51 protein-coding genes (1 of these 51 cut by a window edge) are annotated in these 54,720 nt (G+C 63.6%); 46 read left to right on the forward strand and 5 right to left on the reverse strand.

The genetic code is table 11. The features are described from left to right. The 10 genes from lepB (DEHOM01_RS06520) to DEHOM01_RS06565 all read left to right on the forward strand — a co-directional run. Positions 1-121, forward strand: the 3' portion of a protein-coding gene (gene lepB / locus DEHOM01_RS06520; protein ID WP_245630672.1) for a signal peptidase I. It extends 449 nt beyond the left edge of the window; only the last 121 of its 570 coding nucleotides appear in the window; its start codon lies off the left edge, out of view; the stop codon is at positions 119-121. 10 nt (positions 122-131) lie between these two features. Beyond that, the gene (gene lepB, locus DEHOM01_RS06525; RefSeq protein WP_061212038.1) at positions 132-986 is read left to right on the forward strand and encodes a signal peptidase I; all 855 of its coding nucleotides are present in this window, start codon (positions 132-134) and stop codon (positions 984-986) included. Positions 987-1,002: 16 nt separating this feature from the next. Beyond that, entirely contained in the window at positions 1,003-1,776 is a 774-nt protein-coding gene (locus tag DEHOM01_RS06530) for a ribonuclease HII (protein WP_061212039.1), read from the forward strand. Positions 1,777-1,843: 67 nt separating this feature from the next. Then, positions 1,844-2,143, forward strand: a complete 300-nt coding sequence (locus DEHOM01_RS06535) for a DUF2469 domain-containing protein (RefSeq protein ID WP_016663057.1) — start codon at positions 1,844-1,846, stop codon at positions 2,141-2,143. 100 nt (positions 2,144-2,243) lie between these two features. Beyond that, a complete protein-coding gene (locus DEHOM01_RS06540; RefSeq protein ID WP_061212040.1) occupies positions 2,244-2,642 on the forward strand; it encodes a YraN family protein in 399 nt (132 codons plus the stop codon). Continuing rightward, on the forward strand, positions 2,639-4,180 hold the full coding sequence (locus DEHOM01_RS06545) for a YifB family Mg chelatase-like AAA ATPase (RefSeq protein ID WP_061212041.1): 1,542 nt from the start codon (positions 2,639-2,641) through the stop codon (positions 4,178-4,180). Before DEHOM01_RS06540 ends, DEHOM01_RS06545 begins: the two co-directional genes overlap by 4 nt. After that, positions 4,177-5,505: a DNA-processing protein DprA gene (gene dprA, locus DEHOM01_RS06550; protein WP_061212042.1), complete on the forward strand. Its 1,329-nt coding sequence runs from the start codon at positions 4,177-4,179 to the stop codon at positions 5,503-5,505. Before DEHOM01_RS06545 ends, dprA begins: the two co-directional genes overlap by 4 nt. Positions 5,506-5,577: 72 nt before the next feature. After that, positions 5,578-6,057, forward strand: a complete 480-nt coding sequence (locus DEHOM01_RS06555) for a MarR family winged helix-turn-helix transcriptional regulator (RefSeq protein ID WP_082738766.1) — start codon at positions 5,578-5,580, stop codon at positions 6,055-6,057. 58 nt (positions 6,058-6,115) lie between these two features. Beyond that, the gene (locus DEHOM01_RS06560; RefSeq protein WP_082738767.1) at positions 6,116-7,432 is read left to right on the forward strand and encodes an MFS transporter; all 1,317 of its coding nucleotides are present in this window, start codon (positions 6,116-6,118) and stop codon (positions 7,430-7,432) included. A gap of 50 nt (positions 7,433-7,482) precedes the next feature. After that, positions 7,483-8,496, forward strand: coding sequence for a tyrosine recombinase XerC (locus tag DEHOM01_RS06565; RefSeq protein WP_369405735.1), 1,014 nt, complete (start codon positions 7,483-7,485; stop codon positions 8,494-8,496). 30 nt (positions 8,497-8,526) lie between these two features. On the opposite strand, the gene DEHOM01_RS06570 is transcribed toward DEHOM01_RS06565, so the two are convergent. After that, a complete protein-coding gene (locus DEHOM01_RS06570; protein WP_082738772.1) occupies positions 8,527-9,165 on the reverse strand; it encodes a M23 family metallopeptidase in 639 nt (212 codons plus the stop codon). A gap of 384 nt (positions 9,166-9,549) precedes the next feature. Between DEHOM01_RS06570 and rpsB the strand changes: the two genes are divergently transcribed. From rpsB to DEHOM01_RS06615, 9 genes are all read left to right on the forward strand, one after another. Beyond that, a complete protein-coding gene (gene rpsB, locus DEHOM01_RS06575) occupies positions 9,550-10,422 on the forward strand; it encodes a 30S ribosomal protein S2 (protein WP_034370254.1) in 873 nt (290 codons plus the stop codon). Between the two features lie 51 nt (positions 10,423-10,473). Continuing rightward, positions 10,474-11,298, forward strand: a complete 825-nt coding sequence (tsf, locus tag DEHOM01_RS06580) for a translation elongation factor Ts (protein ID WP_016663048.1) — start codon at positions 10,474-10,476, stop codon at positions 11,296-11,298. Positions 11,299-11,457: 159 nt separating this feature from the next. Then, positions 11,458-12,222: a UMP kinase gene (gene pyrH, locus DEHOM01_RS06585; protein WP_061212045.1), complete on the forward strand. Its 765-nt coding sequence runs from the start codon at positions 11,458-11,460 to the stop codon at positions 12,220-12,222. Positions 12,223-12,272: 50 nt separating this feature from the next. Then, positions 12,273-12,839 carry a ribosome recycling factor gene (gene frr, locus DEHOM01_RS06590; RefSeq protein ID WP_016663046.1) on the forward strand — a complete coding sequence of 189 codons (567 nt, stop codon included), beginning with the start codon at positions 12,273-12,275 and terminating at the stop codon, positions 12,837-12,839. A gap of 21 nt (positions 12,840-12,860) precedes the next feature. Then, a complete protein-coding gene (locus DEHOM01_RS06595) occupies positions 12,861-13,856 on the forward strand; it encodes a phosphatidate cytidylyltransferase (RefSeq protein ID WP_245630673.1) in 996 nt (331 codons plus the stop codon). Then, positions 13,849-15,114: a dual-specificity RNA methyltransferase RlmN gene (gene rlmN / locus DEHOM01_RS06600; protein WP_061212047.1), complete on the forward strand. Its 1,266-nt coding sequence runs from the start codon at positions 13,849-13,851 to the stop codon at positions 15,112-15,114. The genes DEHOM01_RS06595 and rlmN overlap by 8 nt, the downstream gene beginning before the upstream one ends. A 120-nt stretch (positions 15,115-15,234) precedes the next feature. Then, positions 15,235-15,783, forward strand: coding sequence for a DivIVA domain-containing protein (locus DEHOM01_RS06605; protein WP_016663043.1), 549 nt, complete (start codon positions 15,235-15,237; stop codon positions 15,781-15,783). Beyond that, entirely contained in the window at positions 15,783-17,120 is a 1,338-nt protein-coding gene (locus DEHOM01_RS06610) for a M50 family metallopeptidase (protein WP_061212076.1), read from the forward strand. The genes DEHOM01_RS06605 and DEHOM01_RS06610 overlap by 1 nt, the downstream gene beginning before the upstream one ends. Beyond that, positions 17,117-17,986, forward strand: a complete 870-nt coding sequence (locus DEHOM01_RS06615; RefSeq protein WP_016663041.1) for a GNAT family N-acetyltransferase — start codon at positions 17,117-17,119, stop codon at positions 17,984-17,986. Before DEHOM01_RS06610 ends, DEHOM01_RS06615 begins: the two co-directional genes overlap by 4 nt. Here DEHOM01_RS06615 and DEHOM01_RS06620 read toward each other — a convergent pair. Then, positions 17,983-18,735 carry a GTP pyrophosphokinase gene (locus tag DEHOM01_RS06620; protein ID WP_016663040.1) on the reverse strand — a complete coding sequence of 251 codons (753 nt, stop codon included), beginning with the start codon at positions 18,733-18,735 and terminating at the stop codon, positions 17,983-17,985. The genes DEHOM01_RS06615 and DEHOM01_RS06620 overlap by 4 nt on opposite strands. Before the next feature lie 144 nt (positions 18,736-18,879). Between DEHOM01_RS06620 and DEHOM01_RS06625 the strand changes: the two genes are divergently transcribed. Continuing rightward, complete coding sequence (locus DEHOM01_RS06625; RefSeq protein ID WP_061212048.1) at positions 18,880-20,646, forward strand: proline--tRNA ligase; 1,767 nt, start codon at positions 18,880-18,882, stop codon at positions 20,644-20,646. Between the two features lie 12 nt (positions 20,647-20,658). On the opposite strand, the gene DEHOM01_RS09785 is transcribed toward DEHOM01_RS06625, so the two are convergent. After that, positions 20,659-21,705, reverse strand: a complete 1,047-nt coding sequence (locus tag DEHOM01_RS09785) for a DUF4439 domain-containing protein (RefSeq protein ID WP_061212049.1) — start codon at positions 21,703-21,705, stop codon at positions 20,659-20,661. Positions 21,706-21,801: 96 nt separating this feature from the next. On the opposite strand from DEHOM01_RS09785, the gene rimP reads away from it, so the two are divergent. The 7 genes from rimP to truB all read left to right on the forward strand — a co-directional run bounded on the left by rimP (position 21,802) and on the right by truB (position 29,488). Further along, on the forward strand, positions 21,802-22,347 hold the full coding sequence (gene rimP / locus DEHOM01_RS09970) for a ribosome maturation factor RimP (RefSeq protein ID WP_061212050.1): 546 nt from the start codon (positions 21,802-21,804) through the stop codon (positions 22,345-22,347). A gap of 51 nt (positions 22,348-22,398) precedes the next feature. Further along, positions 22,399-23,367 carry a transcription termination factor NusA gene (gene nusA, locus DEHOM01_RS06640; RefSeq protein WP_016663036.1) on the forward strand — a complete coding sequence of 323 codons (969 nt, stop codon included), beginning with the start codon at positions 22,399-22,401 and terminating at the stop codon, positions 23,365-23,367. Between the two features lie 209 nt (positions 23,368-23,576). Then, entirely contained in the window at positions 23,577-23,870 is a 294-nt protein-coding gene (locus tag DEHOM01_RS09790; RefSeq protein WP_226998125.1) for a YlxR family protein, read from the forward strand. A 90-nt stretch (positions 23,871-23,960) separates the two neighbouring features. Further along, on the forward strand, positions 23,961-26,840 hold the full coding sequence (gene infB, locus DEHOM01_RS06650) for a translation initiation factor IF-2 (protein WP_061212051.1): 2,880 nt from the start codon (positions 23,961-23,963) through the stop codon (positions 26,838-26,840). Positions 26,841-26,950: 110 nt separating this feature from the next. Beyond that, entirely contained in the window at positions 26,951-28,048 is a 1,098-nt protein-coding gene (locus DEHOM01_RS06655; RefSeq protein ID WP_167346656.1) for a TRM11 family SAM-dependent methyltransferase, read from the forward strand. Positions 28,049-28,083: 35 nt separating this feature from the next. Continuing rightward, complete coding sequence (rbfA, locus tag DEHOM01_RS06660; RefSeq protein WP_016663033.1) at positions 28,084-28,536, forward strand: 30S ribosome-binding factor RbfA; 453 nt, start codon at positions 28,084-28,086, stop codon at positions 28,534-28,536. Continuing rightward, entirely contained in the window at positions 28,529-29,488 is a 960-nt protein-coding gene (truB, locus tag DEHOM01_RS06665; RefSeq protein ID WP_061212053.1) for a tRNA pseudouridine(55) synthase TruB, read from the forward strand. Before rbfA ends, truB begins: the two co-directional genes overlap by 8 nt. Before the next feature lie 20 nt (positions 29,489-29,508). Here the strand turns inward: truB and DEHOM01_RS06670 are convergent, their stop codons facing one another. After that, positions 29,509-31,005, reverse strand: coding sequence for a L,D-transpeptidase family protein (locus tag DEHOM01_RS06670; RefSeq protein ID WP_061212054.1), 1,497 nt, complete (start codon positions 31,003-31,005; stop codon positions 29,509-29,511). Between the two features lie 186 nt (positions 31,006-31,191). Here DEHOM01_RS06670 and DEHOM01_RS06675 point away from each other — a divergent pair, with 186 nt between their 5' ends. The 3 genes from DEHOM01_RS06675 to DEHOM01_RS06685 all read left to right on the forward strand — a co-directional run bounded on the left by DEHOM01_RS06675 (position 31,192) and on the right by DEHOM01_RS06685 (position 35,001). Next, positions 31,192-32,199: a bifunctional riboflavin kinase/FAD synthetase gene (locus DEHOM01_RS06675; protein ID WP_245630674.1), complete on the forward strand. Its 1,008-nt coding sequence runs from the start codon at positions 31,192-31,194 to the stop codon at positions 32,197-32,199. A 103-nt stretch (positions 32,200-32,302) separates the two neighbouring features. Next, on the forward strand, positions 32,303-32,572 hold the full coding sequence (gene rpsO / locus DEHOM01_RS06680; protein WP_016663029.1) for a 30S ribosomal protein S15: 270 nt from the start codon (positions 32,303-32,305) through the stop codon (positions 32,570-32,572). A gap of 191 nt (positions 32,573-32,763) precedes the next feature. After that, complete coding sequence (locus tag DEHOM01_RS06685; protein ID WP_061212055.1) at positions 32,764-35,001, forward strand: polyribonucleotide nucleotidyltransferase; 2,238 nt, start codon at positions 32,764-32,766, stop codon at positions 34,999-35,001. A gap of 83 nt (positions 35,002-35,084) precedes the next feature. On the opposite strand, the gene DEHOM01_RS06690 is transcribed toward DEHOM01_RS06685, so the two are convergent. Beyond that, positions 35,085-35,648, reverse strand: coding sequence for an RDD family protein (locus tag DEHOM01_RS06690; protein ID WP_167346657.1), 564 nt, complete (start codon positions 35,646-35,648; stop codon positions 35,085-35,087). Positions 35,649-35,783: 135 nt separating this feature from the next. On the opposite strand from DEHOM01_RS06690, the gene DEHOM01_RS06695 reads away from it, so the two are divergent. The 16 genes from DEHOM01_RS06695 to DEHOM01_RS06770 form a co-directional block, all read left to right on the forward strand. After that, positions 35,784-37,142: a M16 family metallopeptidase gene (locus DEHOM01_RS06695; RefSeq protein ID WP_061212057.1), complete on the forward strand. Its 1,359-nt coding sequence runs from the start codon at positions 35,784-35,786 to the stop codon at positions 37,140-37,142. A 31-nt stretch (positions 37,143-37,173) separates the two neighbouring features. Continuing rightward, a complete protein-coding gene (gene dapB, locus DEHOM01_RS06700) occupies positions 37,174-37,938 on the forward strand; it encodes a 4-hydroxy-tetrahydrodipicolinate reductase (protein WP_061212058.1) in 765 nt (254 codons plus the stop codon). Between the two features lie 60 nt (positions 37,939-37,998). Further along, positions 37,999-38,898, forward strand: a complete 900-nt coding sequence (locus tag DEHOM01_RS06705) for an SGNH/GDSL hydrolase family protein (RefSeq protein WP_061212059.1) — start codon at positions 37,999-38,001, stop codon at positions 38,896-38,898. Then, entirely contained in the window at positions 38,895-39,656 is a 762-nt protein-coding gene (locus DEHOM01_RS06710; protein WP_245630675.1) for an S-layer homology domain-containing protein, read from the forward strand. The genes DEHOM01_RS06705 and DEHOM01_RS06710 overlap by 4 nt, the downstream gene beginning before the upstream one ends. 42 nt (positions 39,657-39,698) lie before the next feature. Next, entirely contained in the window at positions 39,699-40,406 is a 708-nt protein-coding gene (locus DEHOM01_RS06715; protein WP_167346658.1) for an HAD-IA family hydrolase, read from the forward strand. Positions 40,407-40,461: 55 nt separating this feature from the next. Continuing rightward, positions 40,462-41,181, forward strand: coding sequence for an FAD-dependent thymidylate synthase (gene thyX / locus DEHOM01_RS06720; protein WP_061212062.1), 720 nt, complete (start codon positions 40,462-40,464; stop codon positions 41,179-41,181). Further along, on the forward strand, positions 41,178-42,095 hold the full coding sequence (gene dapA / locus DEHOM01_RS06725; protein WP_061212063.1) for a 4-hydroxy-tetrahydrodipicolinate synthase: 918 nt from the start codon (positions 41,178-41,180) through the stop codon (positions 42,093-42,095). The genes thyX and dapA overlap by 4 nt, the downstream gene beginning before the upstream one ends. A 15-nt stretch (positions 42,096-42,110) precedes the next feature. Next, a complete protein-coding gene (locus DEHOM01_RS06730) occupies positions 42,111-43,802 on the forward strand; it encodes a ribonuclease J (RefSeq protein WP_061212064.1) in 1,692 nt (563 codons plus the stop codon). Positions 43,803-43,909: 107 nt separating this feature from the next. Continuing rightward, positions 43,910-46,801, forward strand: coding sequence for an FtsK/SpoIIIE family DNA translocase (locus DEHOM01_RS06735; RefSeq protein ID WP_061212065.1), 2,892 nt, complete (start codon positions 43,910-43,912; stop codon positions 46,799-46,801). 37 nt (positions 46,802-46,838) lie between these two features. After that, positions 46,839-47,432, forward strand: a complete 594-nt coding sequence (pgsA, locus tag DEHOM01_RS06740; RefSeq protein ID WP_061212066.1) for a CDP-diacylglycerol--glycerol-3-phosphate 3-phosphatidyltransferase — start codon at positions 46,839-46,841, stop codon at positions 47,430-47,432. 5 nt (positions 47,433-47,437) lie between these two features. After that, positions 47,438-47,938, forward strand: coding sequence for a CinA family protein (locus DEHOM01_RS06745; protein WP_061212067.1), 501 nt, complete (start codon positions 47,438-47,440; stop codon positions 47,936-47,938). Between the two features lie 240 nt (positions 47,939-48,178). Continuing rightward, positions 48,179-48,490 (forward strand): helix-turn-helix domain-containing protein, encoded by a 312-nt coding sequence (locus DEHOM01_RS06750; protein WP_016663015.1) that lies wholly within the window; start codon positions 48,179-48,181, stop codon positions 48,488-48,490. A 5-nt stretch (positions 48,491-48,495) separates the two neighbouring features. Next, positions 48,496-48,723 carry a DUF3046 domain-containing protein gene (locus DEHOM01_RS06755; RefSeq protein WP_061212068.1) on the forward strand — a complete coding sequence of 76 codons (228 nt, stop codon included), beginning with the start codon at positions 48,496-48,498 and terminating at the stop codon, positions 48,721-48,723. Positions 48,724-48,942: 219 nt separating this feature from the next. Then, the gene (gene recA, locus DEHOM01_RS06760) at positions 48,943-50,031 is read left to right on the forward strand and encodes a recombinase RecA (protein ID WP_016663013.1); all 1,089 of its coding nucleotides are present in this window, start codon (positions 48,943-48,945) and stop codon (positions 50,029-50,031) included. Then, complete coding sequence (locus tag DEHOM01_RS06765) at positions 50,009-50,689, forward strand: regulatory protein RecX (RefSeq protein WP_082738770.1); 681 nt, start codon at positions 50,009-50,011, stop codon at positions 50,687-50,689. The genes recA and DEHOM01_RS06765 overlap by 23 nt, the downstream gene beginning before the upstream one ends. Before the next feature lie 272 nt (positions 50,690-50,961). After that, the coding region (locus tag DEHOM01_RS06770) for a COG1361 family protein (protein ID WP_156468319.1) at positions 50,962-54,720 on the forward strand (3,759 nt) is incomplete at its 3' end.

The following is a 54,720-nucleotide window of genomic DNA, read 5'->3' on the forward strand; positions in this document are numbered from 1 at the left end:
TTCCGATTCGCGCAACCACCTTGGTGATCCCGGTGGAGGCATGGTTCCCGTTTCACGCACCCAAGGGCGCGTGACGCGTGTCGTGTGGCCGCTTCCCAATGGGCGCGAGATCTCCCACTAGACTGGATCCGATGTCTGAGCTCGAGCCCCCTACTCCCGTGGTCCCCGAACCGCGCGAATCGTCGACCGCACCGGATCCCGCCGATCCGAGTGCGGAGCCCTCGCGCCGTGCCGGCGCCAGGGCCCGCGCGAAAAAGAGCGGAGTGCTCAGCTCGGTTCTTGACTGGACGGTCACCGTTGTCATCGCACTCATCGTTGCTGTGCTGATCAAGACTTTCCTCGTGCAGCCGTTCTTCATCCCGTCGGCGTCGATGCACCCGACCCTCATGGAAGACGACAAGATCCTCGTCTCGAAGCTTCATCCGGGAGTTCTCGACCTGCACCGTGGCGATGTCATCGTGTTTCAAGACCCGGGTAACTGGGTGGGAGGTAACCACGATCGCCCGCTCACAGCCGGACAGCAGGTCTCCAAAGTCCTCAGCTACGTGGGGCTCGCCCCGGACCCGACAGAAAATCACCTCGTGAAGCGCCTCATCGGTGTGGGCGGCGACCACATCGTGTGCAAGGAACGCGGCGGCCCGATGAGCGTTAACGGTGTGGAACTCGACGAAACCTACATCGTTCCCGGTAACGGTGCGTGCCAGGTGTCGTTCGACGTCACGGTCCCCGAGGGCAAACTGTGGGTCATGGGGGACAACCGCTTCAATAGCGCCGACTCCTCCGAGCATTACGCGCGTGGCGAGGACCCGTTCGTCGACGAATCGAAGGTAGCGGGCAAAGCCGTCCTGCTCTTCCTCCCGTTCGAGCACTGGAGCACCCTCAAGGACGGCGAGAAGGTGTTCGAGAAACTGAACAACGCCGAGAGCGCGGCAAGCATCGCCCCCACGCGGTCGAGGGATCTGTCGCCCCTCGCGCTCGCCGCGTAAGGCCCGCGTGACGCGAATGCCACGTCCCTCCGCGACTGCCGAGCGCGAGCTTTTTCTTGCGAGTGCATTTCTTGCCGCACACCCTGACGCCTCGTCGTGCGCGGTCATTGGGCTCGACGAAGTGGGTCGCGGGGCTCTCGCCGGCCCGGTCGCTGTGGGCGCTTTCGCGGTGAGGTGCGAGCGGGGTGAGGATCCGGTTCCGACGCTTGCCGAGCTACCGTCGGGCCTCAAAGACTCCAAGCTGCTCAGCCCCACCAAACGCGAGGCGTTTTTCGCGACCCTCGCGGGCGGGGCGAGCTCGATTCCTCTTCCGCTCGGGCTCGTTGCGCGATGCGGAACGGAGGTGTGCCCGGCAGCCGTCGGAACTGCACGGGCCAGGGAGATTGACGAGCACGGTATTTCTCATGCGCTCACCCTCGCGGCGACGCGTGCTCTCGAGGCGACCCGCGAGGCACTCGACGTGCCGCTTGCGGGCGTGATTCTGGATGGGAACCACGATTATGTGTCGCGCGGGTGCGAGACGCCGCTCGAGTGCCCGCTCGAGGTGGTCGTCAAGGCTGATCAGACGTGCGTATCGGTGGCCGCGGCGAGCATTCTCGCGAAGGTTGCGCGAGATCGCCACATGGGTGCGCTCGACACCGAAGCCCCCGGGTATGGGTGGGCCGGCAACAAAGGCTACGGGTCCAAGGCGCACCGCGAGGCGATCGCAAAGCTGGGGATCCACGCCGAGCATCGCGCGAGTTGGAAGCTCGTGCCGGCTGAACAGCCGGGATTCGATCTGCCACTGTAATCTTGACAATCGCGGGCGGCACGCCGCTGCGAACGACCATGAGAGCCACGACGTGAGGGAGGGCGCTTTGAACGTGCATGATCTCGATGCCTACGAGGCCGACATGGAGCTTCAGCTCTATCGCGAATACCGCGACGTCGTGGGAACGTATGCGTACCGCATCGAAACTGAGCGAAGGCTCTACCTCGCGAACCAGGTCGACGTGCACGTTCAGCATGCGGGCGGCGAAGTGTTCTACGAGTTGAACCTTGCCGATGCGTGGGTGTGGGACGTGCACCGAACGTCGCGATTCGTGCGTTCCGTTCGCGTGTTGACGTTCAAGGACGTCAACGTTGAAGAGCTCGAGAAGCCCGAGTTCGATCTCTAGCCATGCCGTAGTCGGTGGTTCGCGCCTCACAGGGCGCACCCATCCACAATTGGTCGTTGCTCGACTGACACCGATGCGCAGTTTCGGCATCGTGTGAGGCATGACGATCACGACAGAAGTCAACACTCGCGGTGCCGACACCCTCTCCACCAAAAAACTTGGCAACCTCGGCGAGGACATCGCCGCAGACATCCTCACGCGCGCGGGCTACGAGATCCTCGAGCGGAACTTCCGCACGCGCCACGGTGAAATCGACATCGTCGCCCTCGACGGCGACACGCTCGTGTTCATCGAGGTCAAAACGCGGCGCAGCCTCGTGATGGGCTCGGCGGTAGAAGCGGTCGATTCCCGCAAGGTGCGCAAGCTTCGCACGATGATAGGCGCATATTTTCTCGAGCGAAGCCCGCAGCACTCTGGCGTGCGTCTCGATGCTTTCGGTGTCTTCGTCATGCCCGGCGGTCACGTCGACGTTACACACCTCAAGGCAGTGGGCTCATGAGCGTCGCGCGCGTGCTCGGCATGAGCCTGTGGGGGCTCGAGGGGCGAATTGTTGAGGTTGAATGCGAAATCAGCAGGGGGCTTCCCGCTTTCGTGATCGTGGGGCTCCCGGACTCCTCGACCCTCCAGGCTCGCGAGCGCGTCAAGAGTGCGTGCGCCAACGCGGGCCATGCGGTTGGGGAGAAAAAAGTTACCGTAAACCTCTCGCCCGCGTGGATGAAAAAGAGCGGCTCCGGGTTCGATCTCCCGATTGCCGTCGCGACCCTCGCTGCGAAGGGGGTCCTCCCGCCGGGACACCTTGAGAACACGCTCTTCATCGCTGAACTTGCGCTCGAGGGGAGTCTCAGGCCCGTGCCCGGGATTCTCCCCGCAGTGCGGGCCGCGGCCAAAAGCGGGGTGCGTCGGGTCGTCGTTGCCGAGGCCAACGCTGACGAAGCGCGCCTCGTGCCCGGCATCGACGTGCACTCTGCGTGCCATCTCGGCGAGGTCCTTAACGCATTCGGGGGAAAAGCCGTGTGGAGTCGACGTGGGCTTTTTGACCTCGAGGAGGAAGAGGGCCCAGGCGAACCGCCGACCGCCGTGCGCGAACAGCCTGATTTTCTAGACATCAAGGGGCAGAAACTCGGGCGCGAGGCGGCAGAGATCGCCGCCGCGGGAGGCCATCACATGCTCCTTCTCGGGCCGCCCGGCGCGGGCAAAAGCATGATTGCCTCGCGCCTTCCAAGCATCCTTCCTCCGCTCGAGCCGGAGCGTGCCCTCGAGCTCAGCGCGATCGCTTCGATTGCCGGGGAGTTCGATGCGTCGAAAGGGCTTGTGAGCGAGGCGCCCTTTATTGCTCCGCACCACACCTCGAGCGTCGCGTCGATCATCGGCGGCGGCAGTAACCTTGCGAGTCCCGGCGCTGTCTCTCGCGCTCACGGGGGAGTGCTTTTCTTTGACGAAGCGCCTGAGTTCGCGCCCAAGGTTCTCGAGTCGCTTCGGGAGGTGCTCGAGACGGGGGAGGTGTCTCTCCACCGCACTCGCGGCGTGGCGACCTATCCCGCGGCGTTTCAACTGATCCTCGCCGCCAATCCGTGTCCGTGCGGCCATGCCGATGCGCGAGGCGACCGGTGCCGGTGCACGTCGCTTCAGCGCCGCCGCTACATGGCGCGTTTATCCGGGCCGATCGTCGACCGCATCGACCTTCGGATCACGCTTGCGCCCGTGCGTTCCCTCAGCGGATCGACGAAAGAAGAATCGAGCGCGCACATCCGAGAGCGCGTGTGTGCGGCGCGCGAGGCTCAGCATCGACGCCTCGACGGCAGCGGCTATCTCGTTAACGCCCAGGTGAGCGGCCGGTTTCTCGATCAAGAGATGCCATTGGAGCGCGCCGACGACGCGATCCTGGTGCGTGCAGTGGAGCGCGGTCGCCTCACGATGCGGGGCCGCGACCGCGTGCGGCGTGTCGCGTGGACCCTCGCCGACCTTGAAGGGAAGGCACGGCCGACGAGCGCCCACGTCGCGACGGCTCTCGAGCTTCGAGGGGAGGATACGTCGTGATCGAGCCGAAAAGCGGGAGCGAGGTGGCACGTTTTTGGGATGCCGACTCCGTTCCTCTCGAGCCTTGTGCTTCGCGTGCTGACCTCGAGGCACGAGCGGCGTGGAGCGCCCTCGCTGAAGCGACGGATGCCGCCGCACGGTACCTGTGGCTTTCGCGCGGGCCCGTCGATGCACTTGCCCTGGCGCTCGACGGTTCCATCCGCGAGATTGCGGTGGCCCTCGAGGAAGCGGCCCACGACCCAGAGGCTGGGCAGCTCCACGTGACCGCCGTGCATGAATCCATGAAAATCCGCGACGCGCGAAGCGCGGCCGAAAAGGCCAAAGCTGCGTGGGAAGCGCGCGCGAGCGAAACGCGATACGTTCTCGAGCACTCGAGCGAGCACGGCATCAGGCTCATCCGGCCCGGCGAAGCAGGGTGGCCCGCGGGACTCTCGCGGCTCGCGATTAACGCGCCGTTCGCCCTGTGGTGCGCCGGCGGTCACGCTGGCGAGGACACAGACTCCTTGCGCTCCGTTGCCCTCGTGGGTTCGCGTGGAGCGACGCGTTACGGCACTGGCGTTGCCCACGACTTCGCCTCGGCGCTCGCGGAACGAGGAGTGCGGGTGGTCTCGGGTGGCGCGCTCGGGATCGATGCCGCGGCCCACGCTGGAGCGCTCGCGGCGCGGAGCCTCAAGGAGGGAGGGGGTGGGACTGTCGCATTCCTCGCGGGTGGCCTCGACGATTACTACCCGCGCGCAAATGCGGCGCTCCTCACCCGTGTGAGGAATGAAGGCAGGCTTTTTTCTGAGGCGCCCATCGGTACGCGGCCCACCAGGTGGAGGTTCCTGTCGCGCAACCGGCTCATTGCCGCGGCAAGCGACGCCACGATCGTGATCGAGGCTGCGTGGCGCTCAGGAGCTCTGTCGACCGCCGCGCACGCCGATTCGCTGTCTCTCCCCGTTGGTGCTGTTCCCGGCCCCGTAACTTCGGCAGAAAGTAGCGGGTGCCATCGGTTGATCGCCGAGCGGGGTGCGCAGCTTGTCTCGCGGGTTGAGGACGTCGAGCTCATGATCTCGGGAGGACCGGGATATTCGGCAACCGTCGGACTACCGGAGAATTCCGCCTCACCCGGCACCCTCCCACTTGATGTCGACCTTCTCGGCCCCGTGGATCGCCTTGTGTTTGACGGCATCCCGCGGTTTTCCGCGATTGGCGTCGGAGAGCTCGCGGCACTGTGTGCCCTCGATCCCGAACAGGTGGCGGCAAGCCTCACGCGAATCGAGCTTCTCGGGCTCGTGCAGGTGAGCCGTGGCAGGGTGCGTCGCACTGCTTCGGGAGCTGCTTAATGAGGGCGGCGTGTGGTTGACCTTACGGACACGAGGTTGAGGTAATACTTAGGGAAGCTATATAGTCAAGCTATGCAAATGGGGGAATCCGGGAATCAGGCCGTTGGAGGTCCGCGCAGCAATCTCGACGAACTCGCGAACGAACTGGTTGCGAATGCTCTCCGGTTTAGTCGGACCGCCGGCCGCAATGCGGGTGGCGCGCGCTCACTCATTTCGGTGCGCGTGCTCGCGAACTTGCGTCACGGTGGACCGCTGCGCGTCGGCGAACTCGCGGCGCGCGAGTCCGTATCGCAACCAACGATGACCGGGATCGTCAACCGCCTCGCGGCCGATAACCTCGTTGAACGTCGCTCGGATGAGCGCGATGCCCGTGCCAGCGTCATCACGCTCACCGAAGCGGGCAGTGCCGAGCTCGACCGTTCCCGTGCGGCCTCTGCCGCATCCGTGCGACCCGCGCTCTCTGCCTTAGCGCCCGAGGATCTCCACACGCTCGAACGCGCGGCGGCCCTCCTCGGCGAACTAGCCGACGCGCTCGCGCGCCCCCAACGCTAACCGCCCGCACGGGCGCACTCAGGCGCCCACAGCACTGTCAGATTGGAGACCCATTCGAATGTCCGTTGCCGCCCCCGAGGTCGCAGAATCGACGACGCCGCCAGGAGATAGCCCCGCGGCTCCCAAACCCGAAAACACGCCGTCCATCCTTCACCAGCCGGTGGCCGTGTGGGCGATTGCCTTCGCATGCATGGTGTCGTTCATGGGGATCGGGCTCGTTGACCCGATTCTTCCGGCGATCAGTCGTGAGCTTCACGCAAGTCCCTCGCAAACGATGCTCCTATTTACGAGCTACCTGATCGTCACCTCGATCGCGATGTTCTTCAGCGGGTTCATCTCGAGCAGGCTCGGCGTGAAACGCACTCTCATCACGGGACTCATCCTCATCGTGCTGTTCGCAGCGCTCGCGGGAACAGCGGGTAGCGTCGACGCGATCATCGGCTTCCGTGCCGGCTGGGGGCTCGGCAACGCCCTGTTCATTTCCATAGCTCTCGCGGCGATCGTCGGGGCTGCCTCGGGCGGCTCCGGTCAGGCCATCATCCTTTACGAGGCTGCGCTCGGCGTGGGCATGGCGGTGGGACCGCTCGCCGGCGGCGCCCTTGGCTCGATCTCGTGGCGCATGCCGTTTTTCGGAACCGCTGTCCTCATGGCGATTGGCCTTGTCGCGATCGTCGTTCTTTTGCCGAAGCCAGCTGCCGCACCACGGAAGGCTTCGCTTGGGGCCGGCTTCGCCGCACTGAGCCGCCCGCCGCTTCTTCTTCTCAGCGCCGCTGCCCTTTTCTACAACTTCGGGTTCTTCACCCTCCTCGCGTACTCTCCGTATCCGCTCGAGGCTGCCGCGCACGCCGCGGGAATCGAGTTCGGTGCGCACGAACTGAGCCTTGTGTTCTTCGGATGGGGTCTCGCTCTTGCGGTCACCTCGGTGCTCGCAGCCCCGAAACTGACGCGCCGATTCGGGCTCATCCCCGTGCTGTCGGTGACGCTCGCGCTTCTCGCGGCGTGCCTCGTCACCATGGCGCTCGGTGCCCAGCGTCTTGCGCTGCTCGTCACTGCCGTCATCGTCGCGGGCCTCTTCCTTGGCATTCTCAATACGGCCCTCACCGAAGCCGTGATGGAAGCGACCGACCTTCCGCGCAACATTGCAAGCTCGACCTATTCGGGCGTGCGCTTCCTCGGCGGAGCGATTGCCCCCGCGGTCTCGGGGGCGATTGCCGATGCGCTTGGCGCAGGCGGCCCCTACTGGTTTGCCGCCGGTGCGGTTGTCCTCTCGATGATCATTCTTGTAAGCGGCCACGGACTCCTCACGCGCGTGACAACGCCTCACGCGACTCAGCAGGAAGTGGCGTCCGCGATCACTGCAGGCGACGAAGTCTGAGCGCCGAGTCGCGCCCCCGTGCGAGGGAAGCCGCGTGACACACTGGAGGGATGAGTCCCACGAGTGAGTCGCGCACGCCTAAAGACGGGCGAGAGCTCCTCGTTGCCTCCGGTGACGAGGAGCTGCTCGTGCGCTATGAGCGACACCTTCGCTATGAGCGCGCACGCGGCGACCACACGGTTCGCGCCTATCTTTCCGATGCGGTTTCGCTGCTCGAATTCACGTGCGAGCAGGCGAAGCGCGATGGCGGCGACGATGCGGTACGCAGTGCGCGGGACCTGACGATCCAGGACCTGCGCGCGTGGCTTGCCGCGCGAGCCGACGCCGGCCACAGCCCAACGACGCTCGCGCGTGCCGCTGCGGCTGCGCGCACGTTCACGGCGTGGATGTGCGATACGGGGCTTACCGACCTCGATCCCGGTAGGCGCCTGCGCGCGCCCAAACGCGGTCGCGCACTTCCGCACGTCATTAGCGCAGACCAGGCGCGCAACATCCTCGAAGAGGCAGAAAACGCCGCGCACGAGGCAAGCGTCGGGCCCGAGGGCGCCCTCGAGGTGGACCCTCTGCGCGTTCGGGACGCGGCCGTTCTCGAAGTGCTGTACTCGTGCGGGCTTCGCGTCTCTGAGCTGTGCGCCCTCAACCGCCGCAGCGTGGATCGCGTCAATCGCACGCTGCGCGTGATCGGTAAAGGAAATAAAGAGCGCGTCGTTCCGCTCGGTGTCCCGGCCCTCGAGGCGCTCGACAGGTGGGAGCAGCTCGGGAGGCCGCACCTTGTGCGTGAAGATTCGCAAGCGCTGTTCCTCGGCGCGCGTGGAGGTCGCCTCAACGATCGCGCCGTGCGCACGATCGTCAATCGTGCAGCCCGCGAGGGAGGTCTCGAGGGGCACATCTCACCGCACACGTGGCGCCACAGCGCGGCAACGCACCTCATGGAGGGTGGCGCGGATTTGCGCAGCGTCCAGGACCTGCTTGGCCATTCCTCTCTTCAAACCACGCAAATTTACACGCACGTCTCCGCCGAGCGTCTCAAAGACGCCGTTAGGCACGCACACCCACGAGCCTAGCCGGCAATGGATGAGCCGCGCTGAGCTCGCTCAACTCGAGTGGGGAGGCAGGAGTACACTCGGCCCCCGCCCCTCGAGCAGCGGCAGCGGATCCAGGTATTGCTTGCCTCGCTTGGCCCCGAGGTGCACGCATCCCGCCTCGCAATGGGCGTGTTCCGACGGTTGCTCGATAACCCCGATCACCTGCCCCCTGCTCACCGCGTCCCCCTTCGCGACCGAGGCGAGGACCGGTTCGTACGTGGAGGTCAGCCCGCTGTCATGGAGGATCGCCACGACGGGTTTGCCCGCGACCGTTCCCGCGAAGGTCACGGTGCCGCTCTCAACGGCGTGCACCACGAGGGTGCTTCCGGCGATATCGATGCCTCGATGACCGGGCCCGTATGCGTGGACGGGTGGCTCGAAGAACCGTACGACGTCATGATCGGGGCCGATGGGCCAGGCCCACGCCCCTTCGTGCTCGTGCGCATCCGTGGTTGGTGGGTTGGGTGTCGGAGCGGCAGGCGCAAAAACGGCAAGAGATGCGAGCCTTGCCCGGTTCACGACTGCGGCGGCGTGCTCGAGGAAGTCCTGCGAATGTTCGTCACCGTGCGCGGGCGGGAGCGCAACAACTCCGGCACCGATGAGGAGTGCGAGTGCGAGAAGGATGCGGGCGCCGAGCCTCGTAGACATGTGCATGGAGTAAGCACATCGCGCCCGAGAATCCCCGACAAGGCCACCTCGCGTGACTGTGGATGATAAAGAGTGTGCAGCGTGAGGCGCGGACTCGCTCACAAGTCGGCCAAGTTTCGTGCGGGAGTCAGGTTCGCTGTATTAGAGTTGCCGTAGCACTCGCATGCGCGGGTGACTTCGCGCGCCCACACACGCGCGCGTGCCATCGTTCCACGATCCTCCCACGAGGCAAGTGGCGGCACGAACGCAGGGCGCTAGGGCGAGCCGGCAACCGTCGGCCCGTAAAAAACGAGAACAGGCTTTGCGCAAGAACCCCACCGAGCCCACACCCCGCGGGTGTGAGTGAGGCGGGCGAGCCCAGGGCCCAGAAAGGTAGTTACGACCATGGCAGTTGTGACACTCCGCCAGCTCCTCGAGAGCGGCGTCCACTTTGGACACCAGACCCGCCGTTGGAACCCGAAGATGAAGCGTTTCATCCTCACCGAGCGCAACGGCATCTACATCATTGACCTTCAGCAGTCGCTCACCTACATCGATCAGGCCTTCGACTTCGTCAAGGAGACCGTTGCCCACGGCGGCACGATCCTCTTCGTCGGCACGAAGAAGCAGGCTCAGGAGTCGATCCAGGAACAGGCCACGCGCGTGGGCATGCCCTACGTGAACCAGCGCTGGCTCGGCGGCATGCTGACCAACCTTCAGACCGTCTCCGGCCGCGTCGACCGCCTCAAGGAACTCGAGCAGATCGACTTCGAGGACGTCGCCGGTTCGCAGTGGACCAAGAAGGAACTTCTCATGATGCGCCGTGAGAAGGAAAAGCTCGAAAAGACCCTCGGCGGCATCCGCGACATGAGCAAGGCTCCCTCGGCCGTGTGGATCGTGGACACCAAGAAGGAACACCTCGCCGTTGACGAAGCCACCAAGCTCGGCATTCCGGTCGTGGCCATCCTCGATACCAACGCCGATCCGGACGAAGTGCAGTACCCGATCCCGGGCAACGACGACGCGATCCGCGCCGTGACCCTCCTGACCCGCGTCATCGCCGATGCCGCTGCCGCCGGCCTCCAGGAGCGCCACGCCAAGCAGACCCAGGGCGAGAAGAACGTGTCGGCCGTTGACGCCGAGCCGCTCGCCGAGTGGGAACAGGAGCTGCTCAAGCAGTCCGAGGTTCAGCAGGAAGAGGCCGGCAAGGCCGAGGAGGCCACCGAGGCTCCCGCTGCTGAGGACAAGGCTGCCGAAGCAACTTCCGAAGAAGCCTGATTTTTCGACTATCACCTGTTCGCTCCCACAACCATTTAGAGGAGACAGATAATGGCTAACTACACGGCAGCAGACATCAAGGACATTCGCGAGAAGACCGGCGCGGGCATGCTCGACGTCAAGAAGGCTCTCGACGAGGCGAACGGCGACCACGAGAAGGCCGTCGAAATCATCCGCGTCAAGGGCCTCAAGGGCATCGCGAAGCGCGAGGGTCGCGCCGCATCGGAGGGCCTCATCGCCGCCGATGTCCGCGACGTCGAGGGCGGCCAGCTCGGCACACTCGTGGAGATCAACTCGGAGACCGACTTCGTTGCGAAGAACGCCAAGTTCATCGCTCTCGGTGACGAGGCCGTTGCGGCCGCCGTCGAGTCGGGCGCCACGACCCCCGAGGAACTCGCTGAGACCTCCTTCGGTGAGGCCCTCACGAACGCTGGTGCGACCATGGGCGAGAAGATCCTCGTTCGCCGCATCGGCCGCGTCCAGGGCGAGGTCGTCACGAACTACATGCACCGCACCAACAAGGACCTCCCGCCGCAGGTTGGCGTGCTCGTCGCGACCGACAAGGCCGGCGCCGAGGTTGCACGTGACGTGGCGATGCACATCGCGGCCTACTCGCCTCTCTACCTCACCCGCGAGGACGTTCCCGCGGATGTGGTTGAGAACGAGCGCCGTATCGCCGAGGAGACCGCGAAGAACGAGGGCAAGCCTGAGAAGGCTCTCCCCAAGATCGTTGAAGGCCGCATGAACGGCTTCTTCAAGGAGAACGTTCTTCTCGATCAGCCCTTCGCCAAGGACCCGAAGCAGAGCGTCGGCAAGGTTGTCGAGGCCGCTGGCGGCACGGTGACCGGTTTCGTGCGCTTCCGCGTGGGTAACTGATTTCCGACGCTTGCCAAGCGTGAACGCGAGGGCTCGCACCCGTGGGTGCGGGCCCTCGCTTCTTTTCGGGCTTCTCACACGAGGACCTTCCCCACAGGGGCGGGCGTTGCCGGGCCGGTAGACTGTGGCCCCGAGAACCTGCACTCGGAAGGAATGTTGATGAGCACCGACCCCGACCCCATCACGTCGTCGATTCCCGTCATTGAACCGAAAGAGGGCTCGCGCCGCGTGCTCCTCAAACTCTCTGGTGAAGCCTTCGGTGGAGGCCGCGTGGGCGTCGATCCCGATGTGGTCTCGCGCATCGCTCGGGAGATTTCCGCGGGGGTTGCCGCGGGTGTTGAATGCGCGATCGTCGTGGGTGGCGGCAACTTCTTCCGCGGTGCTGAACTGAGCCAGCGAGGCATGGATCGCCGTCGCGCCGACTACATGGGGATGCTCGGCACCGTCATGAACTGCCTTGCACTTCAGGACTTCCTCGAGCAGGCCGGCACGTCCACGCGCGTGCAGACCGCCATTACGATGGGGCAGGTCGCCGAGCCCTACCTCCCGCTTCGCGCCGTGCGCCACCTTGAAAAGGGCCGCGCCGTGATCTTCGGCGCGGGCGCGGGCATGCCGTACTTCTCGACCGATACTGTCGCCGTGCAGCGAGCACTCGAGATCGGCTGCCACGAAGTGCTCATGGCGAAGAACGGCGTGGACGGCGTGTACACGGCTGACCCGAAGACGGACCCGAACGCGACCAAGCTCGAGCACCTCACGTATCGGGAGGCGCTGAGCAAGGGGCTGCGCGTCGTTGATTCGACCGCGTTTAGCCTGTGTATGGACAACAAACAGCAGATGATGGTCTTCGGTCTTGATGTGCCCGGCAACATCACGAAGGCGATGTGCGGCGACCGCATCGGCACCGTCGTTACGGGCGACTAAGATAGCCTTACCAGGCGAGATGTTTAATTAATCGGAAGGAACCGAGAGGCATGAGCGAGGACACCGGAAGCATCCTTAAAGAAGCCGGCGAGAAGATGGCAAAGTCGGTCGAGGTGACGAAGGAGGAGTTCACCGCGATCCGCACGGGGCGCGCAAGCGCTGCGATGTTCCATGGCCTCACCGCTGACTACTACGGCACCCCGACGCCGCTCAATCAGCTCGCGGCGTTCCAGTTCCCCGAGGCCCGTACCGTGATTGTGACGCCTTACGACAAGGGTGCGATGGCACAGATCGAAGAGGCGCTTCGCGAATCGGATCTTGGCGTGAACCCCACGAATAATGGCGACAACCTGCGCATTGTTCTGCCCGCACTGACCGAAGAGCGCCGCAAGGACTACACGAAGCTTGCCAAGACCAAGGCCGAGGATGGCCGCATCGCGATCCGCGGCTCGCGTGCGCACGCGAAGAAGGCCATCGAGAAGCTCGTGAAGGACAAGGAGATCGGCGAGGACGAGGGCACCCGCGCTGAGAAGGAGCTCGAGGCTCTCACGAAGAAGTACACCGAGCAGGTGGATGTCGCACTCGAAGCGAAAGAAGAAGAGCTGCTCACCGTCTGAGCGGCCTTTCCCTCATCTTTCGTGAATACACGCCACGGTCGTCGACGCGCCGTGCCTGGCAATGAGCCGGGCACGGCCGTTGCCGTATCGGAAAGCACTTCGCCCGAGGTTCCGCTTGCGGTCTCCGAGGCGCTCGCGAGCGAAGAGCGGCTCGTCGCCGAGGTTTCCGAGCTGCCCGCTGCGACACATGCGCGCACGCCCCGAGCCGGGCGGAACCTTCCCGCCGCGATCGCCGTCGGGCTTGCTCTCGTGGCGCTTTTATACGGGTGCATATATGTGCTCCCGGCTCTGTTCACGCCCGTGGTTGCCATCGCGGTCGTCATCGCGACCCTCGAGGTTGCGAACGCCCTCGAGGGTGCGCGCCTGCGCGTTCCCTCGATCCCGCTGCTTGTCGCGAGCGTTGGCGTGGTGGTGTCGGCGTGGCAGTACGGTGCCTCGGGGCTTCTCGTGTCCACGATCGTGGGAGCAATTGTGCTCATCATGTGGCGCACGACGGAGGCGACGGGCCTCATGGCGCTGCGGGACACGGTAGCGGGCATCTTCGCGCTTTTGTGGGTGCCGTTTATGGCGAGCTTCACGATCCTTCTCATGGCGCAGCCGAACGGCGCGAACAAGGTCATGTTTGCCCTCGTGGTTCCCATCATGAACGACACGTGCGGCTACGCCGTAGGGGTCCTGTTTGGCAAGCATCCGATGGCTCCGAGCATCAGCCCGAAGAAGTCGTGGGAGGGCTTTGTGGGCTCTCTCGTGGGTGGTATCGCCGCTGCGGGCCTCATCGGTCACGTGTGGCTCCCCGATATTGGCTTCGGGTGGGGTCTCGCGTTTGGCGCGGTCATGGTGGTCGTGTCCACCATCGGGGACTTGAGCGAGTCCCTGCTCAAGCGCGACCTGCGCATTAAAGACATGGGGCAGCTGCTTCCGGGGCACGGCGGCATGATGGACCGCCTCGATTCGATGCTTCTCACCGCCCCGACCGTGTACATTCTTCTCGCAATTGTGGAGGCCATCAGTGGTTGAGAATCCCACGCCCAAGCTCGATGTTGCGAAGGATCTTTCGCGCGAGGTCGTCAAGGGCGAGCCCGTAAGGCTCGCCCCCGGTCAGCTTCAGCTGCGGCCGACCCGCAGGGGGAAGCCGCCCGCACACCTCGCGGATCTCACTCTCGACGAGCGTGCCGAAGCCGTGAAGGACATGGGGCTTCCCGCCTTTCGCGCAAAGCAGCTGTCGAAGCGCTATTTCGAGCATTTCACGACCGACCCTGACGACATGACCGACCTCCCGAAGGGGGACCGTTCAGCCCTCGTCGAGCGGTTCTTCCCAACGCTCCTCACAAAGGTCTCGCAGCAGAGCGCAGATCAGGGCATGACCCAGAAGTTCCTGTGGCGCCTTTTCGACGGCTCGCTCGTCGAGTCCGTCCTCATGCGCTATTCGAACCGCGTAACGCTGTGCATTTCCTCCGAGGCCGGCTGCGGCATGAACTGCCCGTTTTGTGCGACTGGCCAGATGGGCCTCACGAGGAACCTTTCGGCAGCGGAGATCCTCGAACAGGTGCGCATCGCGAACCTTCTGCTTACGCGTGGTGAGATCCCCGGTGGTGAAGGCCGCGTCACGAACATCGTTTTTATGGGCATGGGGGAGCCGCTCGCGAACTACCGTGCCGTCGCAACGACGTGCCAGAGACTCAACGCCCCCGCGCCCGAGGGGTTTGGGATGGGAGCACGGCACATTACCGTGTCGACGGTGGGGCTTGCTCCTGCCGTGCGAAAGCTCATCAAGGAAGAGATTCCCGTGACGCTCGCCGTGTCGCTCCACGCGCCCGACGACGAGCTTCGCAACGAGCTCGTTCCCATCAATCAACGTTTCGACGTCGACGACATTCTTGATGCGGCGTGGGAGTACTTCGAGGCGACCGGAAGGCGCGTGTCGATCGAGTACGCACTCATTCGCGATATCAACGACCAGGCCGAGCGTGCGGAGCTCCTCGCCAAGCGTCTCATCGCGCGCGGGGGCGCCCACTGGGTGCACGTCAATCCAATCCCGCTCAACCCGGTCAAGGGATCGAAGTGGACGGCCTCGGATCCGTGGGTAGAGCGCACGTTCGTGGAAACACTGCGTGAACACGGAATTTCCGCGACGATTCGGGATACACGCGGTAGCGATATCGACGGTGCGTGCGGGCAGCTTGCCGCGACCGTCGTGGAAACTGATGCGCGCCGCGAGGACCGTGAGGCTCGCGTGGCGAGGGTTGAGGAAATCGCGCGCGGTACCGGCGCATGATTTCGGGGCCGGCGCTTGCCGGCCTTTCGCGTATCCAAGCATTACAGTGGTGCAAGGGCGATCTATTGAGCGCCCCGGTTATGTCGCGTGAGCATCCCCGTCGAGGGAGGGAGCAAGTAGATGAGTACGGCTTTTAAGCGTGCCGGACGTTTCACCTTTGGCTACAACGTCGAGGAGGTCGATGACTTCCTGCTGCGCGCGCGTGCCGCGTACGAGGGCCGCGACGGCTCCTTCCAACCAGCCGATGTGATCACCGCGAAGTTTTCAACCGAGCGTGGCGGCTACGACATGCTCGCCGTCGACGAGGCCCTTGATCGCCTCTCGGATGCGTTTGCGCTCCAGTACCGCGATGAAGCAATCGAGCGCGATGGTGAAGAGGCATGGATCGCGGCGCTCACGGAGCGCGCGGAGGTTCTCCAGGAGCGCCTCTCTCGCCCCGCGGGCGAGCGTTTCCGCCCTGCTGGCCAGGGCGAACGGGCCTACGATCGCGAAGACGTCGATGCCCTGTGCGATCAGCTCCACGCCTATTTCACGGACGGCTTCGCGATGAGCGTCGATGACGTGCGTCGAGCAGCGTTCCGCGCCCGTAAAGGCGCCGAGGGCTATCAGGAGGCCGTCGTTGATGTGTACCTCGATCACGTTGCCGACGTGATGGCTTCCGTTCCGTGATGCCCCTTTTCTACGCGCTCGGCGTCCTCTTGATGGTTGTCGGGCTCGGGCTCTCGATCGCCCTTCACGAGATCGGCCATCTCGTTCCCGCGAAGCGCTTCGGCGTGCGCGTGACCCAGTACATGATCGGTTTCGGTCCCACGCTGTTCTCGCGCGTGAAAGGGGAGACCGAATACGGCATCAAGGCGATTCCGCTAGGCGGTTACATCCGCATGATCGGCATGTTCCCGCCTCACAAGGGCGAGGACCCCGACGTTATCCGCGAGGATTCGACGGGGTTCTTTCAGCAGATGAGCGAGGAAGCCAAGCAGTGGGACTCGAGCCAGTACTCGGCTGAGGATCGTCACCGCACCTTCGTCGCCTTGAGCGTGCCGAAAAAGCTCGTCGTTATGCTCGGTGGCCCCACGATGAATCTCCTGATCGCGATCGTCCTCACCGCGATCGTCCTGAGCGGCTTCGGCCTGCCGAACGTGACGGCGAAAGTCGCTGCCGTCTCGCAGTGCGTCGTGCCCGCAAATGCACCCGCAGATGTGTCGTGCGAGGGCATGCCCGAAGCACCCGCCTTCGCCGCGGGGATCAAACCCGGGGACGTGATCACCTCGGTCGACGGGACTCGAGTCGCGAACTTTCACGAGATGAGCACGGTGATTAGGAAGCACCCTGACGACGAAGTCGACATCGGGCTCGTACGCGACGGTCAAGCAATGACCGTGACGGCAACTCCAGTCGCGAACACGGTCGTCGCACGCGATGACTCGGGTGAGCCGATTAAGAATGCCGACGGTTCCTACGCGACCGTTGAAGCTGGTTTTCTCGGTGTGACCGGCACACAGGAGCTCACCCCGCGGCCTCTGACGGAGGTTCCCGGTGCCGTATGGGACCAATTCGTGGGGACCGGCAAAGTCGTCGTGACCCTTCCCGTGCGCGTGTGGGAAATCGGCAAGGCAGTGTTGAGCAGCGAAGAACGCGATCCGAATGGCCCGATGGGGGTCGTGGGCGTGAGCAGGCTCGCCGGCGAGATCGTGTCGCAGGACTCGCCCGGATTCTCCCTCAAGGAGAAAACGTGGACGTTCCTGTCGATGCTCGGCTCGCTCAACATGGCGCTTTTCGTCTTCAACCTTGTGCCGCTCATGCCGCTGGATGGCGGCCACGTCGCGGCGGCCCTCTACGAAGCGGCGCGGCGGCGCCTCGCCAAGTTGCGAGGGAAGGCGGATCCCGGACCCGTCGATGCCTCGCGCATGCTGCCCGTCACGAATGTCATCGCGATCGCCTTCATTCTCATGAGCATCCTGTTGATCTACGCCGATATCGTGAAGCCGGTGACCCTTTTCAGGTGAGTGTCCTGTCGAATCTGTGGCGCAGGCGCCCCGCAGACATCAGCCCCCTGCAAGGGCAGTGGCTCGGTCCTGCTCGTGAAGCGATGCAGAGCGAAGCGCACGTGAGCACGCTCGCCTCCGCTCGGTTCGAGGAACTTGCGGCGGTTGGTCGCAGCGGCTCCGAGTTTGCGGTGCTCACGCGCGGCAGCGAGATCCGGGGAATTCTGTGGCATGGCGTGAGCGCTAGCGTTCTCGCTCCCGATTCTTTCGACGCTGTCGAGCGCTTATCGCGGCACGCTCTCGCGCTCTCGACGCGTTACTCGTCGATCGTGGCGGAACGCAGCATCGCGATGCACATGTGGGAGGTTATGCGCGAGGGCCTTCCGCCTGAGCGCGAAGTGCGCGAGAGTCAGCCTCTTCTGGAGTATTGCGCCGGGCAACCGTCGGACCTCCCCTCCACGGGCGTGGTGGCGGCTGACACCCGCGACCTGGACCGGGTGTTTCCCGCTGCCGTCGCGATGTTTCGCGAGGAGGTGGGCACTGATCCTTGCCGCGGGGATGGCGGGCGCGGCTACCGCAACCGGGTCGAGTATCTGCTGCGCGAGCGTCGGACGTATATCGCGCGCGATGGTGAGCGGATTGTGTTTAAGGCCGATCTCGGTGCGCTCTTTGGCGGGGTTGCCCAAGTACACGGCGTGTGGATTGATCCCGCGTACCGGGGCCAAGGGCTCGCAGCGCCCTTCATGCGGGGCACAGCAGAGCTCATTCGTCGCGACCACGCACCCCGCGTCACCCTCTACGTGAACTCTTTCAACGTTCGCGCGAGACGCGCCTACGAGCGTGCGGGCTTCAGGCCGATTGGCGCACTCGCCACCGTGCTGTTCTAGGCGCTTGCGCGTCCCGGAAGAGGCGGCCCCTCGATCTGATCGCGCACGATCCCCATCTGCTCATCGAGGCTCGCGGCAGTCGCGGCGATCTCGATGAGTTTTTCGCGCATCTCGGCAGGCAGCTCACCTTGATACTTGTACTTGAGCTCGTGTTCGGCGCTCGCCCAAAAGTCCATGGCAATCGTGCGGATCTGTACCTCGATCGGTACATCGATCGTGCGGGTCGAGAGAAACACGGGAACCTCGAGAATGAGGTGAAGAGAGCGGTAACCGCTCGGCTTGACGTTCGCGATGTAGTCCTTCTCTTCGAGAAGAGTGATGTCGGGCTGCGAGGCGAGCGCGTGGGCAACGAGGTAGCAGTCCTGGACGTAGCTGCATGTGATGCGCACGCCGCCGATGTCGCGGATGCGGTTGCGGATCTCGTCGAGATCGGGTGGGCACTGCGTGCGCACGAGCTTGCCGAGCAGCGAATCCATCGATTTCACGCGCGTTTTTACGTGCTCGATGGGGTTGTGCGGGGTCGTCACATCCCATTCGCCCGAAAGGATTTCGATCTTCGTCAGGATCTCCTTGAGGCCGAATTCGTACGGCATCATGAACCCCTCGAGCTTCTCGCGTACGACCTGCATAAGGCGGTCTGGGTCGCCTTCGATCTCTTCGCGAATCGACTCGCCTTCGCCGATGAGGGCGCGCAAATACGCCATCGAGGGCGACGGCGCGATACCCGAGAGCGTGAGCGGCTCAGACATGTCATCCTTCCCGTGGTGACGAGTGACACTCCACGATACGCGCTCAGCCCTGGGATTTTGCGGGGTGTGTGCGGTGCGCCCACTAGACTGTGAGGGCCTGAGGAATTCACCTCGAAACCCCTGTTGCCAGGAGGACAACGCCCCATGCTTCGCATGTCATCGAGCTTCATCCGCACGCTTCGAGAGGACCCGGCCGAAGCCGAGTTCGCGAGTCACAAGCTTCTCGTCCGTGCCGGCTATATTCGCCGCACGGCCCCGGGAATCTACACGTGGCTTCCCCTTGGGCTCAAGGTCCTGCGCAAGGTCGAGACGATCGTGCGTGAAGAAATGGATGCCGCCGGCAGCCACGAGATTCTCTTTCCCGCGCTTTTGCCGCGCGAGCCCTACGAGGAAACGAACCGCTGGAGCGAGTACGGCGACAACCTCTTTAGGCTCACGGATCGCAAGGGTGCCGATATGCTCCTCGGCCCCACTCACGAGGAAATGTTTACCCTCGCGGTGAAAGACCTCTTCACGTCGTACAAGGACCTGCCCATTTCGCTTTACCAGGTGCAAACCAAGTACCGCGACGAAGCGCGCCCGCGCGCGGGCCTGCTGCGCGTTCGCGAGTTCATCATGAAGGACGCCTACAGTTTCGACATCGACGACGAGGGACTCGAGCGTTCCTACATGATCATGCGCGAGGCCTACCAGCGGGTCTTCGCACGCCTCGGCCTTGAGATCGTCATCGCTAAGGCGGATGCAGGCGCGATGGGCGGCTCCCGCTCCGAAGAATTCCTCCACCCGACACCGGTGGGCGAAGATACGTTTGCGCTCAGCCCCGCGGGTTACGCCGCGAATGTTGAGGCCGTGACGACGGTCGCCGGAGAGCCCCTCGATGCAGATGCCATCGCAGCACTCCCCGCCGCACGCGAGATCGAGACACCCAGAGCCACGACGATCGACGCTCTCGTCTCATTCCTCAACGAGAACGCCCCGCGCGAGGACTCTCGCGCGTGGGAGGCGGCCGATACCCTCAAGGCACTCGTGTATGTCGAAAAGACTCCCGAAGGCGAAGAGTCCCCGCTTCTCGTCATGATTCCGGGAGATCGCCAGGCAGATGAGAAGCGCCTCGAGACGGCCCTTGCCCCGAACGAGGTGCGTCCCTTCACTGACGAGGACTTCGCTAAGTACCCGAACGTGAAGAAGGGCTACATCGGGCCGCAGGGATGGGGGCTTGAGGCCAACGGCTATCGACTCCTGCTCGACCCGCGCGCCGTGGATGGCACGAGCTGGGTCACGGGCGCGAACCGCGAGGGCGCGCATGCGCTCGGGGTTGTCGCCGGCCGCGACTTCGTGGCCGATGGTTTCGCCGAGGTCGCCGAGGTTCGTGACGGCGATCCGTCCCCGGACGGTTCGGGTCCGCTCACCCTGACGCGCGGCATGGAGATGGGGCACATCTTCCAACTCGGTCGCAAGTACGCTGAGGCTCTTGGCCTCAAGGTTCTTGACGAGAACGGCAAGCAGCAGGTCGTGACGATGGGCTCCTACGGCATCGGCGTGACTCGCGCCGTCGCCGCGATTGCCGAGACCAATCACGACGAGAAGGGCCTCGCCTGGCCGCGCGCGGTTGCACCGCTCGACGTCCACATTCTCGCGACCGGGAAGAACCAGGAGGTCTTCGACAAGGCCGAGGAGATCGCCGCCGCGCTCGAGGCTGAGGGCTTTGACGTGCTGTACGACGATCGCCCGAAGGTCTCACCCGGCGTGAAATTTAAGGACGCCGAACTGCTCGGCCTGCCCACAACGGTCGTCGTGGGTCGCGGGCTCGAGAAGGGCGTTGTCGAGGTACGCGATCGCCGCAGTGGGGCGAGCCGCGAAGTTGCCGTTGAGGCGGCTCTCGCGGAGATCCTCGCCGAGCTGCGCGCCTAGGGCGCCGGTGATTTAGCTCTCGCCTTCGTCGATCCCCGGGAACGGGGGGAGGGTTTCGCGCAGCGCCTCGAGTGCCTTTGCGCTCTCGAGGGCTGCCGTGAGGAACGGCGCGCGTTCGCTCAAGGGTGCCAGCCCCGCGAGTTCGACCGCATTGGCGAGCGTGCGAGAGGTGACCTTGAGGCGTAGGTTCGCGGCCCCTTCCGCATCGAGCGGGCGAGGCAGGGCGTACCCCGCCTCGCGAGCAACCAGGGGCAGCCCCAGGCGTTCGGCGACCTCGCCGAACGCCTCAGCGCGTGAGGCGTGGACGTTGGCCGCCTTGAGGTACGCCTCACGCTGATCAGCTTTGACGCGAGTGGCTGCGACCTCGAGGGCGTAGGCCGCGAAGTTTTCGTCGGTCTGCGCTCGCTCGAGGGGGGTCTCAATGAGGTGAGTCTCAGCAGCTTCGGGTGGGTCAATTGCGGGGACCTCGCGACTGGGTTCCATATCTGTAAAGGGCTTGGGCGCACTGACGCCCGCGACGGCGGCAGCTTTCGCGACGCGGGTAAGCCGCAGAGCGGCCCACTCGGTCCACGCGCTCCCCGCGGCGCACAGATCCGCGAAGTCTCCCGAGACCTGAATGGTCGCGTGGGCGTAGAGGTCGCGCAGGGCCGCGAGGCCGCGTGCCGCGTCGAGCATGGCGCGCTCGACGGAGGCCTGCGTGCCGGCAGCTGCGCTCTCGTGGGCGGATTCCCCCTTTTCGGTGCGATTCGCCTCAGCCGAGGCGATTTTCTCCTGTTCGGCGCCCGTGCGGAGTGCTCGCTGGTGGGTCGCGAGCGCAGACGTCAGGAACGACGGGAAATCTTCGTGCGGGCGAGCGGTCTCGAGAATGCCCGCGAGGTCCGTCACAGATGTGAGGAGTTCCGTGCGGTAGATCTCGTCTATCCCCGGGGGCGGGGGTGTGTAGGTTTCGCGCTGGCCGATCGCGATGCGCGTGGGCCCCGTGCAGCTCGCCAATAGCGGCGTCGCGAGGATTCCCGCGAGAAACCCACGCCTGGCCAGGCCTTTTGTTACGTGCCTCATGCGGCTCCTCGTTCCCGGATGTGCCACCATGTTCAGCACATTATGATCTCGGTGTCCCACTCTATTGGGTACGGACAAGCGCGCGAAAGGAGCCCCATGGAGAAGAACGCCACCTCCGCTAAGGCCGGTCAGGTTGAGACACTCTCGAAGGCCTTCGCGCCCATCGTCGAGGGGCACGGACTCGTTGTCGAGCATCTCACCGTCAAGACACGAGGGGCCGCAACCCTTCTCGACGTCGTCGTCGATCTTCCCGAAGATGAAATTGGGAGCGCCGATCTCGATGCCCTCACCGATGTGTCGCGCGAGCTTTCTGACCTCCTCGACGCTGATACGTCGCTTATCGGGGATGGGCCTTCGACGCTCGAGGTCACGACCCCGGGCGTGTTTCGGCCCCTGACCGAAATTCGCCACTTTAAGCGCGCCCGCACCCGTCTTCTCGACGTTGAAGACACCTCGGGGCGCACCTTTCTTGGCCGCCTCGAGGACGTTGAGGGCGAACAGCTCGTGTTTGACGTGCAGAAACCGCCTCACGTTCCGAAGAAGGCCGCGAAGGCGGCGCCGGCAGGCAAAGTGCCGCCGGGACCGCACCGGATGCACGTGTCCGACGTCGCCCGGGCCGAGGTTCATCTCGAGTTTCGTTAGTCCCGGATAGCCACCGCACATAATTGAAGAACAGATCATAAGGAGCACGCAATGGATATCGATATGGGAGCGCTTCGCGCGCTCGAACGCGAACGCGAGATCAGCATGGAGGTTCTCCTCGAGGCGATCGAGAGTGCCCTTCTTGCCGCCTACCAGCACACGCCGCACCCCGCGCGCGAGGCGCGCGTTGAGATCGACTCAAAGACGGGTGTGGTGACCGTCATCGCTCGCGATGTTGATGTCGATGGCGAGGTTGAAGAGTGGGATGACACGCCCGAGGGCTTTGGCCGCGTTGCTGCTTCGATCGCGCGTCAGGTGATTTTCCAGCGTATTCGCGCGCTCGAAGACGAGGCTGTTCTCGGCGAGTTTGCGGGCCGCGCTGATGACATCGTCTCTGGCGTCATTCAGCAGGGGCGTGACTCCCGAATGGTTCAGGTTGACCTCGGCAACGTTGAAGGTCTCCTTCCCCCGCACGAGCAGGTGCCAGGCGAGAGCTACCCACACGGCAAGCGCATCCGCGCCTATGTTGTCGATGCGCGACGTGGCCCGAAGGGGCCCTCGATTACGCTTTCGCGCACCCACCCGAACTTCGTGCGCCGCCTTTTCGAGCTTGAAGTTCCCGAGATCGCCGACGGCACCGTGGAGATCGTTTCGCTCGCGCGAGAGTCGGGGCACCGCACGAAAATGGCGGTTCGCGCGAACGTCGCTGGCGTCAATGCGAAGGGAGCGTGCATCGGTCCCATGGGTGCGCGCGTGCGCTCCGTCATGAACGAACTCGAGGGGGAGAAGATCGACATCGTCGACTTTGATGACAACCCCGCGACGTACGTTGGTAATGCACTCAGCCCTGCGCGCGTTGCCTCTGTCGTCGTGACCGACGAAGTCAATCGACAGGTGCGCGCGGTTGTGCCAGACAATCAGCTTTCGCTCGCGATCGGCAAGGAAGGGCAGAACGCGCGCCTCGCCGCGAAGCTCACGGGTTGGCGAATTGACATTCGCACCGAGGGCCAGGAGGACTGAGAAGCGGTCGCTGAACCCCCGGTGGCCCACGTGATAGTGCGCACGGCAGCTCCGGCAATTCGTCGACGTTTTGCCGGCCGGGGGTAGACTAGAAGGGCTGATCATCCGTATTCGAGAGGGAAGTTGTCGCCATCGCCGAGAATCACGCCGCACCGAGCTCGCGCTCACGTCGGCCCTCTCGCGCGGCACATCGACCGTCTCGCACGTGCGTGGGTTGCCGGGAAACCGGCGAACGCCACGCGATGATCCGCGTGGTCCGGGAGGAACAGGGAACATCCCTCAGCCTCGCCGTTGACCCGAGCGCGAGCGCCCACGGGCGCGGTGCCTGGGTTCATCCGGATCCCGCATGCATTGCTTTCGCTCTCACACGCGGCGGTTTCCAGCGCTCCTTCCGGGCGCCGGTAGACGTCGCGGCTCTCGAACGGGAGGGAACTCTCGAGAGGGCGCGTGAGGCGATGACTCACCCCACACGGGGTGCCGAACCACATTTGGAAGCGGGATAACACCAATGGACATCCGATGAGTACTCGAAAATGAGCACCCTCAGGAACTAGTGGACCGCGCCTGCTCGGCGCGGCCGAGACAGGAGAATTGTGGCTAAACTTCGCGTCCACGAGCTCGCCAAAGAGCTGGGAATGCCAAGTAAAGAAGTCCTCGCGAAGCTCAATGACATGGGCGAATTCGTGACCAGTGCGTCCTCGACAATCGAGGCGCCCGTGGCCCGCCGTGTGCGTGCCGCGTTCCCGAACGCAGGAAAGAAGAAGGGCGAGGAAGCGTCGGTATCGAAGACCGCCGCCAAGAAGCCCGCGCCCCGCAAGCCGGCCCCGAAGAAGGCTGCGGAACCGAGCGCCGCCAAGGCGGAGCCGAAGCCCGCACCGAAGGCCGAGGCCGAGAGCCCCGCGCCGAAGCAGAAGGCCAGCACCGATGCGCCCGCGGCAAAGCCCGGCGCAGCACCCAAACCCGGTGCGCGCTCGAACGCGCCGAAACCCGGCGCCCCCAAGCCTGCGGCCAAGCCCAAGGCCGATGCTGCCCCCGCGCCGAGGCCCGGTGGCGCTCCCAAGCCCGGCGCTAACCGCCCCGGCCCGCGCCCCGGTGGTGCTCGTCCCGGCAATAACCCGTTTGCGTCCTCGCAGGGGATGCCGCGCCCGGGTGGCCGCCCCGGCAACAACCCGTTTGCCTCCTCCCAGGGCATGCCGCGTCCTGGCGGTCGTCCAGGTCCTCGCCCCGGCGGCGAGTCGCAGGGTGGTCCGCGCCCGCAGCGTCGCGACGGAGATTCGCGACCCTCGCGCGAGGGCCGTGGCAACGCACGTCCGTCTAACCGCGGGCCCCGCCCCAACCCGAACATGATGCCTGCGCACTCGCCGCAGGCCGAGAGCCAAGGTCGTCCCGCAGGCGGCAACGGTGGCCGCGGGGGTCGCGGTGGCCGTGGCCGCGGTGGCTTCGGCGGCGGCCCAGGTGGCCCCGGTGGCGCTCCCGGCCGTCCGGGTGGTCGCCCCGGTGGTGGCGGTCGCGGCGGTCGCCGCGGCGGCACCCAGGGCGCCTTTGGGCGTGGCGGCAAACCAGCCAAGAGCCGGAAGTCGAAGCGCGCAAAGCGCCAGGAATTCGAGCAGATGCAGGCTCCCGCACCGGGCGGCGTGCAGATCCCGCGCGGTGACGGCAATACCGTCATCCGCCTGCGCCGTGGTGCGACCCTGAGCGACTTCGCCGAGCGCATTGACGTCAACCCCGCCTCGCTCATCACCGTGCTGTTTGCGATGGGTGAGATGGCGACGGCAACCCAGTCGCTCGACGAAGACACGTTCCAGCTTCTCGGCGAGGAACTCGGTTACAAGATTCAAATCGTTTCTCCCGAGGACGAGGAGCGCGAGCTTCTCGAGCAGTTCGACATCGACCTCGAAGGAGAACTTGCCGAGGAGACGGAAGAGGACCTCGAGCCTCGCTCGCCCGTTGTCACCGTCATGGGTCACGTCGACCACGGTAAGACCCGCCTTCTCGATGCGATCCGACGCGCGAACGTGGGCCAGGGCGAAGCCGGCGGCATCACCCAGCACATCGGTGCCTACCAGGTGCAGGTGGAGCACGAAGGCGACATGCGCCCCATCACGTTCATCGATACCCCCGGTCACGAGGCGTTCACCGCCATGCGTGCCCGTGGCGCCAAAGTCACGGACATCGCGATCCTCGTGGTCGCCGCTGACGACGGCGTGATGCCGCAGACGATCGAGGCGCTCAACCACGCGCAGGCCGCAGACGTGCCCGTCGTGGTGGCCGTCAACAAGATCGATAAGGAATCCGCGAACCCCGACAAGATCCGTGCCCAGCTCACCGAGTACAACCTCGTGGCTGAGGAATACGGCGGCGACACGATGTTCGTCGATGTCTCGGCGCGCGAAAACCTCCACATCGATGACCTTCTCGAGGCCGTCCTCCTTACGGCGGATGCTGCCCTCGAACTCAAGGCAAACCCGAACAAGGATGCCCGTGGTGTGGCGATCGAGGCGAGCCTCGACCGTGGCCGCGGCCCTGTCGCGACCGTGCTCGTCGAGCAGGGAACCCTGCGTGTCGGCGATGCGATCGTGTGTGGCACCGGCCATGGCCGCGTGCGCGCCATGATCGACGAAAACGGCAACCAGCTCGAAGAAGCAGGCCCATCGCGACCCGTTCAGGTGCTCGGCCTCAGCTCCGTCCCCGGCGCCGGTGACTCGTTCATCGTTGCCGCTGACGAGCGCATGGCACGCCAGATCGCCGAGAAGCGCGAGGCAGCCCAGCGCGCCGCGCAGCTGTCGAAGCGCCGCAAGCGCATGAGCCTCGAGGATCTCAAGGCGGCAATGGAAGAGGGCAAGATCGAGACCCTCAACCTCATCCTCAAGGGCGATGCCTCCGGTTCGGTCGAAGCCCTCGAAGAGGCGCTGCTCGGCATCGACGTGAGCGAGGATGTGCAGCTTCGCATCATCGATCGCGGCGTTGGTGCGATCACGATGAACAACATCAACCTCGCCGTTGCCTCGGATGCCGTCATCATCGGCTTCAACGTGCGTGCCGAAGGCCAGAACGCCGAGTACGCCGAGCGTGAAGGTGTCGAGATCAAGTACTACTCGGTCATCTACCGCGCGATCGAGGACATCGAGAACGCCCTTCTCGGCATGCTCAAGCCCGAGTACGAAGAGAAGGACACGGGCAGTGCGGAAATTCGCGAGATCTTCCGCTCCTCGAAGTTCGGCAACATCGCGGGTTCGCTCGTCATGTCTGGCACGATCAACCGCGGCTCGAAGGCTCGCATCACGCGCCAGGGCGTCGTGATTACAGAGGGCCTCGAGATCGCCGGTCTGCGTCGCTTCAAGGACGACGTGACCGAGGTCCGCGAGGGCTACGAGTGCGGTATCAACCTGGGCAGCTTCAACGACGTCCAGGAAGGCGACCTCATCACGACCTACGAAATGGTCGAGAAGCCGCGCGAAAAGAAGAAGGACTAATCGCCTTTCGGTGATAATGCGCGGGCGGCGCTTCGGTTGAGGCCGGGGCGCCGCCCGTTTCGCCGCCGTTGCCCCGCATGCTGCGGCACATCACGATGAACGGAGAGAACATGCGTGTCAATGTCCTCATCGCACCGAGCGCGAACAGGGTGTACGGGTTGGAAGCTCCGCGTCTCGCTGCAGCCGAACTTGCGTTCGTCCTCAACGAGGGTGCTCCCGGCGTGCTCACGGACACGAGCGACGTGCGAGAGGCGGGCCTCGATTTCCTCGCCCTCGACATCGACGATGAAGCGTGGGAACGCCCCGAAGTCCAGCGCGAGCTCGCGTTCGCCCTCGCCTACAGCCCGCACGTGTTTGCGGCCTTCGAGGAGGTCGGGCGCATGCCCGCCCCAACGGCCGATCGCACGTACGTGGATGAAAGTCCGACGCTTCCCTTGCTCCAGCCGATTCCGCTTCCGGACGTTGAGCGCTACCCGAGTACCCTGCTCACGACTCTCAAGTATCAGGGGAAAACAAATGAGCAGTTCACGGCGCTTCTTGTGCACCTCGCGGCGCATGCCGCAGGCAAAGCGCAGGCGCTGCGCGAGGGAACGTTGCGCGTCCTCGATCCAGTCGCCGGCCGCGGAACCACGCTCAACCAGGCGCTCATGTGGGGGCTGAGCCCCGTGGGCGTGGATCTCGACAAGAAGGACGCTGAGCTCTACCGCGCGTTCCTCACAACGTGGATGCGCGAGAATCGACTCAAGCACACGACGTCGGACACGAAGCTCACCATCAATAAGAAAGCGCTCGGGCGGCACTTTCATGCCGAGCTCGCCCGCTCGAAGAGTGATCAGCGCGCGGGGCGCAGCCAGAGCCTCGAGTTCTACACGGCGGATTCGACCGGACTCGATCACTTTCTCAAAGCCCGCAGCGTCGACGTGATCGTCGCAGACCTCCCTTACGGCGTGCAGCACGGTGCGAAGGTGGGCGCGCACCTCAGCCGCTCGCCTCTTGATCTCTTGCGAAATGCCCTGCCTGCGTGGACTCGCACTCTCGCCCGCGGCGGTTCCGTGGCTCTGGCCTACAATCGCCACACGACTTCCGCGGATGACGTGCACGCTATCCTTCAGGAACACGGGCTTACGAGCGCGGGGGAGGACAGCAACTTTAGGCACCGGGTCGATGCGTCAATCGACCGAGACATCGCGCTTGCGCGCAAGGCGTAGCGCGTCGAAACTTCCGATTACTCAAGGAGAGACCCATGAACGACAATCCCCGCGTACGGCGCCTCGCCGATCAGATTAAGAAGATCGTGGCCCGCACGCTCGATGAAAAAGTCAAGGATCCGCGGCTCGGTTTCGTGACGGTCACCGATGTTCGCCTCACCGGCGATGGCCAGCACGCCTCGATTTTCTACACCGTCTATGGAAGCGACGAGGAGCGAGCAGGGACCGCTGCCGCTCTCAAGGCCGCAAAAGGCATGCTGCGGAGCGCTGTGGGGCGCGGCATCACCGCGCGCCTCACTCCGTCTCTCGAGTTCTTCGAGGACACGATCCCGGAAACGTCGAAAACGATCGAGGATCTTCTCGTCGAAGCGCACCACCGCGACAGCGAGCTTGAACGCGAACGTGCCGGCAAGCAGTTCGCGGGTGACGCCGATCCCTACCGCGTCCCCGGCGAGCATCTCGTGGACGACGACGAGGACGATGAGTAAAAAACGCGCGGGGGAGGGGCCTCACGGTTTCCTCCTCCTCGATAAGCCGGCGGGGCTGACGAGTCACGACGTTGTCGCACGCGTGCGCTACCACCTCAATACGCGCAAGGTCGGTCACGCGGGCACGCTTGACCCCGCCGCGACGGGCCTCCTCCTTCTCGGCGTAGGGCACGGCACAAAGCTGCTCACCTATGCCGTGGGACTCGATAAGACCTATGAAGCGACGATTCGACTCGGGCATGCGACCGTCACGGACGATGCGGAAGGTGAGCGGCTTGGCGACGTTGCCCCCGCGCATGAGCTGCGTGCACTGAAGGAGGATCGCAGCAGGCTCGAGAGCGCCATCGGTGACCTTACGGGAGATATCGAGCAAGTCCCGAGCGCCGTGAGCGCAATCAAGGTGGGCGGCGTGCGCTCCTACGCCCGCGTGCGCGGGGGAGAGGAGGTCGAACTCGCCGCGCGCCCCATCCGCGTGGAGCGCTTCGAGATTCGTGATCTCCGCATGGCAGGAGACTTCCTCGACGTAGATTGCGTCGTGGACTGCAGCTCCGGCACCTACATCCGTGCGCTTGCACGCGACCTCGGCGCTGCCCTCGGAGTAGGCGGGCACCTCACCGCTTTACGGCGCACGCGCGTGGGCGACTTTACCGTGGACAACGCCCAGCGAATTCCTGAGCGCGATGCGCCGCGCGCGGCAGAAGCCCCTTCGGGAGGATTGCACCTCACGCCGCTGGGCGAAGCGGCCCTGTCGTTTTTGCCTTTGCGAGCCGTGAGCGAGCGCGAAGCTGCAGCGCTCAGGTATGGGCAATGGATTGAGGCTCCTCAAGCGTCGGAACCCGAAACCTACCCGGCGGCCGCGATCGTGCCGCCCACGGGTGAGCTCGTGGCAATCGTCGAACCGGCCCCCAAAAGAGGCCTCCTCAAGAGTGCGAGCGTTATACCGCGTCTCTAAAGCGCGCCGGTTCCCCGCTGTCAGCGGTGCGAGACGACCTTCGTTCCGAGGCTTGCCCACTCGAACAGCCACTTGGCGTCCTTGACGCGCATGTTCACGCAACCGTGCGAGGCGGAGTAGCCGAAGCTCGAGCGCCACGGTGCGGAGTGGAGCGCATAGCCCTTGTGGAAGAACTGGTTGTATTTCACGTTACGCGAGCAGTAGCTGTAGCGGGGGGTGCAGCCCATGTCCTGAACCTCGGTGCGGTACCAGATCTCGTACTCACCCGTGGGGGTTTCGGTGCCCTTACCGCCATCGACGATAGACACTGGGCCAAATACGGCCTTGTCGCCGACGTAGGCGGTGACGGTCTTGTCGGCGAGGTTGATGTCGATCCACTTCTCGCCGTTGTGGGCCTCGGCGGGCGCGTACGAGGGAAGCTCACCCGGAACCTTCGAGAGGTCGACGGGCGCCTTCTCGACCTTCTTTTCCTTCACCTCGGCTTTTTCAACCTCGGTCGTCATGGCAACGTCGAGGTTTTCACCGGTGGAGAGCGCGTGGGTGAGCTTCTGGGTGATGTCCTTCGCGTTCGTTACCTTGATGCCGTCCCTGCCGGGGGAGACTTCGGTGCGAGAACCGTCCTCGCCGACCTCGACGAGGCCGTCCTTTTTGCTCTTTGCGACCTTTTCAGTCAGCTTTCCAACGTAGCCGTCGACCTTCTCTTCATCGACCGTGATCTCAAAATGGTCCCCTGCCTCATTCGGGGCGATGGAGACGAAGTTAAGGCGGTCCTTGCGCTTGACCTCGAAGGTTTTGTCCTCGGGGCCCGTCACGACGAGGGAGCTCTTGAGCATGGTTTCGAGCTTGTCGAGCGTGGCCTGTGCGGTTTCGGTGTTGAGCTGCGGCTCGATGGTCGTGAACTCTTGCGTCACGGTGAAGTCTTTGAGCTCGGGCGCGTGTTTTTTCACGTCCTTGACGAAGTTGGCGGGGTCGACGCCCTTGCCTGCCTTCGATTCAACGACGGAGAACTCCTTGGTCTCGTCGTCCTGGACGATCTGCGCATCGACGGGCTCGACTTCGTTGTCGGGAACGAGGGACTCGGCGTAGGCGCGGGCCTTCTCCTCGTCGACGGTGACAACGGGCGTGATGGAGTGCGTGCCGCTCAGGGCAGCGCTCACAACCGACGGGATGCTCGACTCGCGCGAAAGGGCTTTCTCGACAGTCTTATCGACGTCGATGCGCCCACCGATCTCCTCGAGGGGAACGGTTGTGCGCTCGCCGTTGGCGTCGACGGTGACAGTGACGCCGGTGGTCTCTTTCTGGACGATTGTGCGAATTTGCTCGGCCGTTTTTCCAGCGACATCGACTCCGGCAATCGTGGTGCCGGGCAGGGCCTTGCCCTCGAACTGCTTTGCGTACGCGAACGAGCCGCCGGTCGCGACGAGTGCGATGACGACAGCCAAGGCCGTGAGAACGAGAAGTACTGTTCGACCGTGCTTCTTGGAAGCGGGAGTGTGTGTCACGGGGGTGGTTGACATGCGCTCGATCCTTCACACGTAGAGAGGGGACAACGTTCACTGTAGCGAATGTGCGCGACAGATTTAAGATGCAAGGAAGTATGCGAGGTGTGTCATGGGTGACGTTACCGGCCCAGCCCGCAAAGCCTCCTGGCTGTTCATCGGTTAAGGTGGCATGTGTTCGATCCCCTCCCACGAAAGCTTGTCGTGAACGAAGTGACCTCCTCGCGCGTGTGGCGCGACCCTCATGAGGTTCCGCGTGAACTCGCTCCGGGCGTGGTGACGATCGGGAACTTTGACGGCGTTCACCGTGGTCACCGCCGCGTCATCGACTCGCTCGTGTCGTACGCGAGCGCTCACGACCTTGCGCCGCGCGCCCTCACTTTCCATCCGCATCCCCGTCACGTCATGACCGGTAGCGAAGAGCCGATGCTGATCACGGGGTATGACGATCGAAATGCCCTCGTGTGCGAAGCGGGTGTCGAAGATTTGCTCGATGTCCACTTCACACTCGAGTTTGCGCAGCTGCGCGCTGAGGAGTTCGTGCGCGAGTACCTTGTTGACCTCCTTCGTGCGCGTGCAGTTGTGCTCGGGAAGGACTCGCGGTTCGGGCGCCGTAACGAAGGCGACTTTCACACGATGGTCGAACTCGGCGAGAAGTACGGCTTCCAGGTCGTGAGTGTCGAGGAGCTCGATGCGGATACCGAGGCGGAATCGGGAGGGCGCGAGCGCATCTCCTCGACTCTCGTTCGGAAGAGTTTGCTTGCGGGTGATACGCCCGGCGCTGCGCGCATGCTCGGCCGGTGGCACTCGGTGCGCGACACGGTACGCCATGGCTTTAAGCGTGGGCGGGAACTCGGATTCCCCACGGCAAACTTCAGTGCCCACCCGAGTGGTGCCGTCCCGATCGACGGGGTGTACGCGGGCTACTTTTCGGTACTTGACGGCGACCGATTCCTCGAGCGGGTTCCCGCGACCATTTCCGTGGGCACGAACCCGACGTTCGAAGAGGGCCCTGCTTACCGGATCGTGGAGACGTACGTGCTCGGCTCGCACGAGTACGAGCTCTACGATCGGCAAGCAAAGGTTGAGTTTGTCGAGCGGCTTAGGCCGACGCTTGCCTTCGATGGCATCGAGGCCCTGGTCGAGCAGATGCACCGCGATGTTGCCGTGACTCGCAGCACTCTTGCCGCTCATGGCGACCCGTGCGCCTAACGCTGCTGCTAGCCTTGAAAGGCCGTGCTTTATCGGCCACGGATTCTAAGTGCTCGGGAGAACAGGCCCCGGTGCGCCGTGCAACAAGGTGATAGGAGAGCCAGTGGCTTACGATTCCTCCGTCAAACAGGAGATCATTAAGGAATACGGTCTGAGCGAGGGTGACACCGGCTCGCCCGAGGTGCAGATTGCGCTTCTGTCGCATCGCATCAACTACCTCACCGAGCACCTCAAGGATCACAAGCACGATCACCACACCCGTCGTGGTCTGCTTCTCCTCGTTGGTCGCCGCAAGCGCCTTCTGCAGTACCTGCAGTCGGTCGACATTGAGCGTTACCGTTCGCTGATTCAGCGTCTCGGTCTGCGCCGCTGACTTTATTCCGCCGCTCACCCGCCGGGTGGGCGGCGTTTTACCATCCATCGAGTTTTCCTTGCAACAATGATGAGGAGGGGATCGGTCCTCGGCAGTGACGTCTTCCGCGCAGGCGGGATACGCGACTGGCGATGGCCGGCCCCACGGCAAAGAAAACTCTTGTTCACCACAGAAAGAGAGTGACAGTGACCATGGAAGGCCACAACATTCATTCAACGATCGCCACGATCGACAACGGCTCGTACGGCAAGCGCGAAGTGCGCTTTGAAACCGGCCGCCTCGCAAAGCAGGCCGCGGGTGCCGTCGCCGTCTACCTCGACGACGACACGATGGTGTTCAGCGCAACCGCTGTCTCTAACCAGCCGAAGGAGCAGTTCGACTTCTTCCCGCTGACCGTTGACGTCGAAGAGCGCATGTACGCCGCGGGCCGCATCCCCGGCTCCTTCTTCCGTCGCGAGGGCCGCCCGGGCACCGACGCGATCCTCGCAGCCCGTCTGACAGACCGCCCGCTGCGCCCCGCCTTCGTCAAGGGCCTGCGCAACGAGGTCCAGGTTGTTCTCACGGTTATGGCTGTGAACCCCGACGATGCCTATGACGTCGTGGGCATCAACGGCGCCTCGGCATCGACCCAGATCTCGGGCCTGCCGTTCTCGGGCCCCATCGGGGGCGTACGCATCGCGCTCATGCCGAACGCCGAGGGCGGCCAGTGGATCGCCTTCCCGACCTTCAGCCAGCTCGATGAGGCCGTGTTCTCGATGGTTGTCGCGGGCCGCATCGTTGAAGATGACGTCGCGATCATGATGGTTGAGGCCGAGGCGACCGATCACGCCTGGTCGCTCATCAAGGAGCAGGGAGCGGTGGCACCGACCGAAGAGGTCGTCGCCCAGGGCCTCGAAGCTGCCAAGGTTTACATCCGCACGCTGTGCGAGGCGCAGAAGGAGCTCGCCGCGAAGGCCGCCAAGCCCGTTCGCGAGTTCCCGCTCTTCCTCGACTACCAGGACGATGCGTACGATCTCGTCGCCGACGCGGCGACCGATCGTCTCCGTGAGGTCATGAGCATCGCGGGCAAGCAAGAACGCGAAGAGGCCACCGAGACCCTGCTCGCGCAGGTCAAGGAGGAACTCGCCGACAAGCTCGAGGACCGCGAGAAGGAAATTACTGGAGCCTTCCGTGCGCTCACGAAGAAGGTCGTGCGCGAGAAGATCCTTACGGAGGGCGTGCGTATTGACGGCCGCGGCCTTCGCGACATCCGCCAGCTTTCGGCCGAGGTCGAGGTGCTCCCGCGAGTGCACGGTTCGGCTATCTTCGAGCGCGGCGAGACCCAGATCCTCGGCGTCACCACCCTCAACATGCTCAAGATGGAGCAGCAGATCGACGGCCTTTCGCCTGTGGATCACAAGCGCTACATCCACCACTACAACTTCCCGCCCTACTCGACCGGTGAGACGGGCCGCGTGGGCTCGCCCAAGCGCCGCGAGATCGGCCACGGCATGCTCGCCGAGCGCGCACTCGTCCCGGTTCTGCCGAGCCGCGAGGAGTTCCCGTACGCGATTCGACAGGTATCCGAGGCCCTCGGATCCAACGGTTCGACCTCGATGGGCTCCGTGTGCGCCTCGACTCTCGCGCTCCTGAACGCCGGTGTGCCGCTCAAGGCGCCCGTTGCCGGTATCGCCATGGGCCTCGTTTCCGACACCGTGAACGGAGAGACCAAGTACGCGGCCCTCACCGACATCCTCGGTGCAGAGGACGCTTTCGGCGACATGGACTTCAAGGTCGCGGGAACCTCCGAGTTTGTGACGGCTATCCAGCTCGACACGAAGCTTGACGGCATCCCCGCTTCCGTTCTCGCGGGTGCCCTCTCGCAGGCTCGCGAGGCTCGCCTGCACATCCTCTCGATTCTCGAAGAGGCCATCGATCAGCCCGATGAGATGAGCCCCAACGCGCCGCGAGTTCTCGCCGTCACCATCCCGGTGGACAAGATCGGCGCGGTCATCGGCCCGAAGGGGCAGATGATCAACCAGATCCAGGACGACACCGGAGCGGACATCACGATCGAGGACGACGGCACCGTGTACATCGGCGCGACCGACGGCCCCTCGGCCGAGGCTGCGCGTGCGGCCGTCAACGCGATTGCTAACCCGCTTGTGCCAGAGGTCGGCGAACGCTACCTCGGCACGGTCGTGCGTGTCGTCGACTTCGGCGCGTTCATCTCGCTCACGCCTGGCAAGGACGGCCTGCTGCACGTCTCGCAGTTGCGTAAGCTCAACGGCGGCAAGCGCGTGGAGAGCGTCGAAGACGTCGTGAGCGTCGGCCAGAAGATCGAGGTCGAGATTCGCGAGATCGACTCGCGTGGCAAGATCTCGCTCGCGGTGGCGGCTGACGAAGACGACGCTGAGAAGACGGACGAGTCCGAGCAGGGCGCCGAGTAGCCTTTCGCGCTCACACGCGAAGCAAGACGAGAGTGGGCGGCCAGGAAATCCTGGCCGCCCACTCTATTGCTGGGGAGAGCTTTCTAGCTATTGGCGATGACGACGGTCTTGGCGACTTTGTCGTGCCAGCCCTGGCGGCGGCCCGAGCCGTCGAACAGGGGCGAGAGCCAGCATGCGAGCGAGGCCAAGCTGCCCACGATGGGAATGATGGCCATGAGGCCGGGGAGCGCGAAGCGGAGAGCTGCGTTGACGAGTCGAGGTGTCTCACCTGTCTCGAGACTCACAACCTTGATCTTCATGGCCATTTTCCCGAGAGTTGCGCCGAAGCGTGCGAGCATGAGGGTTTCGTAGACGAGACCGGCGATCGCGATGAAGAGAATTCCGACCCCGGTAACGATAATGGCCAGCCCGAATCCGGCATCGGAGCCGTCACTCGCCGACGCGATGGCACCGATGATGCCACCGAGGATGACAGCGGCGATGCCGCCAGCGAAGCCGGCAATGAGAGCATCGATGATACGGGCAAGAGCACGCTGACCGATGCTCGCGAGAGTACGAGTACCCTTCCCGGGGATCTCTACGCTTTCAGAGCCCGAACCGGATGACTGCTGGCCGAAGCTTTGCTGACCTTGGTAGCTCTGGTTCATGTGCGGATTCTGCGGCTGGAAATTAGGGGTGGGGTTCGACATTTTTCTCCTCGAGAAAACTGACAACGAAAGTACGGCTGCGAATGACCGCGCCTATAGAGTAATGCACACCACTAGGAGAAGGACCTTTTTCACATGCCAGTTGCGCTCGACTTTACGTCAGGCCTCGATCAGGTCTTGCACGAGCACGAGGGCGCCTTCACGCGCCGCTCAATTCTTCCCGGGGGCGTGCGGCTCCTTACCGAACGTGATCCCGGTGTCCGCTCGGCAAGCGTCGGATTTTGGCTCCCCGTGGGCTCACGCGATGAGCGACCTGAGCACGCCGGCTCGACTCACTTTCTCGAGCACCTGCTGTTTAAAGGCACACCCACGAGAAGCGCCCTCGACATCGCCCGCGCCTTCGATGAAGTGGGAGGCGAGTCGAACGCCGTGACCGCGAAGGAGCACACGTGCTATTACGCTCGCGTACGCTCGGTCGACTTGCCCATGGCCCTTGCGACCCTTGCGGACATGGTCACAAGCGCCTCGATCACGAGCGAAGCATTCACGACCGAACGCGAGGTCATTCTCGAGGAACTCGCGATGGCGGAGGATGACCCGACTGATGTGGGCCACGAGGCTCTCATCGCTTCGGTGCTCGGCGAGGAAACGGCGCTCGGGCGGCCCGTGGGGGGAACCCCCGCGACGATCAACTCCGTCACGGTCGAGGCGGTGCGGGAGCACTACCGCGCCCATTATTTGAGTACCAACCTCGTGGTGACGGCAGTCGGAGACGTCGACCACGACGAGGTGGCGACGATGCTTCTCGACAGTCTTGCGAAAGGCGGGTGGAGCCTCAGTGACGGGCAAGCGCCGCGCCCTCGCCGTGCTCAGCAGGGCTTTGCGTACCCGAGCGGCGAGGATGGCACAGATGGACTCGAGGCGCTGCGGCACGGAGCCGTCACGAAGCGCCTTATGCGCGAGACCGAACAGACCCACCTTTTCCTCGGCGGACCGGCGATCCCCGCGTGGGACGAACGGCGGCATTCTCTGAGTGTCGCGATGGCGATCCTCGGTGGTGGGATGAGTTCGAGGCTCTTCCAGGAGGTGCGTGAGAAGCGCGGCCTTGCCTATTCGGTGTACGGGTTTACAGCGGCGTATCGCGATGCCGGTCTTGCGGGGCTGTACGCCGCGTGCCGTCCCATGAATGCGGAACAGGTCGCGCAGCTTTTGCTCGAGGAGACGCAGAGGCTCGCGACAGACGGGATTGAACGAGAAGAGCTTGCGCGGACGCTCGGGCACATCTCGGGGTCGATGGCGCTCAGCCTCGAGGACACGCAGTCGCGCATGGCGCGGCTCGCAACGGCTGAGCTCGTTCTCGGTTCGTATCGAACGGTTGATGAAGCTCTCGAAGCCTTCCACGGTGTGACGCGCGAGAGCGTGCGTGAGATCGCCTCCGAGGTTGCTTCGGCGCTGCGAGTGCGCGTCGACGTCGGCCGTACCGGCACCGCCTGACATACTTGATCGCGAATACACACACGAGGGGATGGTTATGAGCATTCGCGTTGGAGTTATTGGTTCAGCCGGGCGTATGGGAAGCGAGGTTGTCCGCGCTCTCGAGGCGGCCTCCGATCTCGACTTCGTACGGGGAATCACGGCCGAGGACTCCCTCGAGCAGCTTCTCGACGACGATGGCGCGCCGCTTGTGGACGTGGCCGTCGACTTCACCCTTCCGAGCGTGACGAAAGCGAACGTGCTGTGGCTTATCGAGCACGGTATCCACGCGGTCGTGGGGGCGACCGGTTGGGATGATGCGGCGCTCGCCGACGTTCGCGCAGCCCTCGACGACACCCCCGAGACCGGCGTTCTCATTGCCCCGAACTTCGCGATCGGCGCAGTGCTTGCGATGAGCTTCGCGCGCACCGCCGCACGGTTTTATGAGAGCGCAGAGGTGGTCGAACTTCACCACCCCGACAAACTCGATGCGCCGTCCGGAACCGCGCTGCACACGGCCCGTGCGATCGCTGACGGCCGCGCACAGGCGAACCTCGGGCCCGTCCCGGATGCGACCGAGCGCGACCCCCACGGCGCGCGAGGAGCCGACATCGACGGCGTTCACGTGCACGCCGTGCGCCTGCGCGGACTCGTGGCGCACGAGGAAATTCTCTTCGGCAACCCGGGAGAACAGCTCACTATCCGTCACGACTCATTCGATCGCGTGAGCTTCATGCCCGGAGTTCTCCACGGCGTGCGCGAGGTGGCCTCTCATCCCGGTCTCACGGTGGGGCTAGAGAACTACCTCTCGCTGTAAGCTAAGTGGCGTCGGAACTGATCGCTCACCTCTCGCACGCACCCGAGGAGGCTCTGCCACATGTCCGAGAACCCGCCCTCGCACGCCCTCGCGCGTGCCTTTGCGGCACTCGCGCCCGAACGGCCTCTTGCACTGTGGGGTTCGAGTTCGATGGAAGGCGGTCTCGGTGCCGAGCACACTCCTCGACCGGTATACGTCCACGAGGAAATTGCGAATGCAATGAACCCCGTGCCGGTCACGAATCTCGCGTACGGCGCACAGTTTTCGGGGCACACGACGATTCTTCGTGGACTCGACACGCCCATGGTGCATATCCCCGAGGGGTACACGGGCGGGCGAGTGAATGTGCGCGTGGACACGGATGTTCCCGGCATGTGGTCGTTCACGTGTCACGGGAAGCTGTCGAGCGGGGCGAGCGGCACGCTCACGGGAACGCCGGAAAACCAGTGGTTCTTTGAGTCCGACGGCGGCCCTGCGACATCGGGTGTCTTCACATCGTCGTGGAAAGCCACCACCGAGAACTGGCGGCACGTAATCTGGACGGGGAAGAACAACATCGTGCAGCGTGAGCAGGTACTGAGCGACGTCGAGAGGCTCGTCGCCTCCGCGCGTGATCCGAAGACGGATGCAATCGTTCTCGGTCAGTGGGTCACGAAAAACGACCTCGATGCTCCCGAGAAAATTAGGGCCATTCACGCGGTCAACGCCGCCCAACGCGAGGCTTACGGGCACCGCTTCGTGGATGTGCAAGCCCTCCTGACGAGCGAGGAGGCGCTGCGCGCCGAACCAATCGCGTCGCTTGATTTGCACTCGCGAGCAGAAACACGTTCCGAACTCGAGAAGGGGATCGTGCCGACCCCGCTCAGGGGTAGCGACGGTATCCATTTGAGCGGTTGGGGCAATCTCCTCGTCTCGTGGGTTCTCATCGAGAAAATGAAGGAGCTCGCGTGGATGGCATGAGGGCGGTGAATTCGGAAGCGGCAGGCCTCGTGACGACGCGGCGGGCGTTGCTGGCCTCGCTCTTGGGGATTGCCGGCATCGCCGCGCTCAAGCTACGGCCCGCGACCGCGACGAAGCCGGGCACGCAAGTCGTTGCTGATCCCGCGGAGCGCTACGCCGACGCGATCGAGTGGCTCGTGAAGCACGATCTGTTCGATCCAGCCCGCGAGGGAACGTTCCTCCCGGGCGCCGATGTGACGCGTGAGGACGCCGCGATCATGCTGTTCCGTCTCGCTGGTGCCCCCGAGCGTGACGGTCTCGACCTCGAACCGTATCGAGACGTTGAGAAGACGGCTCGCAGCTATCGCGAAATCATGTGGATGCGCGGCCAGGCGGTGTTCTTCGGCGAGTACGACGCGACCTTTCAGCCGACGCAGCCCGTGACGCGAGCGGAGGGGTGTTCGTTCCTCGCGCGGCTGCTTCGTGGCGTAGTTGCCGCGCACTTCGCGGCGGGAGGCTCCGCTGTTGCGCCCGAGATCGCGAGCTTTCGCGACGTCTCCAAGGAGCACCCGCGCTTCGCGGATATTGAGTGGGCCCGTGCAGTGGGACTGCTCGGGCGCGACCTCACGCTCGGTGAAGCCGAGAGCTCGGGCGAGCGACAGGCCGACGCTTCCGCCCCTCTCGTCGATGCCGAGCTTCGGCCAGACGCTACTCTCATGAGGGGCGAGTTCGCGCGGTTGCTTCAACGCGCGAACGCCCTATTCGACGACGCCCACTAGATGGGCGCCCCAACCTCGACTAAGGAGTGACACGTGGCAGACATGGCGGCGACGCTCGACGGGTGCGCGAAGGGAACATCTCTCGCGCGTGCGAAAGCGATCCTTCTCGATTCCGATGGGACCCTCGTCGACTCAACTCGAAGTGTCGAGGCAAGCTGGGACACCCTCCTCGGTGACGAGGGTGCGGGACGCTTTGAAAAGCACTATCACGGTCAACCGGCCAGGCGAGTATTGCGCCTCGCGATGCCCGACATCAGCGAGGAGAAGCTCGAGGAGCTTTTCACCAAAGTCGAGGGATACGAAATTGCGAGCGCGGGCGATGTCGAGGCATTCGACGGGACCGCGCGTTTCCTCGGCGAACTCGAAGAGGCAAAGGCTGCGCTTTCGCGCGAATGCTGGGCGATAGCGACGAGCTGCACGCTTCCACTCTTCGAAGCGCGCTACCGGCCCCTTGGGCTCCCGTTCCCCACAACCCTCGTGACCGCCGATCAGGTCACGCACGGTAAGCCGGATCCCGAGCCCTACCTCCTCGCGGCACAGAGACTCGGGGTCGATGCGGCGGAGTGCATCGTCGTCGAAGATGCGCCGGGTGGCCTCGCCTCAGCTCGTGCTGCGGGGGCGTTCGTCGTGAGTGTTCTCAACAGTGCGAGTGCGGAGACCGTCGGCCCCCTTGCTGATCTCGTGATTCCTTCGCTCGCGGATGTCTCGATCGAAGCCTGCGAAGGGGAGCTCGTGCTTCGTGCGCGGTGAGCGCCACGCGGCGATTTTCGGTTTTTGAACTGCTTGGTCAACTAGGGTGATACATATGAGCGAAATAGTGTTCCGATCCGACGTCACGGTCGACCTTGTGAGGTCACAGGCTTCCGATTCCGATGTCATCTTTGCCGCGCGGGTCTCGACCCAGGGAGAAAAGTCCAAGAGCGTCGTGGGCACCGATGCCTCCGATCGCGACAAGGGCCTCATCAACTACCTTATGCGCGACCGCCACGGCTCGCCGTTCGAGCACAACAGCTTCACGTTCTACGTCGAAGCGCCGATTTTCGTGTTCCGCGAGTTCATGCGCCACCGGATCGCGTCCTATAACGAGGAATCAGGCCGCTACCGCCAGATGCGCCCGATTTTCTATGTGCCCGGTCCCGAGCGCAAGCTCGTCCAGAAGGGCAAGCCCGGCGCCTATGACTTTTACGAGGGCAGCCCCGAGCAGCACGACATCGTGACGAAGGCGTACAAGGCGCAGTGCGAGAGCGCGTATGCCGCTTACCTCGAGATGCTCGAGGCCGGCGTTGCACGCGAGGTCGCACGCGGCGTTCTGCCCCTCACGCTGTTCAGTTCGATGTACGTGACCGTCAATGCCCGAAGCATGATGAACTTCCTGTCGCTGCGCACCAAGCGTGAAGGCTCGCACTTCCCGTCGTTCCCGCAGCGCGAGATCGAGATGGTCGCCGAAAAGATCGAAGAGTTCTTCGCCGAGGCGATGCCCCTCACCTACGAAGCGTTCAACGCGGGCGGCCGGGTGGCGCCGTGAGTCAAGAAGCACCGGTATTTGGACGTCTCGGCGTCGCTATCGTCACGCCCTTCACTGAGGATCTCGAGAAGGCCGATCACGAGGCTCTCGCCGGCCTCGCGCGCCATCTCGTCGACGAAGGCCACGATCTCATCGTCGCGAACGGCACCACGGGCGAATCACCCACCACGAGCGATGAGGAAAAGCTCGCGATTCTCGCGACCGTACGCGAGGCAGTTGGTGCGGATGTCACTCTCCTCGCGGGGGCGGGCACGAACGATACGCGTCACTCGGTCGCGCTTGCACGCGCGATTGAAGAGGGCGGCAATGCCGACGGCCTCCTGCTCGCAACCCCGTACTACTCCAAGCCCACGCAGCGCGGCCTGATCGCGCACACGCTCGAGATCGTCAACGCCGTCGACCTGCCGGCGATGCTCTACGACATTCCCGGTCGCTCAGGCATCCCTATCGAATACGAGAGCGCCGTCGAACTGTCCCAGCACCCGAACATCGTTGCCCTCAAGGAAGCCAAGGGCGACATGCACGAGGCCTCCAAGCTCATCCGTGACACGGGCCTCGATATTTACTCCGGTGAAGACGCTCTCAACCTGCCGTGGCTTTCGATCGGTGCAGTTGGAACGGTCTCTGTCACGAGCCACCTCACCGGCAGGCTCGACCGCCTCATGTTCGACGCCCTCGAACAGTGCGACCTCGCGCTCGCGCAAAGGCTCCACGCTTCGCGCATCGACTTTGTTGACGCGATCATGAACCAGGGCCCAGGAACGATGGCGATCAAAGAAGCCCTTACACACCTCGGCGTGCTTCCGCACGCTGGCTGCCGCGCCCCGCTCGGAACGGTCGAGCCGGAGGTCGCGGCGCGCATCCACGCCGCCGTAGACGCCTACCAGAGCGTCCTCGCGCAGCACACCAGCTGAAGAATTTAGGACACTGTGACTACACCCTTTTCCACGACACTCGGGACCCCACCACAACTGAAGAACAAGACACTACGTGTGACCCCGCTCGGCGGTCTCGGCGAGGTCGGCCGAAACATGACCGTCTTCGAGTATGAGGGCCGGCTCCTCATCGTTGATTGCGGCGTTCTCTTCCCCGAAGAAGCCCAGCCGGGCGTCGACCTTATCCTCCCGGACTTCCGCTCGATCGAGGATCGCCTTGACGACGTTGCCGCGATCGTGCTCACGCACGGCCACGAGGACCACATCGGTGCAGTTCCCTACCTTCTGCGCCTCAAGCCGGACATCCCGCTCGTCGGCAGCCAGCTGACCCTCGCCTTTGTCGAGGCGAAGCTCCGCGAGCACCGCATCAAGCCGTACACGCTCGCCGTGAAGGAAGGCGACGTCGAGAAATTCGGCGCGTTCGAGTGCGAATTCGTCGCCGTGAATCACTCGATTCCCGATGCGCTCGCGGTCGCGATCCGTACCGAGGCTGGCACGGTTTTGCACACGGGCGACTTCAAAATGGACCAGCTCCCGCTCGATGGTCGCCTGACGGACCTTCGTGCCTTCGCGCGCCTTGGTGAAGAGGGCGTGGATCTCTTCCTCGTCGACTCGACAAACGCCGAGGTTCCCGGCTTCACCGTCAAGGAGCGCGAGATCGGCCCCGTGCTCGACAGACTCTTTGCGCGTGCACAGCAAAAGATCGTCGTCGCGAGCTTTTCGAGCCACGTCCACCGCGTTCAGCAGGTGCTCGACTCGGCGCACGCGCACGGCCGCAAGGTGGCGTTCGTGGGGCGCTCGATGGTGCGCAACATGACCATCGCTGCCGATATGGGCTACCTCAATGTTCCCCCGAACACGCTCGTGGACCTCAAGAAGGCCGACGATATTCCCGATCACAAGATCGTGTACATGTGCACGGGCAGCCAGGGCGAGCCGATGGCCGCGCTCGGGCGTATCGCGAACCGCAACCACCGCGTCGAAGTCGGCGAGGGGGACATCGTGATTCTTGCGTCCTCGCTCATCCCGGGCAATGAGAACGACGTGTTTCGCGTGATGAATGGCCTCATGGAACTCGGGGCCGAGGTCGTGCACCAGGCGAACGCGCGCGTGCACGTTTCGGGGCACGCGAGCGAGGGTGAGTTGCTGTACTGCTACAACATTCTGCGCCCGAAGAACGTGATGCCCGTGCACGGCGAGGTGCGCCACCTCATCGCGAACGGGAAGATCGCGCAGTCCTCAGGTATCCCTCGCGAGAACATCGTGCTCGCGAAGGACGGCACGGTCGTCGACCTCAAAGACGGCGTCGCACGCGTCGTCGGCGAGGTCGAGGTTGGCTACGTGTATGTGGACGGTTCGAGTGTGGGCGAGGTGAGCGAGGCCGATCTCAAGGACCGCCGTATCCTCGCGGAAGAGGGCTTCATTTCCCTGTTCGCCGTGGTCAATAGTGAAACCGGCGAACTCATTGCCGGGCCAGAGATCCACTCGCGGGGCATCGCCGAGGACGACGAGGTGTTTGAGCGCATCAAGCCTGACGTCATCAAGGCACTGCACAAGGCGATCGAGGACGAGAAGGGGCACGACACGTATCAGCTTCAGCAAGCGATGCGCCGCGTGGTGGGGCGTTTCCTCTCTCAACGCCTTCGCCGCCGCCCGATGATCATCCCGGTTGTCGTCGAGGCTTAGCGACGCAGATTTTTGCAGTTGCCACTGCGAGGTCAGCTCCCTGTGTGATTCACACGCCGGGGCTGGCCTCGTGACGTTCGTACCCTTCGACGGGTAGATTGTGGAGTATGGCGACACGTACGACTTCCCCCGCACGTGCGTCGAAAGGAACCTCCCGAGGCTCGTCCTCGGGCTCGTCGCGCACGAAAGGTGCGCCCACGGATCCCTCGACGCTTCCCCTCCCGGTGCGCGCTTTGCGCGTCGGGTACCTCGGCGTTGCCCGCGCGGTTGGCGGCTTCGTTCGCGGCATCGGCATTCAGCGCTGGGAGGTCGCCTACGAAGAGCGGCGCGATGGCTTCGCTCTTTTCTTGAGCATTCTCGCGCTCGTCCTCATCGTTCCCGAATGGTTCCAGGTACGCGAATGGGGCTTTGGCGCGATTCATACGGTCGCTGCGAGCTCGTTTGGCGTGATCGCCGTGCTGCTTCCCCTCCTTCTAGGGGTGTGGTCGCTTCGGATGTTCCGCAGGCCCGATCTTGTTCACGCGAACGGACGCCTTTTCGCGGGACTACTCATGCTTGTGTGCGCACTCTGTACGGTTGCATCCGTGAGCGCGCGCATTCCCACGCCGTCCAATGGTGTTGACGCCCTCGCGCGCGGTGGCGGCGTGTGCGGTTATCTCGTCGCGGCGCCCCTCGCGAATGTCCTGCCTGACTGGGTGATCGTCACTCTCGGAGTCGTCCTCGCCCTGTTCTCCGTTCTCGTGCTCACCGCTACGCCGCTCGGCCAAGTGGGGCCGCGCCTCGCGGGGGTCTACGGGGCTCTCGTGGGCAGGGGAGAGCGTGAAGAAGCGGAGCGCGAGGCCTTCGGCTTGGGCCGACGCCAGCAGGCTCTCCACGCTGCCGAGGGCAATGCTGAGGTCAGCCCAACGAAGACTCGGCGCATGAGTGATCTGTTCCGCCGCAAGAATCGCCGGTCGTCAAGCGACACCGAGAATCTCGAGGCCGGCGTCGATCACGAAGCCTTCGGCTACGAAGGCGATGGCGCGTATCGCCAGGGCGCCGAGAGTGAGCAGGCCGAGACGACGACGCTTCCGCGCTCGCAGAAGAAACCGCTCGCGAAAAAGACAGATGCCGCCGGTGCAGCCGCACCCGGCGCGAAAAGCTCTGACCCGTACGACTACCTCGAGGCGGAAAACAGCAGGAAGAAGGAGTTTCCGACGGCTGCCAGCCAAACGTCGGACCTGGAAAACGCCCCCACCGTGCCGGTGCCGAACGTGAGCGCTGCGGAGCAGACCCGCGAGCTGACCCCGCCCAAGGGCGAGGGCGTCAAGGGGCCGCACGTGCAGCCCGAACTTCAGGTTGAGACCGCCTACCCGCTCCCGAGCCCGGACATGCTCGTGGCCGGCCCGCCCGCGAAGGCTCGCTCCGAAGCGAACGATCGCGTTGTCGCGGCACTCGGCGAAGTGTTCGAGCAGTTTGGTGTGAACGCCGAGGTCGTGGGCTTTTCCCGCGGCCCGACCGTGACGCGCTACGAGGTCGAGCTCGGCCCCGGAACGAAGGTCGAGAAGGTCACGGCGCTGTCCAACAACATCGCGTACGCGGTCGCGAGCGCCGACGTGCGCATTATTTCGCCGATCCCCGGCAAGAAGGCGATCGGTATCGAGATTCCGAACGCGGACCGCGAAACTGTTGCGCTCGGTGACGTTCTTCGCAGCGGTGTCGCGACCGCCAACGAACACCCCATGGTGATGGGGCTCGGTAAGGATGTCGAAGGCGGATTCGTGATTGCGAATCTCGCGAAGATGCCCCACTTGCTTGTTGCGGGCGCGACCGGCGCCGGTAAGTCGAGCTTTGTGAACTCGATGATCACCTCAATCCTCATGCGTGCAACGCCAGAGGAAGTGCGCATGGTGCTCGTTGATCCGAAGCGCGTTGAGCTGACGATCTACGAGGGGATCCCGCATCTCATCACCCCCATCATCACGAACCCCAAGAAGGCCGCGGAGGCGCTCGAGTGGGTCGTGAAGGAGATGGACCACCGCTACGACGATCTCGCCGAGTACGGCTTCAAGCACATCGACGACTTCAATAAGGCCGTGCGCGCGGGCCAGGTGAGCCCCCCGCCGGGAAGTGAGCGTGTGCTCGCGCCCTACCCCTACCTCCTCGTGGTCGTTGACGAGCTTGCCGACCTCATGATGGTCGCCCCGCGAGACGTCGAGGCGTCGATCCAGCGCATTACCCAGCTTGCGCGCGCTGCCGGCATTCATCTCGTGCTCGCAACCCAGCGCCCCTCCGTCGACGTCGTCACGGGCATCATCAAAGCGAATGTTCCCTCCCGCCTCGCGTTCGCGACGAGCTCCCTCCAGGATTCGCGCGTCATCCTCGATACTCCCGGCGCGGAGAAGCTCATCGGCCAGGGCGATGCGCTCTTTCACCCCATGGGCAAGGCGAAGGCTATGCGTGTGCAGGGCTCGTGGGTTAACGAGTCCGAGATTCACGCAGTCGTCGACTACGTGAAGGGGCAGGCGAAGCCGCAGTACCGCGAGGACGTGCAGCAGGTCGCCAAGAAGAAGCAGATCGACGATGACATCGGCGGCGATCTCGACGTGCTGCTTCAGGCGGCCGAACTCGTCGTCACCACGCAGTTCGGCTCCACCTCGATGCTTCAGCGCAAGCTCCGTGTGGGCTTCGCCAAGGCGGGGCGCCTCATGGACCTTCTCGAGTCACGTGAGATTGTGGGTCCGAGCGAGGGTTCGAAAGCTCGCGATGTGCTCGTGCGACCCGAGGATCTCCCGCGCGCGATCGCACGCATTAAGGGAGAGGACACGGACCTGTATGAGGACGCGCAGGACGCTTCCCACGCGGGTTCCGGTTCCGGAGCGGGGGAGTCCGACGCCTCCTCGGCCCACGATCGCTACTCGGATGATCCGTTGGACCACTCCTCGCGTGAGGTGAGCCCCGAGTATTTCGACAACGACGATGCCGACGGTGAAGACGCCTGGCAGCTCACGGGCCGCTAACGCGCGAAAGATGCCGCAAAGGAGAAGGGAAACACCCATGAGCGCTTCCGATACCCCGCGCGTTCCGCTGTGGAATATCGCGAACATCCTCACCATGACGCGCATGGTCATGGTGCCTCTCTTCGTGGTCGTAGCCGCGCTCTACCACGAGGACATCGCCATGAGGTGGGTCATTGCCGGCATCTTCGTGCTCGCAATGGTCACGGATTTCGTCGACGGCTACCTCGCGCGCTCTCGGAACCTCATTACCGATTTTGGCAAGATTATGGACCCGATTGCCGACAAGGCGATGACGGGCGCCGCGCTTATCATGCTTTCGGTGTGGCAGTACGTGCCGTGGTGGATCACAGTGCTCATTCTCGTGCGCGAGATTGGTATTACGGTCATGCGCTTCACGATCTTGAAATATGGCGCGCTTCCCGCAAACTTCAGCGGCAAGGCGAAGACGATGATGCAGTCGATCGGGATCACCTTCTGCCTCATGCCCTTCGAGCTGATGTGGCCTCCCGCGTGGTGGATCGGCATCACGCTCATCGCCATCGCTCTTGTGCTCACGCTCTGGTCGGGTCTTCGCAATGTCAACGACGGGCTGCGCCTGCGCCGCGAGGCACTCGCGCAGAAAGCGGCATAACGAGGATGGACGCGCCGCGTGAGCAGCTGGCGTCGGCCCGCGCCCTCCTTGCCACGTGCGAAGAGAGGGGTATGAGCCTCGCGACGGCTGAGTCGCTCACGGGCGGGATGCTCGTCGCGCGCCTCGTGGACGTTCCGGGCGCTAGCAGAGTCGTCCAGGGTGGTGTGTGCACGTACAGTTTCGAAGCGAAGGCGTCTATTTTGGGGCTAGACCTTGCGGACCTGCAGGCGAGGGGAGCCGTGCGCGCCGAGGTGGCGAGCAGCATGGCTCGGGCCGCGCGCCGCGTGTACGGGGCAGATGTTGCCCTTGCGACGACCGGAGTGGCCGGGCCCGGGAATGACGATTACGGCAACCCGGAAGGGCTTGCCTACATCGCCGTGAGCACGCCGAATCGTGATCTCGTGCGTGAAGTACGCCTCACGGGTTCGCGCCCTGTGATCCGTGCGAGGGTTGTCGACGACGCGATCGCCCTCGGTATTGAGGCTCTGACCAGCGTAAATGCGTAACGGCTGCGGTGGGCCGGTGTGGGAAACCTGAAAAGCGAGCGCGTGTGAGGCCGTAGGATGGCGGAACAACGAGGAACCCTCGTGCGTTGAACAGACGTGAACACGTACAAGAATGCGGGAGCTAGCGCTCCCGGGCAACGAAAATGGGTGACGGCCTCGGGGCCGCGCCCGGCGTCCGTGCTAGGCCGCGAGTCGGCGGTACCGCGGCGCGGAACACTGACAAGGAAGGGAGAATCTCGCATGGTGCTCTTCCGCCAGGAACTCGGCGGCGTTTTGCGCGAGGCGCGCCGCCGCCAGGGCAAGACTCTGCGTCAGGTATCGGCCGATGCGCGAGTCTCGCTCGGCTACTTGAGCGAAATCGAGCGCGGCCAAAAGGAAGCCTCGAGTGAACTGCTCGCCTCCGTGACCGAAGCTCTCGGTTACCCCATGTCGGTGATTCTCCGCGAAGTTGCAGATCGCGTGGCACTCGAAGAGGGCATCGTTATTCCCGACACCGTTCCTGCCGAACTCGAGCGGGGCGTCCAGGGCGCCGAATACGCACTGGCGCGGTAGCCCACGTGAGGCGAAGCGAGTTTCGCGAGCTCGCCGCCTATGTTTTTGGTGCCGAACTCGCGCATACGTACTGTCATGAATTCGCGCTTGTGACGTGCGGGAACCTAACCCCGAACGGGGCGATTGAGGCGGGCTACCCCGTCAAAGAAGTGTGGCACGCGCTGTGTGATGACATGGATGTGCCCGCGCACATGCGCTGGGAGGTCCCGCCCGAGGCGCGTCCGCGCGCGTGAGCGTGTGGCGGCGAAAGGCGTGACGCGAATCGAACACGCGTGCGCATTAACGTGCAAATCGAACAGGTGTTCGTTTACGATGGTGTTGTTCGACCTCCACGGTGCGTGTGCATCCACACCTGTGCCGGGGTCGAGTTTAAATGTCTCACCCCCGTTTACCGTTGGAAGGGTCAAGCGAGAGGCCACCTCGTAGCGGGGTGACAAACGAAAGGAACCGCCATGGCAGCTGCCGCCAAGGACCGCGATAAGTCGCTCGAAAACGCGCTCGCACAGATTGACCGTCAGTTCGGCAAAGGCTCGATTATGCGCCTTGGCGACGACACCCGCCCGCCCGTCGAAGTCGTTCCCACGGGGTCGGTCGCACTTGACGTCGCGCTCGGTATCGGTGGTCTTCCCCGCGGTCGTGTCGTCGAGATCTACGGTCCGGAGTCCAGCGGTAAAACCACGGTTGCGCTCCACGCGATTGCAAACGCGCAGCGGGCGGGCGGCATTGCTGCCTTCATCGATGCGGAGCACGCCCTCGATCCGGAATACGCGAAGAAGCTCGGCGTCGATATCGATGCACTTCTCGTGTCGCAGCCCGACACCGGCGAGCAGGCTCTCGAAATTGCCGACATGCTCGTGCGCTCGGGCGCGATCGACGTTCTCGTCGTCGACTCCGTCGCAGCACTTACGCCAAAGGCCGAAATCGAAGGCGAGATGGGCGACTCTCACGTGGGCCTCCAGGCGCGCCTCATGTCGCAGGCGCTTCGCAAGCTTACCGGTGCGCTCTATTCGAGCGGCACCACCGCTATTTTCATTAACCAGCTGCGCGAGAAGATCGGCGTGTTCTTCGGCAGCCCCGAAACCACCACGGGTGGCAAAGCACTCAAGTTCTATGCTTCGGTGCGCATGGACATTCGCCGCATCGAGACCCTCAAACAGGGCACCGATGCGGTTGGCAACCGCACTCGCGTCAAGATCGTGAAGAACAAGATGGCTCCGCCCTTCAAGCAGGCCGAATTCGACATCCTCTACGGCGAGGGCATTTCTCGCGAAGGTGGCCTCATCGATCTCGGCGTCGAAAACGGCATCGTGCGCAAGTCCGGTGCGTGGTACACGTACGATGGCGATCAGCTCGGCCAGGGCAAGGAAAATGCGCGCCAGTTCCTCAAGGACAATCCGGATCTCGCCGCAGATATCGAACAGAAGATCCTTATGAAACTCGGCATTGGCCAGTACGCAGATGAGTCCGCTAAGAAGGCCGCTGCCGATGCTCCTGTGGGGGACGGCGAATTCGTAGACGATGACGTCCCCGCGCAAATCTGAGCCTGGTCCCCAAGCTCGGGCTGGGCAAGAGGATTGGCGAGCGGGCGTCGTTGAAGAGCTCGCCGAGCACATCGCCGCCATCGAAGCGGGGGAAGCCGCACCTGGGGAGGGCAGCAACCCGTGTCGAGGTGGAGTATTCCGCGATCACGAAACGGAAAAGGTCGTCGTCAAGGAATGCCGGTATGTGCTCGGCCTGCTCGCCCACCGTCAGCGCAGTGAGGCGGAGATTCGCGCGAGGCTCGCGCAGCGCGTGCATGAAGTTGATGTTCTTGAAGAGGTCATGCGGCGTCTCGATACCGCTGGACTCATCGATGACGAAGGCTTTGCGCGCGCCTGGGTAGAGCAGCGGCGCGAGAGCAAACTCCTCGGCACAGCCGCTTTGCGTCGAGAACTCGAAGATAAAGGCGTCGGTGCGCCCGATATCGACACCGTTCTCGCGGAGACCGCTCCGTACGACAGCGAAAAGGAGCGCTGCCAGATCCTCGCGAGAGAACGGCTTGCGAAAGAGCTTCGTAAGAGCGGCGGGGCTGAATACCTTGATCGAGGGGCGGCTCTTCGACGCATTGGCGGCGCACTCGCGCGCCGAGGCTACTCGGAAAACCTCACGCTCTTCGTGCTCAATCGCGAGCTTGATGCGGTGGGAGTCACCTGGTCCTGATCGATCCCTGTCGCGGGGCCCAATGCCGACTCCCGGATGCTCGCGGTCATGAAATTTCGTGAGCTTGGTGACTATGTTCAGCACCTAAGCCCCTGCAGGGATTTGAGTTCGAGGGGGAGCCAAAGGTCCAGGGTAGTTGCTCTTTACGCGGATGTGGTGCGTGGTCGTCTGCCGAGGCCGCCCACGACTGCTTCATGTGAGTCATCGAGCCCGTGATAGTGGTGTACTATTTGCTCGTGCCACTGTCTCTTTCTCTGTGAAGAAGGTCCACGATGAAATCCCCTCAGGTCTATCGTCATGCCGCCGTGCGACTGCTTCTCGCGATGGCGCTCGCATGCGTCTTGGTCATGCAATCGTTGCTCGGGGGCGGCTTGGTCGCCCTCGCCGAGCCCGCGACGCCGAACATCGAGATCACACTCAACCGGCTCACCGACGACAATCAGCCTACAGGCTTCAAAAACAAATACCAGGTGACCGTCAAATGTGAATACTTGAATGGTCAGGAGAGCGAAGACGACTGCCTTACGGGCGGCGTATTGAAGTTTGACGGCGTTCCGAAAGACTGGAACTTCGAAATCGGTAGCAGTGAGCAGCTCAGTTCCGTTAATAGCGCGGGCCGTACTGCGATTGTCAAGACGATCGGTAAACAGGGGGCGACGTTTTCATTCGAGGTTTCCGTCACTCCGCCGAACTATGTGACGCCGAACAATACCTCGTGGGACTTGACGGCTGCCCTGACTTCGGATCAGCTCAAAAACCCGCTGAAGAGCGAAACCATTCACACTAATGCGGTAGCTAACCGAAAACTTGAAGTCGATAAGAAGGCGCTTCAGGAGTCAACGTGGATTGGCGATACCGTCGTATGGCAAGTCGCGGCAGATATTAACGATGGCCAGAAATACAAAGGGTTGGGTGTTCACCGCCCGTTGAAGGTGGAGTTTTCTGATGTGCTCCCGACTGGGTTTGAGCCGACTGAGATTCGGTATGCAGGCCAGAAGGTCGAATTCACCTACGATAAAAATAGCCGAAAGCTGCAATGGTCGGTTGAGGGAATTCAAGTTCCTGAACCTAACAAAGCGAATGACGTATACAAATTTGAGGTGCACACCAAAGTCACCTCTGCAGCCTGTCAGGGGAAGCCTGAACCGTGCGTAGGTAAGTCCGAAAATGCGGTAACGGCAACGGCGCACTATAACGGTGCTGCCGATCTCACAGCGGATGCTAAAGCGTCCGTATCTCTAGCGGGACGCCCGGATAGCCGTGGAGTCATTAGTAAGACCGCCGTCGGGGTTCCCGTGAAGGTAGGCGACGCGACCCGAAAGGGAATTTTTCCCCTTCGGTACCAAGACGCAAACGACAAAAACTGGGATGGCAAAGCTTTGTGGCGGACGCCGCAAGATGCCTACGCTGCTGATGACCGTCTCAATGGTGATCGTTCCTCGTTGGTCGCGGGCGGCTATACGGTCGACGTGGCTGTCTATGAGGGAAGCACTCCAGTGAAGGACGGAAGTTCACTGCTTCCGTTGACCCTAAGCTACGAAGACGATGTGCCGTGTATGGATCCGGCGACCGTGCAAGATGGCTTCTTGTACACGTCTCGGACCGATGGCAAGCTTTGCCAGCGCCCTGCGTTTCACGTTACGGCGGTGGAGATCAGTACTGACGCCCCCGGCAGCCTTAGCGTTGGAGACTTCGTACCCGTCGCCGTTCTGACGGATGGGAGTCGAGTCCCCCTTACGAAACTGGGGGATGTTGAAGTTGCCGAAAAGGACAAGCCGAAGCGGATTGGCTCTGTGGTGTATTCGGTTCCTAAGAGCGCACGTGGCAAGGTAGCGAGGATCGTTGCTGCACCGGAGCGTCCACTCGACGGGGCAAAAACCTGGAAGATGACGATCGGCGGCTTCGCCGACGAGAAACTCGGCGGCGACGCGATCCTGCGCAATCAGAAAGCGCGAGTGACGGTCACTGCCAACAAGCAAACTAAACCGTTTATCGACGGACGTTCTCCTATTGCAGATTTGCACCTTCTGGGGAGCCTTCATCACGTGGAGAAGACCTGGTCTTCCATTGGAAACCAGTTCGTCCCGCTTGAGCCAAACAATGAGGTTTCGAAGGCCGGCATCCGTTGGCAGGTCGATTTCTCTTTCCGTGGCAAGACGCAGTCGTCTGGAGATATTGTCGTCAGCGACCTCCTTCCGCGCGGTATGGAAATCGTGACCGACCCTTCCAAAATTCATAGAAAAAGTGGCATTACGGATGCGGTCTACACCTATGACGAGGCTGAATTCACTCGAGGAGTAAGCGGCGCCTCGAAGCGGAAAGTCGAGACCAAGGTTGTGGAGAACTATCAGGACGGCCGCACGCTCGTGCAATGGAGGATCCCTCATACGTGGGCCGATCCCGATCCGTCCGGCAATGTCGATGTGGTCGGGCGTTTCCGATTCGCCGCGCAGCCCCGCTATGCCGGCTCGTATACCAACGATGTGTACCTGACGGATGCAGCGGAGCCAAATTTCCGGTGCCCGTTAGACACGCCCGAGGACGTCCTCAATCTGGATGGGGATAGCGCCACCGCTAAAGCCTGCCACGGCGCCTCTTCCTGGTCGATCGACGCCCCTGCTGGCTACCGAGCGCTCTCACTTGCGAAGGCGGTGAAAGGTCCAGAAGACGCCTCTTTCGCCTATACCCCAAAGAAGGCGGTCGTTCCTGCCAAGGGCGGTCCGGTCACGTATCGCATCGAGGCTACGAACTCTTCGAGCGACGCAACGAACGGACTCGTGTTTTACGACGTGCTCCCGCATAAGGGGGATACGGGCGTGAGCGAGAAACTTGCGGATCAGAGCCGTGGGTCGACGCAGTCCGGCTCGTTCACTGCAATGACGAAGGTCCCTCAGGGAGTGAAGGTCTACTACTCGGCCTCAACGAACCCTTGCCGTCCGGAAGTATTCCCGAACGCCGCCAATAGCGGTTGCGTGAATGACTGGTCGGAAACTGCTCCGAAGAATGTGACAGCCCTGAAGTTTGTGTATGACGGTGAGCTAAAGCCGAAGCAAACTCTGGCGCTCGAGTACACGATCTCCGTTCCAGTAATGAAACCGACGGATGTGTTGTGGAATTCGGTGGCGGCGAAGGCGAGCTTCGCTAGCGGTCAGTCCTTGCCTCCTGTTGAGGCGCCGAAGGTTGGTGCTGCTCGTGTCGCTCAACCTCAGTTTGCGGTAGAGAAGAAGTCTGGGAAGGCGTCTGCTGAGGATGGTAAGTGGTCCTCCACCTACACGGTGACAGTGAAGAACACGGGGCCGTTTGAGGGGAAGTCTGCTTCAGTGGCGGATACGCCTTCGCTTCCGAAGGGGTTCACACTCTCGGGGGCCAAGGTTGATGGGGCGACGGTTGATGCTAAGTCTGGTTCGTTCCCTGTGACTGATGGTGTGGAGCTTGCGCCGGGTGGGTCGAAGACCTTCAAGGTTGAGATCTCCGGTGACTATAAAGCGGCTGACGTTGATTGGGCGTCGGTGGCGAAGTGTGAGACTGCTGGCGGCGGTTCCGTTACGGGTGGTCTTGTCAATACGGTCACGATGGATGGCGACACCGACGGCACTTCGAACAACGCAGCGTGTAATCCTGTGAAGAAGGCCCCGAAGTTTGCGGTGAAGAAGGAGGCCTCGGGAGAGGCGTCTGCCGCGAACGGCAAGTGGTCCTCGACCTACAAGGTAACGGTGTCGAACACTGGCGAGGTGAAGGGCACCTCGAAGGCTGTGACGGATACGCCGTCGGTTCCTGCTGGTTTCACTGTCTCGGGAGCGAAGGTTGACGGTAAGGACACCACGCTGACGGACGGCTCGTTCACGGTGACTAATGGTGTTGAGCTTGCTCCTGGTGAGTCGAAGACTTTCACGGTTGTGGTGTCGGGTTCGTTTGATCCGGCACGGGTGAAGGAGTCTGAGGTTCTTCACTGCACCGGCGAGGAAGGTGTTTCGGACGGTAAGGGCTTTGCCAATGGGGTCACGCTCGATGGTGATTCTGACGGCCAAGGC

Origin of the sequence: Dermabacter hominis NBRC 106157, assembly GCF_001570785.1 — a bacterium.
Taxonomy (GTDB): Bacteria; Actinomycetota; Actinomycetes; order Actinomycetales; family Dermabacteraceae; genus Dermabacter; species Dermabacter hominis.

Excerpts from the sequence above, each read along its gene's own strand:
- lepB (WP_061212038.1), top strand. The coding sequence starts at position 132 with ATGTCTGAGCTCGAGCCCCCTACTCCCGTGGTCCCCGAACCGCGCGAA.
- DEHOM01_RS06530 (WP_061212039.1), top strand. The coding sequence starts at position 1,003 with ATGCCACGTCCCTCCGCGACTGCCGAGCGCGAGCTTTTTCTTGCGAGT.
- DEHOM01_RS06540 (WP_061212040.1), top strand. The coding sequence starts at position 2,244 with ATGACGATCACGACAGAAGTCAACACTCGCGGTGCCGACACCCTCTCC.
- DEHOM01_RS06545 (WP_061212041.1), top strand. The coding sequence starts at position 2,639 with ATGAGCGTCGCGCGCGTGCTCGGCATGAGCCTGTGGGGGCTCGAGGGG.
- DEHOM01_RS06555 (WP_082738766.1), top strand. The coding sequence starts at position 5,578 with ATGCAAATGGGGGAATCCGGGAATCAGGCCGTTGGAGGTCCGCGCAGC.
- DEHOM01_RS06560 (WP_082738767.1), top strand. The coding sequence starts at position 6,116 with ATGTCCGTTGCCGCCCCCGAGGTCGCAGAATCGACGACGCCGCCAGGA.
- DEHOM01_RS06565 (WP_369405735.1), top strand. The coding sequence starts at position 7,483 with ATGAGTCCCACGAGTGAGTCGCGCACGCCTAAAGACGGGCGAGAGCTC.
- DEHOM01_RS06570 (WP_082738772.1), bottom strand. The coding sequence starts at position 9,165 with ATGTCTACGAGGCTCGGCGCCCGCATCCTTCTCGCACTCGCACTCCTC.
- rpsB (WP_034370254.1), top strand. The coding sequence starts at position 9,550 with ATGGCAGTTGTGACACTCCGCCAGCTCCTCGAGAGCGGCGTCCACTTT.
- tsf (WP_016663048.1), top strand. The coding sequence starts at position 10,474 with ATGGCTAACTACACGGCAGCAGACATCAAGGACATTCGCGAGAAGACC.
- pyrH (WP_061212045.1), top strand. The coding sequence starts at position 11,458 with ATGAGCACCGACCCCGACCCCATCACGTCGTCGATTCCCGTCATTGAA.
- frr (WP_016663046.1), top strand. The coding sequence starts at position 12,273 with ATGAGCGAGGACACCGGAAGCATCCTTAAAGAAGCCGGCGAGAAGATG.
- DEHOM01_RS06605 (WP_016663043.1), top strand. The coding sequence starts at position 15,235 with ATGAGTACGGCTTTTAAGCGTGCCGGACGTTTCACCTTTGGCTACAAC.
- DEHOM01_RS06610 (WP_061212076.1), top strand. The coding sequence starts at position 15,783 with ATGCCCCTTTTCTACGCGCTCGGCGTCCTCTTGATGGTTGTCGGGCTC.
- DEHOM01_RS06620 (WP_016663040.1), bottom strand. The coding sequence starts at position 18,735 with ATGTCTGAGCCGCTCACGCTCTCGGGTATCGCGCCGTCGCCCTCGATG.
- DEHOM01_RS06625 (WP_061212048.1), top strand. The coding sequence starts at position 18,880 with ATGCTTCGCATGTCATCGAGCTTCATCCGCACGCTTCGAGAGGACCCG.
- DEHOM01_RS09785 (WP_061212049.1), bottom strand. The coding sequence starts at position 21,705 with ATGAGGCACGTAACAAAAGGCCTGGCCAGGCGTGGGTTTCTCGCGGGA.
- rimP (WP_061212050.1), top strand. The coding sequence starts at position 21,802 with ATGGAGAAGAACGCCACCTCCGCTAAGGCCGGTCAGGTTGAGACACTC.
- nusA (WP_016663036.1), top strand. The coding sequence starts at position 22,399 with ATGGATATCGATATGGGAGCGCTTCGCGCGCTCGAACGCGAACGCGAG.
- DEHOM01_RS06655 (WP_167346656.1), top strand. The coding sequence starts at position 26,951 with ATGCGTGTCAATGTCCTCATCGCACCGAGCGCGAACAGGGTGTACGGG.
- rbfA (WP_016663033.1), top strand. The coding sequence starts at position 28,084 with ATGAACGACAATCCCCGCGTACGGCGCCTCGCCGATCAGATTAAGAAG.
- truB (WP_061212053.1), top strand. The coding sequence starts at position 28,529 with ATGAGTAAAAAACGCGCGGGGGAGGGGCCTCACGGTTTCCTCCTCCTC.
- DEHOM01_RS06670 (WP_061212054.1), bottom strand. The coding sequence starts at position 31,005 with ATGTCAACCACCCCCGTGACACACACTCCCGCTTCCAAGAAGCACGGT.
- DEHOM01_RS06685 (WP_061212055.1), top strand. The coding sequence starts at position 32,764 with ATGGAAGGCCACAACATTCATTCAACGATCGCCACGATCGACAACGGC.
- DEHOM01_RS06690 (WP_167346657.1), bottom strand. The coding sequence starts at position 35,648 with ATGAACCAGAGCTACCAAGGTCAGCAAAGCTTCGGCCAGCAGTCATCC.
- DEHOM01_RS06695 (WP_061212057.1), top strand. The coding sequence starts at position 35,784 with ATGCCAGTTGCGCTCGACTTTACGTCAGGCCTCGATCAGGTCTTGCAC.
- dapB (WP_061212058.1), top strand. The coding sequence starts at position 37,174 with ATGGTTATGAGCATTCGCGTTGGAGTTATTGGTTCAGCCGGGCGTATG.
- DEHOM01_RS06705 (WP_061212059.1), top strand. The coding sequence starts at position 37,999 with ATGTCCGAGAACCCGCCCTCGCACGCCCTCGCGCGTGCCTTTGCGGCA.
- DEHOM01_RS06710 (WP_245630675.1), top strand. The coding sequence starts at position 38,895 with ATGAGGGCGGTGAATTCGGAAGCGGCAGGCCTCGTGACGACGCGGCGG.
- DEHOM01_RS06715 (WP_167346658.1), top strand. The coding sequence starts at position 39,699 with ATGGCGGCGACGCTCGACGGGTGCGCGAAGGGAACATCTCTCGCGCGT.
- thyX (WP_061212062.1), top strand. The coding sequence starts at position 40,462 with ATGAGCGAAATAGTGTTCCGATCCGACGTCACGGTCGACCTTGTGAGG.
- DEHOM01_RS06735 (WP_061212065.1), top strand. The coding sequence starts at position 43,910 with ATGGCGACACGTACGACTTCCCCCGCACGTGCGTCGAAAGGAACCTCC.
- pgsA (WP_061212066.1), top strand. The coding sequence starts at position 46,839 with ATGAGCGCTTCCGATACCCCGCGCGTTCCGCTGTGGAATATCGCGAAC.
- DEHOM01_RS06745 (WP_061212067.1), top strand. The coding sequence starts at position 47,438 with ATGGACGCGCCGCGTGAGCAGCTGGCGTCGGCCCGCGCCCTCCTTGCC.
- DEHOM01_RS06750 (WP_016663015.1), top strand. The coding sequence starts at position 48,179 with ATGGTGCTCTTCCGCCAGGAACTCGGCGGCGTTTTGCGCGAGGCGCGC.
- recA (WP_016663013.1), top strand. The coding sequence starts at position 48,943 with ATGGCAGCTGCCGCCAAGGACCGCGATAAGTCGCTCGAAAACGCGCTC.
- DEHOM01_RS06765 (WP_082738770.1), top strand. The coding sequence starts at position 50,009 with ATGACGTCCCCGCGCAAATCTGAGCCTGGTCCCCAAGCTCGGGCTGGG.